The sequence below is a fragment of the Salinivibrio sp. SS3 genome, from assembly GCF_001722105.1.
Lineage (GTDB): Bacteria > Pseudomonadota > Gammaproteobacteria > Enterobacterales > Vibrionaceae > Salinivibrio > Salinivibrio kushneri.
Genome location: NZ_MEBQ01000033.1, coordinates 1 through 57,671, shown reverse-complemented (window position 1 = coordinate 57,671; position 57,671 = coordinate 1). Strand labels below are relative to the sequence as shown.

The window sequence follows — 57,671 nt, the reverse complement described above, 5'->3', positions numbered from 1 at the left end:
TGCCATCAATAAACAAAGCCATCAGATTTCCTCGATTGCCGGTAACATTGATCACGCCTCTGAATCGGCGAACAAGGTATCTGATAACGCCCAGCAAAGTGTTGAGCGACTGCAATCAGTCCAGCAGCAAAGCAAAGAAACCGAGGCCTTGTTACAACAAACGGGCGAGCAGCTAAAAACGCTCTCTCAACAATCGGAAAATTCGCTCACCGCGACGCAACAGCTGTCTGCCACCGCCGAGCGTGTGACCGAGTCAATGAGTGAGATCAGTGGCATTGCCGAGCAGACGAATTTGCTGGCGCTGAATGCGGCGATTGAAGCGGCACGCGCCGGAGAACAGGGCCGAGGCTTTGCGGTTGTTGCCGATGAAGTGCGGGCGCTTTCCAGTCGGACGCAAACGGCCACAGAGCAAATTCAGTCATCGATTCAAGAAATGCACGACACCATTTCGCATTGGCAAACCCAAATTCACGAAAGCCACGAACAAACGCAAGCGTGTGTTGATACCACCGATCACAGTATTGCGAGCCTACACTCGGTCAGAAATGCCATCGCAGATGTGGTGGGCCGTACGAATGAAACGCATCACTCTGCCCAAGCGCAATTAGAGAGCTTCACAGCCATTAGCCAAGAGATCCATGATATCGAATCGGTTTCTCAGCAAAACCTCAACGAGGTTAACGACGTTTCCGAGGCAAGTAGCCAGCTGCGAGATAAAGTGCGCCAGTTCCACGATATTGCTCGGCAATTCGAGTAAACGGCCAGCGTCTCCACGTTAGCTGTACTAAAAAAGCCCCAATCTGTTTCCAGATCGGGGCTTTTCATCTCTATGCTGGCCGTTATTGAATGCCGTGCAAAAACTCCGCCCGTGTTGCGGCGTTCTTTTTGAACAACCCACCCAGTGCGGTGGTGGTTGTCTCACTGTTGGCATCCATCACACCGCGAGATTTGACGCAATAATGTGTCGCTTCGATACGTACCGCGACGTCCTCGGTTTCTAGTAATGTTTGCAATGCCACCAGTACCTGGCGGGTCAGTCGCTCTTGCACTTGTGGCCGTTGGGAGAAGAAACGTACGATCCGATTGATCTTCGACAGGCCAAGTACCTTATTATTGGGGAGGTACGCCACCGTCGCTCGGCCATCAATGGTGACCAAATGGTGCTCACAGGTGCTGGTGACCGAGATGTCTTTGACGCGCACCATCTCATCGCAACCCATCTTGTTATCAATCATGGTGACTTTGGGAAATTGCGAATAATCCAAGCCTGAGAAAATCTCATCAACATACATCTTGGCAATGCGAGCCGGTGTCTCGGCCAAGCTATCATCGGTGAGGTCTAAATCGATCGACTGCAGGATTTCACGCATGTGAAACTCAATTTTTTCTTTTCGTTCTTCAGAAGACATCGCGGATTTAGCCGTCATTGGGGTTTCAATACCGCGAGCAATCAACGCTTCCTGAACTTTTTTTGCAGCATCGCTCAATGCCATGATGGATTCCTTTTTGGGTCTGCCTAGCCGTTCTTTTACTTACACACTGTGGCCAGTGTCGGATCAGTGCTGTCACTAAATAGAAGCATAACGTTAATATCTAAAAAATACACCTCGTGGATGCTGTGGTTTTACTGTCTGGCGTCTAAGTGGACAAGTGCGCGGGCGAAATTGTCAAGGAAAGTGAACACATTCGCTAAAAAGTCATATCATTACCTGTCGCGGATCACCTCTCGATGGTGTCGCCTTTTTTCTTATCCCATTCTCTCAGTGAAACTCAATTGTCATTTTTTCTTGATAATCTACCCCTATAGCTTGCCTCAGTCTTGGGTTCGCAGGCGAACCATAATCAGACAGACAAAAATGTGGCTGTTATGCGCCAGCGATAAAACGAGATTTCAATAATAATAAGACACGCGATGGTATATCTTGCCCCCTCTACCGGGGGCTTTTTTTATCGCCTAGCAAAAAAGACACTGGCTTGACATAAACTCACACTTTTATTGGCATACTTGTTACTAACTTGGCTACGCTTGAATTGAAACCCACTGTTAGTGACTAAGGAGTCATTATGAAAAAACACGTGTTGATGGCAGTCATGCTCGCTGCCGGGGTGACCGCTTGTAGTAACGGTCAGTATGCCGGAGGCGATAATGGCAGCGTGACAAGCTCTGGTGTTGCACAGCAATGGCAACTGACCATGGTCGATCAACAAGCTATCAGTGCGGAAGGAACCCCAACGCTTACCATTAATAAGGATATGGGCGTAAGCGGCTTTAGTGGCTGCAATCGCTATTTTGGTAACGCTGAACTGAAGAGTCATCGCTTTAAAGTGGCGCCAATGGCAAGTACCAAAATGGCTTGCTCATCGAGTGCGATGGAGCTCGAACAAACCATGAGTCAGGTGCTAAGCCAATGGAGTGAGGCAACCATGCGAGGTAACAGTCTCATGCTTAGCAACGAGGCCCATACCTTAGTGTTCACCGCGGTTAACACACAAAAACCAGACGACGATCCCTTGCTCAAAAGCCCGGCCGTTAGCGACCGTTTCAACAAGGGTGAAGAGTACTAACGCCGAATCATTGTATAAAAACTTAACAGACGTAAGAGCGGTGCATGTGTACCGCTCTGATTTTTATGGATCAATACTTTTTTTATCCTGAACGGGCGCGCTGATTTCCATCCAGTGCCACCCAGTATCATTATCCGCTTTTGCACGGGTCAAGCCAATTTCCCCATACGCATGTAATCGCGAAGCCGTCATCTCTTTTTGATCGCTAACCGTTACCCCGCCAACAAACACCCTGACACGATCTTCCGGCTCTCCTTCAAACGCCACCTGTAATCGGTTAACGGCCGCGACACATTCTTCCGCCAACCGCTCTGCGCCCTCCGTCCGCGGTAAAATGGCCACAAACTGGCTACCGGTAAACCGGCACACCAGATCACCAGGCCGCTTTAGCATCTCATCCAGTACTTGTGCAATTTGTCGAATCAATTGATCTCCGGCCATTCGGCCATATTGTTTGTTGTAATTAGAAAGATGCTGAACCTCTACCACCATCAGGCTCAGCGACGTATCATCGCGAAGCGCACGTTGTATTTCACGCTCTAGCTCTTGCTCAAACTGGGTACGGTTGTATAGTCCGGTGAGGCCATCACACTTAGTCATTGATTCGAGTCGACTATTGGCTTCTTTCAATGCGTGCGTTTTTTGATCAACTTGTACCTGAACACTGTAGGCGCGAGACTGCAGGCGATAAAGCAGGTAGCAAATGAGCAAAAATATGCCACTGCCGATGAGAAACGTCCAAAGCGGCACCCAACTTTGTCTTGCCTGCATATACCTAACGGTCGGGTAGCCAATCAGCTCCCATTCGCGTCCCGCAAAGAAGATAGGATTCGCGGGCTGTTGCGCGAGTGAATCTTTCATCTGTGCTAATTCTACTCGCTGCGTATGAAGCACTTGGCGATGATTCGGATCGGTGGAATCAATCAAGGTATAATTAATCCCGTCATTAATGACCGTATCTATCGCCAAGTTGACCAAGGTATTGACATCAATCACCGCCACCAGAAAGCCGCGCAAATCTCGCGTGTCTTCCCCACCTAACTGTTCTGGATCCAATAAAATCGGCATGATCAATAAAAAGCCGCGCACATTGCCGTAGGCGCGCTCAATAGTGGTCGCTGGCGTGGCGACAGGGACGCCGGTATTAAAACTGGTCTTGAGGGCCTGACGAGTCACCGGCGTGGAGCCAAGATCGAAACCGATCACCGCGGCCTCATTATTCTCACCGGAGGTGAACCTGAGCGGGAAGTACATATCACGCCGTTGCGCGGGTATCAGTTGGTTGTTTTCATCCAACTCGACAATATTAAACTGTGAAGACGTGGCACCTCTTTCTTCCATTCCTTGAACGTAATGGCGGCGCTGGTGGTGCATCACAATGTCCACCCACTCTATCGATTTAAAGCTGGGGTGGCGTGTCAGTACACCGGACGTGAGCGGTTGAAAATTACGCGCATCTAATCGATGCCCCGCGTCAAAATGATTCTTGACGGCATAGAGCAATTCAAGGCCAAGATTCACCTCTCGCGCTAACGCCATTGCGGCGTTGTTCACGTCTTTATGCAGCTCTTTGCGAATCGCCTCTTGCTCTTTTTGATACAGCAAGTGAGCGGTTAAGGCTGCAAACCCCACGCCAATCAGTGCGGTTAATACAATTACGCTCCATGCTCGTCGCGGCATCAGGGTCGTCCTTATAGCGTGTATTCCACGTGATAAAACAGAGAGTTCACTGACTCTCTCCCTTAATAAGCGTAGTGGGCAGAACAATAAACGATCAAATTTTTAACAAAACAACGGGGTCTGTCTACGAAGGGATGAAAGAAGAGTTAGAGTGCGACTCACCGTCTATGCAGTGAGCCGCAGGTTAGACGCTATTTAAGCCTTAATTGATTGGTAAGCGGGTCGTACTCACAACCAATATCATCAAACTTATTTTGCAATTGATCGTGGTCGAGATCTAAATGCGCCATCAGTGCTTCTAAGCTATCACACTCAAGACGCAGTCTTTCATTGACAATGCCATAGAAAATAGCACCATCTAATCGGCTGATGTTGTGGATATCCATACCCTCTCCTTGCACTGAAGACCGCACCTTGAGTATAGATCCGAGGCGAAAAAGTGCCTAATTAAGCCATGACGAGTCGCGTCAGACTGATATTCGCCAATAGCATAAATCCAAAGCCCACGCTCACGCGCCAAAACACAGGCGATGTTTGCTTCAGTAGGTGCCAAATCTGTGCCGCCACCCCAAGCAAACCTAGGCCGGCACCCGCCATAATGGCGTTGATGTCAGTTGTTGCCGATGGGCTGAGTGCAGACAACAGCGCGGCCAATACCATCACCCCCATAAAGGCCACTACACTGGTTAGAGGGAGCAAACGATCAAAAGCTTGTAGTCGCGAGCGCGCACGCACTAACAAACTGTGGCCAAGGCTCGACCCGAGAATCACCAGTTGCAAGGCTCCCATCATTAACATTCCGCCACCGTGCGCGGCGAGTATGACAATCCATGCAACAAAACCCAATAAATTTGCGACATGAAGCAAAGGAATGGGACCGGAGTGACGCGTTTTACCTGTTTTTGATCGAAACGCAAAAATCCCTAACAACAAAAAGGGTAAACTGGCGAACAGCGTAAATGGAACTAATATCAACCACGCAAAAACAGGCACCCAGAAAGCGTGATGGAACCGACCCCGTTGGCCTGGGCATATTTCCCCTTTTAATAACGCCAGCGAGAGCACCAGCTGTGCCCCTAGAACTGCCGAGGCAACCGCAGGAGCGAGTAACGTATACATAATGAAGAGCACCTTACGTATCTCAATAAAAAATGGTCAATTATTCGTTTTATTGCATTAAAAAGTTGGCTAGATCACATTGAATGCAAGAAACACAGTCAAAATAAACAACAAACTGGCATGTTTACACGCTTATACCAACCTTTATGACAGAAAAAAATAACATGACCGCGCAGCATGATAGTACCAAAGCGGCGGACGCAACTGGAACCTTTGCACAGGCGGGAACCACAATGGGTGCAATGATGAGTGAAACCTTAGGCCATATTGTCTACAAGCTGCAAATATCATTCCTTGAACTGTGGAGTGCTAAAAAGCACGCAAACAGCTTTAATAATACACGCAGCACCTATCTGCGCAGCCGATTGTGCGTGTTGTGTTACGTATGGGCCGCCCTGACCATTGCGTGGTCACCCGCTGATTTTTTATTTCTCGCTGACAAAATGGCCGCGGCGCAGCTCTCGCTGCAACGCCTTTTGTTAGCGGGTATGCTGATTACCATTGGTTACGCGGTTAATCGCGCTAATAATCTCAAATCAGCAAAACTTGGCTTGATCGCCATGGTACTCGCTACCAACGCCTTTTATTTTTCTGCCAGCCACACTTTAGGCTTTCCCACTGACAACGCGGCATTCTCTTACAGCTACACCTTGCTGCCCATTATTCAGATTGTCATGCTGACCATCTTCCCGCTCACAATGCGGGAAAGCCTACTCTTGATGTCGATAACCCTGATTTGCCACTTATGGGTTGATTCGTTCAGTGCCACCATGACCAGCCCAGACAATATCGCTTCGTATTGGCTACAAACCGTCATTGCCTTCATGGTGGTATGGTCACAGCTTTCTCAACTCCACATGATTTTGCGCCTATACCGGCAAGCGACGCTCGACCCGTTAACAGGCATTTATAATCGCCGGATGCTATTACAGCTGGCTATGCGCGCGCTGGCCGTGAGTGAAGAAAGGCACTCGCCATTCTCCGTCTTACTGCTCGATTTAGATAAGTTCAAGCGGATTAATGACAAGTGGGGGCACTACGCGGGCGATGTGGTATTGCAATCATTTACCCGCACCGTACAGGAGCGTTTGAGAAAGGCCGATATTTTCGGTCGATTTGGTGGCGAGGAATTTATTGTCTTCCTACCTAAATGTAATGGTGAGGTCACCGCGCAAATCGCCGAACGTTTGCTGGGGGAAATTCGAGAAATGGATGTCTATATTGATGAAAGCCATACCCCGTTGAAAGTCACCGCGTCTATAGGCCTCTCCACGCTGCAACCCGGCGACACGCTTTCATCCTTGATAGAGCGCGCCGACAGTGCTCTCTACCAAGCAAAAGCCGAAGGGAGAGACTGTATACGTACCTATCAGCCAGGCAAACAGACGGGGTTTGACGCCAGAAACTCTGTCAGCCGTGACAATATCGACATGCCGACCGAAACATCGCTGTAGCGAAGCGATCGGTCGCAAAGGAGCCAATATTGGCTGCCAAGAGGCAACGCAGTTATCGCAATCCGCTCTCTGAGAAGGGCGTCGGACGACGCCCTGTTCGCTGCATCGAGTTAAAGCTCAGGGTGCCACAACGTGCGCGTGGCGCTGGCTTTCTCGACGACGGCGCATAACACGGGAAAGGCCAAATACCAGTCCCAATAAAACCGTGATAAGCACTAAAGCCGCAATCACCACACCTGGCCATGCATAGTGTTGCCAAGCCGCGATGAGATAAAACCCACCAAGGCTTCCACCAACATAATAATGCACTAAATACAAAGCCGTTGCCGTTGCTTTACCCTGTGCGGCTTGGCGACTGACCCACCCATAAGCGAGTGAGTGAGTAAAGAACGCGCCACCACTCACAATCAATAGCCCCACCACCATCCAAAGCACCTGACTGCTCAAGGTCACTAACACCCCCAGCATCGCGACACAAGTACCAAAAGCCATGCCTTTGATGGCGCCGAAGTGCAGCACCCAACGCCCACTCAAACGCGATGTCACTGTACCGGCGAGGTAACAAACAAACACTGAAGATACGAGACTGACGGGTAACTGGTAAGGCGCAGCCACCAAACGAAACGCTATCACCGAAAACAAATTCACGAATAACGCAAAGTTCACCCCACCTATCAGCATCGCCAGCCACAACTTGGGTGTGCGAAGATGCGTGAGCACCCCGCGAGAATGGACAAGTAAAGAGGTATTACCAGGCGAAAAATAACGCTGACGCGGTAAAAGTTTACTCACGATGGCCACGCCTACCAAGGAGAAAACGGTCATCGCCATCACCGCGCCATGCCATCCCCACCAATCTGTCATCATCCCACCGAACACACGACCCGAGATCCCGCCTAGAGAGTTCGCACTGATATAGCTGCCCACGGCAATCGCGAGCGCCTCCGGTGAGAACTCTTCCGCCATATACGCCACGGCGACCGCGGCAAACCCACCCAGGGCAATACCAACCAACGCGCGTAAACCGACGATGATCCAAAAAGAAGAGCTAGTGGCGATAATAAGGCCAATCACAGGAAGCATCCAAAGGCTTACCAGCATCACGGGGCGCCGACCGACTCGCTCCGACAGCACGGCCCAAGGCACCAGTGAAAAAGAAAGGCCCAACGTGGTAGCCGCAAGTAGCCAATTCGCCCGTGTTTCGCTGATCCCATCAGTCGCGGCAAAGACAGGTAGCATAGGTTGAAACAGATAAAGATTACAAAAAATCAAAAAGGAGCCGAATGCGAGTGCAAACGCGGTCAATCGATAACGTGGTGAGCCAAGCTCTATCATGAAAACCTCACCGTCAGGCTAAGATGTGATCATGCTAACAACGGCCCTATGATTAATAAAATATATTAAATATATCTTCTCTATATATTTTATTTATGATTATGGACATCAAACAGCTCCGCCACGTGATTGCTATCGCTGAGGCTAAAAGCTTTACTCTCGCCGCCCAGCGTCTGCATATCGCGCAACCTGCGCTCAGCATTGCGATCAAAAAGTTTGAAAATCAACTGGGTATGCCGATCTTTATTCGCAATGAAAAGCACATTCAACTGACGCAAGAAGGGCAAGTATTACTCCAACACGCCTATCGCGTCGTACAACAAATGCAAGATGCGGCCACAGCCATGGATGAGCTGAAAGGATTGCAAAAAGGCGAGGTGCGTATCGGTGTGCCGGGTATGCTGGGATCGTATTTTTTTCCTGAGTTGCTGATGGGATTTCGCCGTCGTTATCCCACGCTAAAGCTCACGGTGGTAGAGGCTGGCACTCACTCTCTGCGGCAAATGCTGCTCGACGGTGAGTTGGATCTCGCCGTGATCAATGATAGAGATGTGCCCGATTCGTTAGACACCACGCATTTGATCTCCTCGCAGATGGTTGCTGTTGTCGCGACCGATCATCCGCTCGCCACGCATTCTATCCTCGACTATCACACCTTTTTCGCCCATGAGCTAATTATGTTCCGTCCTGGGTACTTCCACCGTGATTATCTCGATCAAGTCTGCGATACCCATGCGATGACCCCCAAACTGTCATTAGAAACCAATTTGCTGGCGATGATTTTGAATATCGTCCGTCATGGATTTGCGATCAGCGCACTGCTCGATATGGTCACTGAACACGAAAGCGGGATTGTCGGGATACCGTTCACACAGCCGATCAAGCTCGATATTTCCATTGCTTGGCGTAAAGAGGGTTACTTATCCCTCGCCGATCGTGCCTTTATTGATTATGTGCAACAACACAACCCGTCCGCCCAGCCTTCTATGACATCCTGAGTCATCTCCCCAGATTTATCCCTATACTCGGTGCAGGATTGTCGCTAAAATCGCTGGCTAATTTATCGCCCGCCCTGGCGCACGATGCGCGTATCGATGGAGCGCACATCCTCATTGCAATGGGCTGACCAAGAGACCATAACGTGACACCGACTGCTATATACGATTACACCCCTTACTGGGCGGCTTGCTTTGGCCCTGCGCCTTTTTTGCCCACCAGCCGTGAAGAGATGGATATCCTAGGTTGGGATAGCTGCGATATCATCATCGTGACCGGTGATGCCTATGTCGATCATCCTAGCTTTGGCATGGCGGTAATTGGCCGCACATTGGAAGCACAAGGGTTTCGTGTTGGCATCATCTCGCAGCCTAACTGGCACAATAAAGATGATTTTATGGCATTAGGCGAACCAAACCTATTCTTTGGTGTAACCGCCGGCAACATGGACTCGATGATCAACCGTTACACCGCAGACCGAAAGCTGCGCCATGATGATGCCTACACGCCTAATAACGAGGGCGGGAAACGCCCTGATCGCGCGGTTTTAGTCTATTCTCAGCGCTGCCGAGAGGCCTATAAGCAGACGCCGATTGTGCTAGGCGGCATAGAAGCCAGCTTGCGCCGTTTAGCACACTACGACTATTGGTCAGACAAAGTCCGTCGCTCTGTGTTATGTGACGCTAAAGCAGACATATTGCTATTTGGCAACGCCGAGCGCGCCTTAATAGAAGTGGCGCATCGTTTATCTCGCGGTGACACCTTAGCCGCTATGACTCGCATCGCTGGCACCGCAGTGATGATGAAAGCACCGCCCGAAGGCATGGCAGAAGTCGATTCCACCCGCATTGATAAACCGGGGAAGAGCATGACCATGCCTAACCCCTACGCAACAGAAACCCAGTGCGAGACCAGCAAAAAAGCAGAGCCAGACGCGGCGAAACCCATCACTATCCGTCCGTCTCGACACGATGCTAAAAACACCTTTGTTCGCCTGCCCTCGTTTGAAAAACTCAAAAACGATCGTATTTTGTACGCGCATGCTAGCCGAGTGATGCACTTAGAAGCTAACCCCTATTCTGCCCGCGCCTTGGTGCAGCAACATGGCGATCAACTGCTTTGGATTAATCCACCACCGGTGCCCCTCACCACCGAAGAAATGGACTATGTGTTTGGGCTGCCCTATGCACGTGTACCTCACCCAAAGTACGGCAACGCTAAGATCCCCGCCTACGATATGATTAAAACCTCGGTGAACATTATGCGTGGCTGTTTTGGCGGCTGTTCATTTTGTTCGATTACCGAGCACGAAGGACGGATCATTCAAAACCGCTCACAGGCGTCGATCATTGAAGAGCTCAATGATATCCGCGATAAAGTGCCTGGTTTTACTGGCACCATTTCAGACTTGGGTGGCCCAACCGCTAACATGTATCGACTCGGCTGCGCCGATCCTAAAGCGGAGCGTAACTGTCGTCGCCCCTCGTGTGTATTTCCAAAGATTTGCGACAAGCTCAATACCGATCACCGTCATACCATTGATCTCTATCGCAAAGCACGTCAGGTAGAGGGCATCAAAAAAGTCTTGATTGCCTCGGGAGTGCGGTATGACCTGGCGATTGAGTCGCCAGAATATGTCAAAGAATTGGTGACTCACCATGTCGGTGGTTATTTGAAAATCGCCCCTGAGCATACCGAAAAGAACACGCTGGACTTGATGATGAAGCCCGGCATGGGCGCGTATGATCGCTTCAAAGCACTGTTCGAAAAATACAGTAAAGAAGCGGGCAAAAAGCAGTATTTGATCCCCTACTTCATTGCCGCGCACCCTGGCTGTACAGATGAAGATATGGTGCAGCTTGCCTGCTGGCTAAAAGAGAATGAGTTTGAGTGCGACCAAGTGCAAAACTTTTACCCATCACCTATGTGTAATGCCACCGCCATGTATCACTCGGAAACCAATCCACTGAAGCGGGTGCGTTACAAAAAACGCGAAGCACTGACAGTGGCAAAAGGCGAGCGTCAGCGACGCTTACACAAGGCACTACTGCGTTACCACGATCCCGCCAACTGGCCACTGATCAGAGAAGCTTTAGTACGTATGGGTAAACAGCATTTGATTGGTAACGGACCAAAGTGCCTGATCCCGAGAGAAGATGCCCCCGAAAAAACAGGCCGGCAGCGTCGCTCAGGCCGCCATGGCACCCAACGTTTTGCCACTAAACATCCCAAGCAACCCGATATACGTCGGCCAAATCACAAAGGGCCAGGTAATAAGCAGCGTGGAAAACGCGCATAAGCACCGTCTTTAAAAGGATGAAATAAAAACGCCCGTCGTGATACACCTCATTACGGGCCTCTCACTACGAGCGTTTCATTCCGAACGTTGCGTGTTTTTAGTATCGTCGGCGTCACGCTATCCGGCTAATGACGCCACCAACACTAACGAAAAAGCTCTACACCAATCACAACCAACGCCAGCACACCAGCGATGGCGCCGACCACCCACGCAATTTTCTTTTGCGTCCCCTCGTCCAAGTACTGGGCCGCCGTAATCCCGAGTAAAACCAGCAAGATGATAACAACCGTTTTAAGCATTTGTTTTACCTTAGCTTTCAGCTCTTTATTTTACTGTATGACAAAGCCACCCAGATGCAAGCTTTATAGTGATACGTTATCGACACGCGCACGATCAATTCGCGTACATGCTAGCCGCAACAAGATTTGCAAAGGGTGTTGCAACTGCGTCTCACTGAACCGCTTTACTTGGCTGCGGCACGAGTAACCGGTTGCGAGCACTCTCTCGCTAGGCAGATTTGCCAACTGTGGCGACCAACTTAAATCATAGATCGCGGCTGACGTCTCGCGTTTGTCTGCTTCATGGCCATAAGTGCCCGCCATACCACAGCAACCGACAGAAATCGGTTTAAGCTCTGCCCCAAAATGGGCAAATAAAGCCACCCATTGTTGCTCAGCATGAGGTAACTGTGTTTTCTCGGTGCAGTGGCCAAACAGATACCACGGGTCGGCATCACTGCTCGTCACAACCGGCATACTAGGCACAACACTGGTCAGCCACTCATGACTCAGCATCACATTAAAGTTACCCCGGTGCTTACCTAACGCTTCTTGATACTCATCGCGATAACAAAGCACCAGCGCTGGGTCGACGCCCACCATGGGAATATTTAACGCCGCCAGCTGATTCAAAAAGCCAGCGGTGTTACGCGCCGTCTGGGCGAAGCGGCGAAGAAATCCTTTTACATGCTGCGCTTTCCCATTAGGTTTGAACGGCACCAACATGGGCACCTTACCCAACTGCCGCGCCAGTTTGATCAAATCGTGAATCAGAGGCGCTTCATAAAAGCTGGTAAATGGGTCTTGTACGATCAATACATAGTTTTCACGCTCTTGCGCAGATAACGCCTGTAACCAGGATAAATCAAACTTCAGCGCATGATCGCCCGCCAGTGACTGAGCCAGCGTCGGCACCGACAACGCCGGTGTGTCTGCGTAGCCAATCAACTTCGCAGTGAGCCCTTGGGCCCATTGAGGCTGAGTCGCCGCATTCACCAATTTTGGGGCTTTGGCCATCAATGGTAGCAAGGTTTCAATGTTCGCCACTAAGTGGTCTTTCATCGGGCGCGGATAGCGGCTGTAATAGAGCTGCATAAAACGCGAGCGAAAACTCGGCACATCCACTTTTATCGGGCACTGACTGGCACAAGCTTTACACGCCAAGCAACCGCTCATAGCTTCCATGACCTCATGGCTAAAATCATCCGCTTCTCTGCGGCGAGTAAAATAGCGTCCGAATTTGGCCATCACTTCACGGACTGAGGGTGACTGGGTCATCAATGCCTGTTCAACCGCCAACGGGTCGACACCCTGCTCAGACAGTAAACGCAACCACTCTCGCACAATTCCAGCTCGGCCTTTTGGCGAATGACGACGGTCATAACTGACCTTCATCGAAGGACACATGGGTGAGGCGGTGTCATAGTTAAAGCACAGCCCGTTGCCATTGCACTCCATCGCCCCTTTAAAGCTATCACGCACTTCTACCGGAATTTGACGGTCATAAAAGCCACGCTTAGTGTCATCAACCTTCACCAGTGAATCCTGGCTGTTAATCGGTGTGCAGATTTTTCCTGGATTCATCCGATTTTGCGGATCAAATGCCGCTTTGATATGACGAAGCTGGGCAAATAAGGTCTCACCAAAAAACTCGGGGCCGTATTCCGAACGATACCCTTTGCCATGCTCACCCCACATCAAGCCACCATACTTGGCGACCAAGGCGACCACTTGGTCAGAGAGGGTTTTCATCACCCGTTCTTGGTCAGGATCACACAAATCCAGAGCTGGACGCACATGTAGTACCCCCGCATCGACATGACCGAACATGCCATAGTGCAAATGATGGCTGTCGAGCAATGCGCGGAACTCACTGATAAAATCAGCCAGGTTTTCGGGCGGCACACAGGTATCTTCGGCAAAGGCGACAGGTTTGGCTTTGCCTTTCGTGGCGCCAAGCAGCCCGACCGCTTTTTTACGCATCGCATAGATTTTGTTGATTGATGCGAGATCCCGACAAATCTGATAACCAATCACACCTTGTTGCTTTTGTGCTATCAGGCTATCCAATTGCTGGCACAATGCCGAAATCTGTTGTTCGATCTCACCAGCATCATTCCCCGCAAACTCCACCATATTAATGCCGTGCATGGTTTTTCCGGGCACGTCTTGCAGCAGATCACTCACCGTATGCCATACAATGTCGTTTCTTGCGAGATCAAGCACCTTGGCATCAATGGTTTCAACCGATAGCGCGTTCGCCTCAACCATCGTCGGCGCATTACGCAGTGCCGAATCAAAACTGTCGTATTTAATATTTACCAAGGTACGCACGGTCGGGATCGGCGTGATGTTGAGCCTAGCTTCGGCAATAAACGCTAAAGAGCCTTCAGCGCCACATAGCACGCGGCCAATGTCGAAGGCAGTGAGTGTGTCATCATAAACATGTTTAAGGTCATAGCCGGTTAAAAAGCGATTCAACGGCGGGAAGGTGTCGGTAATCAGATCACGATGCTCACGACAGACTGAGGACACCGTTTGCAGCGCCCGGCCACTGAGATCATCGCGCGACATCGCTTGCTGAAGCTGATCCGCATTGAGAGGCTGTGTATCGAGGACGCTACCATCCACGAGCACCGCTTTTAAACCCAGCACATGATCGGAGGTCTTGCCGTAACGTAGCGAGCCTTGGCCCGAGGCATCGGTGTTGATCATCCCGCCAATGGTGGCGCGATTACTGGTTGATAAGTCAGGTGAGAAAAAGTATCCATACGGGCGCAATACATCATTGAGCTGATCTTTAATAACGCCTGCTTGAACGCGCACCCAGCCTTGCTCAGGGTTCACTTCCAGCACCTGGTTCATATGACGAGACACGTCCACCACCACATGCTTGGTCAACGACTGACCGTTGGTGCCGGTACCGCCCCCACGAGGAGAAAACTTAATCTCACTAAATGCTGGGGCTTGGACGGTCTGACCAATAAGCTGAAGATCATCAACCGAGGCGGGGAAGAGGACGGCTTGCGGTAAGGCTTGATAAACACTGTTATCAGTGGCCACCGCAAGGCGGCTCGCATAGGTCGATTCAATATCGCCTTGAAAACCTGCTGTTTGTAAAGCAGTGATTAAATCAACGACGGCGGACGACAGGCCCGCCTCTGGATGGATTGCCGGTATCATTGCTGTTCCTGTGCGCTATCTCACCATGCCTGGTGCAATTTTTGTTGTGCTGTCACTTTACCTTAACTCTTGGCACAGCCAAAGCGATCACCTAGCAAATCCTTGTCACCACTCGCGCCAACCCAACCGCTTACCCGACCATTTAGCAAGCTCTGGGCTGGCAATCAGTACCCAAGGGCCCAAACTCCATGCCGCCATTGACACGACAATAAGCACAATCCAGCTTAACCCTGTCAGCTGTGCCACTCCCCAAGCTGCGCCAACAATGGCGGCGATACCGAAAAAGATCCACGCCAGCGTTAACAGTTTGCCATTGAGCCGGCTGGCCGGTTTATGACTAGGAAAGAGCTTATGCCAAACCTGACCGGTATAAACACCCGCCGCCAACGCTGACAGATAAACCATATTGGGGATCTTTAATGCCAGTGCCAGCAACGCCATGATGAGACACGCTAAGAACCAGATTCTGCCGGTGGTCAGCACGGGTCGTTCATTCCCCACCGTTACCGCATCCAGCTTGATAGTCGCCAAGGCGAGACTGCTCCCGACCAGGGCCCCGATCACCACATCACTGGCAAAATGCACCCCGAGATACATGCGGTTCAGTCCCATAAGCACTATCACCACCAGCGTCATCGCCAGCGCACCAAAAGCAGGCGGGTGTGTGACTCGGCGTTTTAGATACCAAGCGGTCATCACAGCGGCCGCGAGTAAAGTGTGGCCGCTAGGTACCGTAAAGCCGCTTGCTTGGCCTATTTGCAAATCAGGCCATAAATAAAACGGCCGTGGCATGGCAAAGCCACTTTTTAGGGTGGTAGACACAGCCGCTGCGCTGATTAGCAAAAAAAGCAGCGACAGTGCCGATTTATGGCCGCGAAAAACAAGAAACAACGGCACTAGGGCAATATAAAAGGCGATCTCTCCTAACGTATTGACCAGTTTGAATACGGTGGTGACGGTTGCATTCCCCGCATCACCCAGTTGTTGTACGGTGTCTTGTACGCCTGAGACCAATCCATATTGACTGACATAAAACACAGGTGCCAAGGCACTAAAGTCGGCCAAGGCACTGACATCGCTGCTCGGCGTTTTCTCCGCTAGTGACCACAAAAGATCACGACGGTCGCGAAAACGATAGCGATAATCCTGCGCATGGGCGCGCGGTACCAGCCGTGCTTGCTCGACTTCAGAGGCAAAATGGGGCGCGCGCCAAGCCGGCAAAAGACCCACTCCCTCCGCCGTAGAGACAACGGGCAATGGTGCCTGGCTTTGACAAGCAAATAACACACCACGCTCATCTTGATGATAGACATTACCGACCGTGACGCGAATAGCCGTTTCTTCGAACACTTCACGGGCGAGCGCTCTGCTCGGTGATTCGGCCAAGTTAACCCGGCCACCAGGCAAACCATACCGTCCAGTTACTGTGTCTTTGACTAGCAAGAGCCGTCCAGCAGGATCCGAGATAATGCAAGCGACCCCAGCGATCCCTTGCTCGTTAGAGAACGTCGTTTCATTGTCAGCCAAGGCATCGCTCGACACTAACCCGCTAAAGACTGACAATAGTACAGCGATAATCCGTTTCATGCGGCGGCTCCTGAATGCACGTGTCCTGATGAAAGAAAAGGAAAAGAATGACACAGCCCGATCCTCTTAGCCCCTATTATTACCATCATAACTTTCAAAACTTGATGGATTTAGTCTGCGAACGTGACTGGGATCTGCTCACAAGCAACGAGCGCCATTGGCTAACGACCTTTCAACAGCTTAGCTTCAAAGCACAGTGTCTGCTGGTGCGTTTACTGATGCGCCGTCACGACTGGTTTTTAGCCGATTCGCTACATTACCATGAGCTGGGTGAGACACCGCCGTTACTCGACACCCTGGCAGAGCATCATTTTATTCGTTTTACCTATACAGCCCCGTCAGAGGTGTTATTTAAATTACTCACTAAAGCACAACTGATTGAAGCCTTTCCAGATACAGAACTCCCTAAGAGTGCGTCTAAAAGCCAGTGGCGGCAGGCGATAGAAGCGACCTATGGCAACACACTCGACAGCCCTTATACGTTGGTGGTTTGTCACCAGCCAAACATCTTACCGGTATTAAGCCTGCTTTATTTTGGCAATTCGCGCCAGGATTTGAGCCAGTTCGTGGTGGCGGAGCTGGGTATCCAACACTTTGAGCCCTATCCCATTCGGCAAGCCGATCGCTTATTTAACGACCGAAGTCAGATTGATGATTGGCTTCACTTATCCGGGTTAAACGAAACCGCATGGCAAGCACGCAAAAACAAGCAACCTAAAGAAGTCTTGGCGTTAGCACCCTGGTTGCCAGCCCCTTTTGACTGGGCACCGCTCGAGCGCAAGCGGCAGCGCTTGGTGAATCGCATTGCCCGCGAATTTGAGCGCCAGGATGACTTACCGAGCGCCTTGTCACTGTATCAAACCACCACTCAGCCACCCAGCCAAGAACGACGCGCACGTATCTTAATAAAGCAAGGTAACATTAAAGCGGCTGCAACCATCATCGCTACCATGCTCCAAGCCCCACACGATGAGGAAGAGCTTGACGTCGCTTATCGCTTAGCGAAACAAAAACCGGTTCGTGCAATCGGCAGCTTAGTTCCCTCAACGCATGCTAAACCGGCTTCACTACCCACCGAGACGTTAGCTTTACCGCTGAATCAGCGCGTCGAAAAGGAGGTGGCCGATTATTATCATCAGCAAGGCTGGCAGGTATGGTTTAGCGAAAACAGCTTGCTTAACGCACTGTTTGGGCTGTTTTTTTGGGATATCTTATTTTTGCCTGTCCGCGGTGCCTTTCTTAACCCATTTCAACGTGGGCCGCGAGATCTTTATAGCGACGACTTTGTCGCTAAACGGCAGACACAAATCGATCAGCGCCTCGCTGAGATTGACCAAGCACGTGAATGGGTGGCGCAACACTATCAGCAAAAGCACGGCACCACTAACGAGTGGGTCAATTGGTCGGCCATAGAGTGGCCACTGCTTGAGGCTGCGTTGACCAACCTAAACCAAGCACAGCTTCGCGCCTGTTTTCAACGCATCTTGTTCGACCGCCGCCATAACCGCCGCGGCCATCCGGACTTGTTCATGTGCCGAGGTACGTCATACCAATGGGTGGAGGTGAAGGGGCCAGGCGATACACTGCAGCCCCACCAAACACGCTGGTTACAGTTTTTTCAACAGCATGCGATCCCAGCGAAGGTGGCGTATATCACGCCGGATGAGTGATGCACCTAGGGGCATCCTACATGGGATAGGCCTATCACTGGCTCTCATCCTCTGACGCGACATGCCTCAAGCCCCTGAAGTGAGCTTGTCATTCACTCGCTTCAGCATTGGGGTTAAAAATGTAATGAGAGCCATCGTAAACCAGCCGTTTGATCAACGCCTCGCAGTGTTTGAGACCGCTGCGGTCAAACGACACGCCATAGCGCTGCATGCCCCATTTTTGTTGCCGGTTCTCTATTTGCCCACTTAAGATAAAACACTCGTCACTGTCTGGTGCTTGGATTTGAATCGCCATTTGGTGGTGTTTTTCAAACACGGGCGCAATAGCATCAAAACTAAACCCACAGCCACCTGCAGAAATATCGGTAAGGTTGACGGGCAAACGACGATGATCGAGCGGGATTTCCCCTTTGACGTTTAACTCATAACGATTGTCTTTGCGCTGTTGTATCAGCTTGGCTTGTTGCGGTAACTCGACCATGACCAAATTGATTGGCGTTTTGAGCACGGTTGAGATCTTAGACGCAAACCGCACTTTGGCCCCCTCACCCTCGTCAGAGACGGCATCGACTGCCAGGCGATATCCCTCAATAAAAAATTGATTAACTTGATTAAGGTTTTCCGTCGGTAACGAAAAGAACAAGCGCTTTTCACCATCAAAACCGATAAAGGTACATTCACACCGGTACGTTTGTCCCACTGGTGTCTTTATCTGCACTTGCGTCGTGGTGCCATGCTTCATAAATGCCATAGCACGTAACCCCATGACGGTCTCTTCTCTCACCGTTTTGTATTTTTTGGCCTTAAGTTCAGGCAAAGACTGCATCATCGTTCGCTTTTATTGTTATGGATAACTACGGGCACCGGCGTCTTAACTCAGTGCCCAAGGCGCGTTTACATCAACATAAACATCACAAATTGCACCAGCGGTACAGCGGTGCCATTAGAGGTGACGACTTGGTTTCCCTCGATTTTGGCAGTTAGCACGGTATTTTTATCGGTTTGTGTGACAAAGCCCGCTTTGGTCAGATCTTGTATTTTTGTTTGCCATGGTGACTGTGTCAGCACCCCGTTGGGTACCGAGATATCCAGCTCACCACTGACCTGATTGACCAGTTGTTGGAGATTGAATACGCCAGTTGGCTCACTCTCTTTCACATCGACGTGCATGTCGACACTGATATCCCCTTCTGGCACGGTTAAGTTGGCAGGCGACAAGTCAATCGATAACCCCGACTGCAACAATTGCACCAAAGCTTGATCAAAGGCCTCCATACTCACTGGCGCGCCACCTTCTTGCCACTGCGACGAGAGTAACGCGATTTGGGACATGGCACTGTAATCAAGATGATTGGCATCGAGTGCCACCACCAAGTTCCGCCACTGCGTGTTGTTCGGTAACGCCATCGTCCCTACTGTCAATTGGTTGGTATTGTTTAGCTGACGGCTTGACGTTGACTCAGACGCAACCAACTGATTCCCTATCTCAAGCTCTACATTATCCAGCTTTAAGGATTGACCACTGACATCACTGAAGTGCGCTTGCTCGAGCGATAAAGATTGTTCACCAATCCACAGACCATCTTGCAAATAGCCACTTCCTGACCCCGACACGCTATCCACTTTGAGTTGCTGCCCACTATCGTCATTGAAGGCCAGTGCAGGTAAAGAGAAGGTGGCTTTAACATGCCCTTTGCGGTCAATCTCACCTTGTAGACTTAGCTCACTCGCGGTCAGATTGCTGCTCGCCTCTGATAACGAGAAAGGCGCGACGGTAAGGTGATAATCGGATGCCCCTGTCATCAAGGTATCCAGCTCTAAACGAATTGGGGTTGGGTTACCGGGCCACGCTCTTTGCGTGATCGCTTGTAGCTCAGGCGTCATCACTAACGTGTTGCTTGACGACACGCCAAATACACCGTGCGAGATCTCTGAGGCGATTTCGTAGCTAACGGGTAGGCCCGACTGCGCAAGCATCGCTTTGGTTTCACCCTGAAATGCGACACGCGTGACCGCCTGCGAGGTTAAATACCCGCGCTCATACGTCTGCTGCTCGAGGGTAAATTCTGGGGTTGAACGCTGGTCGACTTCTCGCTCATACATCGAGTGTGCAATCTGGCCAGTCGCAAACGGCCAACACGCCACAATCGCTAGGCCACCAGCGATGGCACCATACTTTCCTAAAAACATGTTTTCTTTGCCTCAAGCATGCGAAAAGCCATAGTGTAACTAAAATTAGGCGCTGAAGATAACGCCCTGTCATAGCGCAGCATAATATACCGAGGGTCTCGTCATGAATGTCGACCATTTCGCATCATTGTGATGGATAAATGCATACAATAAACGCATCGTCGTGGTAAATCAGCAGAGTCTATGAATCCTTTCGTTATATTGTGCATTGACCAAGACCCTTTCGTGGTAGAGCAGTTGTCTCACGACCTCGCGCCGTTTCGTGATGTGTTTGATCTTTGCAGTGCAGAGACCCCAGACGACGCCTATACCATGCTCGACGACTTTGAGGCTAACGAGCAACAGGTGGCATTACTGATCTGCCATAACCTTGCTGGCGATCACCAAGGCATCGATTTATTGGTCAATGTCGACAATCACGCGGCGAGCCAAGGCGCACGAACTGTTTTACTCAGTGAAGCACCGCAATACGATATTATTTTGCAGGCGGTGAATGAGGGCCGACTCAATTATTGTATGCACAAGCCTTGGCGAGCCGAGGAGATGCAGCGGGTCGCCGAAAAAGAACTGACTACCTACGTGTTGCGCTATTGCCAACATGATTTACTGCGCTACGCCGAAGTGTTAGATCACCGCACCTTATTAGATGCCCAAGTTGAGCGCGAGATAAGCCAGTTTCAAGCGCAATTGTTAGCGCCAGGCGAGACCGACAAAGCGGCCATTGCTGATCGCGTGATCGCCGGTTTATATGCGTTTTTTGAAGGCAACGATGAGAGTCGCGCGTGCCGCACCTACAGTGCCAACCATGTGTTGACCAAAGAAAATCAAGACAATGCATTTTTGTGGTTTATCACCGATGGCGACGTTGGGCTGTATAAAACAGATGACGAAGGGCAAGAGCATCATGTCTCCACCCTGTCTTCCGGCAGCTTGATTGGCAGTATGTCGTTTGTGACCGGAGACGTTTCTTTCTCTACGGGGCGCACTCTCACTCGGACGCAGGTGATCAAAATCGATCATGTATTATTTAGTAAAATAATGACCAGCCGCTCTGAGCTGCTGCCCTTGTTTATTCAATACCTGTTGCTGCACTTTAACCAACGCTTAAAGCGCAGTATCGATACCGAAATCCAGCTGCAGCAAACGCTCGCCTCACTGGACGAGGCCAACCGCCAGTTATTAGAAAAAGAAAAGATGGCACTACTGGGGCAACTCGTGGCGGGCGTCGCTCACGAACTCAATAACCCAGTGTCAGCGATTTTACGCAACAGTGATGCACTCGCAGACGCCCTAGAGGAAGTGGCAAAAACGCCGTTGGCCTCAGCCAGCCGCGAGCAAGCCCTGTCGCTTTTACAAACAAACCGCGAGAGTACCCCTTTATCAACGGCGACGGCGCGAACCTATACCCGCACCTTAAGCGACGTCACCGGGGATAAACGTATCGCGCGCGATTTAGTCAACATCGGACTATATCAACCTGAAGATATCCAAGCCTGGCAACAACATCTGGGTAAGGACTTTAGTCGCGAACTCACTACCTGGAAGCAATACGCCCGCTGTGGGCGGTTATTACGCTCTAATCATGTGTGCGCGGCGCGTATTGCCGATCTCGTCAAAAGCTTACGCACCTACGCCCGTCAAGACAGTGAACAGCGCCAACGCACCCGTATTATTGAGAACATTGACGATACCCTCACCTTATTTGAGCATCGACTCAAGCCTCACCAATTGGAAAAGCGCTATGACTGGGTGCCCGATATTATCGCTCAGCCTTCTGCCTTGGCGCAGGTGTGGACAAACCTCATTGCCAATGCCTTAGATGCGATGCAAACACCAGGCACCCTGACCGTGACAGTAAAAACACTCAATGACCAAGCCTCTGGCACCATAGAAGTGTCGATCAGTGATACCGGCACCGGTATGACGCCTGAGCAGCAAGAAAAAATGTTTGCGTTAAATTACACCACCAAACGCGAAGGTCACTTTGGTTTAGGCATTGGCCTGACCATGTGTCAAACCATTATCCATGAGCAAGGCGGGGATATTCAGGCTCGCTCGCAGCTAGGTATCGGTACCACAATGGCCGTCACCTTACCCATTGAACTTCCCGCCTCTGTCAGTAAGGAGCCCCAACGATGAGCCAATATTTAGTCCTATGTGTCGATGATGAGCGTGACGTGCTCGATAGCGTGGTCGATGACTTGCAAGGGTTTACCGACCACTTTGAGATAGAAGCGGCAGAATCAGTCGCAGAAGCACGAGAAGTCATTGCGGACATGGCCGCAGAAGGCACCAAGCTGGCACTGATTCTGTGTGATCATATTATGCCCGGCGAGCTAGGCGTAGAGTTTTTGATTGAGTTAGCCCATCAGCCAGAGACCGCATCGACACGCAAAGTGTTACTGACCGGCCAGGCAGGGTTGGAAGACACAGTCTCTGCGGTTAATCACGCCAGTTTGCACTATTACCTCGCTAAACCTTGGCAAAAAGAGACCTTGGTCAGTGTGGTGACCGACCAGCTCACCAGCTATGTCATCGCGCATGAAGCCAATTTATTGCCATGGACCAGCGTACTGGACACGCCTCGAATTGTAGAGGCCATCAATCGCAACAAATGGGATATGGGCGCAGAGTAGTCACCAAGCTAGCTCGTACCACCCGGTAGGTCAAAAATCGGTAAAAAAGCCTGACTCACGGGCGGATGTGCTTGTTTATGCGCGCAATCGTCTTATAGAATGATTTGAACACCAATAACAAGTGGAATTGATAATGCGTAAATCTCTTTTAGCCAGCGCGATTGTCGCTTTGGCTTCGTTCAGCGCCGTGGCCAATGAAGAAGATGCCAACCTCACCACCATGAGTAACTTCAGTTACGACTATCTGGAAGGACGCATCGGTGTTAGCCCACTCACCTATGGTGCAGGATTTAGCATGTCGATCCATCCCAACGCGCACGTACGCGTCGAAGCGGATACCGAGTTTGATTCCGATTGGGACACGGCGGCTGGGATTGGCTTTCATGCGCCCATTAACAACTGGGCAGATTTAACCGGTGAGCTACTCGCGCGTGGCGTGAACAAAGATAACTTTGACAGCGATGTCGGCTTGGAAGTTAACCTAGGTATACGCCAGTGGCTTGGGCCACAAGTTGAAGTAGGCGGTGAAATCGGCCTACTTACCGTTGATGACGAAGAAGATACCTTTGGCTCTGCCTACGGGCGCTTCCATGCTACTGAACTCTTCTCACTGGGGGCAGCCTACCGGGTTAACGAGTGGTACGGTGACCAATTTATGTTTACTACGCGCTTTAAATACTGATAACGCCACTCGGTAGTGCATTGCCTTCAAGCAATAGCGCATTGCCGCCAGACAGTGACAGTCAGATCAAAAAAAACCCGCATCGCTGCGGGTTTTTTATTGCTATCGTTGTCCGCTCGCGATTAACGGATCAATAACATGGGTACCGTCGACTCGACCAGCAATTTAGTGGTATTACTCCCCACAAAGAACTGACGTAATTTTGAGTGACCGTAGGCTCCCATCACGATCAATCCAACTTGATTGGACGCTTGGTACTCTAAAATCGCTCGATGAACGTCGCCGGTTAGCTGAGCCTCAACCACATCGACGCCCGCTGTTTTCAAGCGCTCGGCTGCGCGTTTAAACGCTGCCAGCTTTTCTTGCGAATCTTCTACCATCACCAAGTGACAAGTCATTCCTGCCAACAGCGGGGTGCTCAATGCTTTTTCCACTAGCTTTTCGCTGATGTCGCTGCCATCGAACGCTAATAAGTAGCTTTCAGGTGTTGAAAACTCGCCGTTAGCCACCAAGGTATGCGCTTTAATCGAGCGCACCACGCTTTCAAGCTGTGAGCCGATTGCCTTGGTATCGTTTTGGTGCAACTCACCGGATTTACCCAAGACTAACACTCGCGTCTGTGGCTCGATATCAAGCAGGGTTTCCACCAAGTTGCCATGACGCTGCAATTTGCGCACGTCTTCCAGCCCTTTGGCTTTAGCGTCTTCTTCCAACTCAGACAGCAAGGCTTTGCCGTGCTTCATTTCCAGCTTGGCACGCTGCTCATCCAGCTCCACCAGCTCTTGTAGCAGTTGTTCACGGCTGCCCACGCCCAAGTTGCCTGATAGTTCAGGCTCCGCTTGGTGTGAGGATTTATCCAGCACATGCAAAAGTGTCAAAGGCACAGACAAGCGCTTGGCGGCCCAAACGCTTAAATCTGCGACTTGCTTTGAATAATGCGGGCCATCTACGCACGCGGTAATTTGTTCCATGGTCGGTCTCCTTAGTGGCCACCCATCATTTTTTCTACTTCTTCGGGCTTATCGTGCACGCCGAACTTGTCGACGATGGTCGCAGTCGCATCATTCATGCCGACGATATTCACCTCGGTACCCTCACGGCGGAATTTAATAACCACCTTATCAAGGACAGACACGGAGGTAATATCCCAAAAGTGCGCTGCCGAGAGATCGATGGTGACACGCTCCAACGCTTCTTTGAAGTCAAACGACGACAAAAATTGATCTGACGAGGCAAAAAAGACTTGACCCACAACACGATAGGTACGTGCATCGCCGTTGTCCTCCGGCTCGCTTTTCACCACCATAAAGCGGCCAATCTTATTGGCAAAGAACAAGGCCGCAAGTAACACCCCAACCAGCACGCCGATCGCAAGGTTGTGGGTGAGCACCACGACCACCACGGTCGAGACCATGACGATATTGGTTGATAGCGGGTGTGACTTCAGGTTAACGATCGACTCCCAAGAGAAGGTACCGATAGACACCATGATCATTACCGCCACCAGTGCGGCCATCGGGATTTGGCTGATCCAATCGCTTAAGAACACCACCATAATCAGCAGTAGCACACCGGCGAACAAGGTAGAAAGACGACCACGTCCACCGGATTTAATGTTAATGACCGACTGACCAATCATCGCACAACCGGCCATACCGCCTAAGAAACCGGTGGCGATATTGGCAACACCTTGACCTTTACACTCACGGTTTTTCTCACTGTCTGTGTCGGTCAAGTCGTCAACGATGGTGGCGGTCATCATTGACTCCAGCAAGCCCACCACGGCCAGTGCCGCTGAGTATGGGAAGATAATCGCCAAGGTTTCAACGTTTAGCGGCACATCCGGCCATAGGAAGACCGGTAAGGTATCAGGCAAATCACCCATGTCACCCACGGTACGCAAGTCCAGGTTATACGCCATGGCAATACCGGTCAGAATGAGAATGCACATCAACGGAGAAGGAAGGACTTTGCCAATACGCGGAACGTAAGGGAAAAGATAGATAATCGCTAAGCCTGCAGCCGTCATCGGATACACATGCCACATGATTTCGGTCTCGCGGATGATTTCCGGACCAATAAGCTCTGGCAACTGCGCCATAAAGATCAGGATCGCGAGCGCGTTGACAAACCCGGTTACCACTGAGCGAGAAACAAAACGCATCAGGTTACCGAGTTTTAAATAACCGGCCGCAATTTGAAGTATCCCGGTTAGCACAGTCGCCGCCAATAGGTACTCAAGCCCATGCTCTTTTACCAAGGTCACCATCAACAGTGCCATCGCACCGGTTGCGGCGGAAATCATGCCCGGGCGTCCGCCCACAAAGGCAATAATCACGGCGATACTAAAGGAGGCGTAAAGGCCGACTTTCGGATCCACACCGGCAATAATCGAGAAGGCAATCGCTTCTGGGATCAAAGCCAATGCCACAACGATACCCGCAAGCATATCGCCGCGTACATTGGAGAACCAATCACGCTGAATTCTATCTATCATGAACGTCTCTACAAAATTGGGTTAAAAAAGGTGTCGCGCGCATTTCAGGCCTGATTTCACCTGAAAATCAAAACGCGTGATCCTAGTCACTTATTGACCAAGCGTCAACTCCCCTTTTTTAGCCCAATAAAGACTTATTTTTTATAAATCATATAGTTAATCTATGATTGTGATATTTTTGACGCAGATTTATTTCATTCTTTTCGCCAGCCCTCTTTTTCGCTTACTTTGGCCATCAGGCAAAGGTCGCTTTCGCACACCACGTTCAGCGCTGCCGTTTATAGGCGTGGATACACAGGCACTAGCAATACGGTAAAGGAGAGAATCAACCCAATCAGGGCATAAATCAGTTGGTTAAGCGTCCAACCGATATCGATAACCATGCCGAACACCCAAGGTGCCAAGGCGGTGGACAGGATCATCATGCCCGTCACCAGAGAACGAATGGCACCAATATGCGAGACCCCGTACATTTCTGCCCATAAGGTATTAATCACCGGATTGGTTGCGCCAATCGCTAAACCGAAAAGGCACATGAAAAGCGGTGCGGCAAGGGTGTGATTAACATTGGCAATCACCATTAGGCCGAGAACAAGTGGAATGGGGATTAAGATAAGCACATTTCGCGACCGGTATTTATCAATCAGGCTGCCGGAGATAACAGAACTCAACCAATGTACGGCCCCGTAAAAGACGAAACTGCCCGCTAATACACCTGGCGTCCACTGTTTGGCTGCCAGAATAAAGTCCTGTTGGATAAATACGCCGGTCACCAAAAACGGCGTCACCAAGGCAATGGGTATGATCATCCAAAAGCGCCAGTCGCGAATCACTTGTCGTCGGCTGGCATCACTGGCTTGGTTTTGATGGTCTGCTTCGATGCGCGTCCGTTTAAGATCGGCTTTTCGGACCAGAAATAGCACCAGTGGTAAAAACACCACTAACAGGGTGGATCCAATGAATAACCAGCTTTCTCGCCAGCCTAAAAACGCGATCAAGCCAATGACGATTGAGGGTAAAACCACCTCGCCAATGGCAACCCCACTGCCGACTAAGCTAATGGCTTTGCCTTTGTCTTGCTGGGCACGCTTAATCACAGTGGCCTGCGCGATGTGAGGCAAAAAGCCTTGTCCGCAAAACCGCAATAGAAAGAACCCCACCAACAGCCCTATCACACTGTCAACGGAATACATCAGCGCACACGCGATCATCAGTAACATGGCGAAAAAGATCAGGAGTTTGTCGACCCGTATACGATCCACCACACCACCAAAGCTAATCACCAACACACTACTGGTCATGGTGGCAATGGCGTAGATCCCGCCGTAGGTGGCATCACTTAATAGCAGCGCCTCTTTAAGACTGCTGCCATACCAGCTGATGAAAAACGATTGGCCAATGTTGCCAAAAAAGATCGACAGAAAGCCAAAAGCAATTAACGGCCATTGGTTTTTTATCAAAATCGCATAAGATCGCGCGAACATATATTCCCATTAATAACTGATATAACCTGGTGGTGGCTCAACGAGTCGTTCTTCTCGAAGGCGCTAATACTCATGCCTGTTTCTCCTCACAGACCACACAACGTTGTGCGCAGGGATCAATTTCAAGGCGCTTCGGGTTGATCGGTTCATCACAATCCAGACAAAACCCATAATCCTCATCTTCAATGCGTTTAATGGCTGCTCTAACCTGTAATAAGCGTTCTTTTCGACGCCTCTTTTGTTCAAGCGCCATTTGTTGGCCCTGCATCGCATCCATTCGCGACAAGCGGCCGACACTTTGTTGGTCTAGTGTAACCGTACTATCCGCCCCATTTTGTTCTCCTACCTCTAGTTCAGCCAACAGCTCGGCTTCTAGCGCGGATAACTGAGCATGAAAGTTATTAAGATCCATACTTGAATTCCTTAGCTATTAGTATTTGCCTTAACCAGAGGCTTACTATGACATTTTCCTCTATAGAGAGGAAATCATGCGGCTCGATACTCTCTGATAGTGACTAATAGGCAAATCCTAACTGAGTTGACGATGCTTTTTAGCGCAGGTTGGTGAGGAAGCAGGCATTCATTGGAATTTTCACACCTGCCTAACACACAAATCGGCTGAGATGCGCTAGGCTTTGCGCCCTCTCAATATCACAGACAATAACAACAATATGAATCCAGTCATGTCAGCGCCAACCAAGATGGCGTTACGCTTCCCCAAAGGGCGATTCGCCATGTTAAGTGTGTACAGCTTTACCGGCGCCGCCATTGTGGCTTCTACCATTTTTTCCCTACTGCTTTTTTTATCCCTTGACGATAACCCGCTGATGCAGTGGTTGTTCGGGGCACTGGCAGTGATTTTTGAAGCGGGTAAGTTTTATGCATGGTACGAGTTTGGTGAGCGCCGGGCGCACGGCAACTATGTGGGCGCCCTGTCAGCCTTGGCTTTTTATCTCATTTTGGCCTTAATCTCGATTGGCGGCAGTATTGGCGGCATCAATAGTGCCACCAATGCCGCGCAAAGTGAGCAGCGCCAAGCCCAAGCGCAGATTGACGCTTATAACCGGCAAATCAACGCCATCGAGCAACAAATCACGTTGAACAATCAAGCCGCCGAGCGTTATATCGAATTGGATAGAATTGCGACGGGTGTGGCGCGATTACAAAAAGAAAACAACCAATTACGCAAAGAGCAACAGCAGCTCGCGTTAGAGCGCGATAGCTTACCCGCGGTGGCACAGGGATCCATCTTGGGGTTGATTAGCAATCTTGCGAACACCTTGGGCGTCAGTGCCGATCAGGCCCAATCTTGGCTGGTGATTTTTCTCTCTGTGTTGCTCGATGTATTCGCCGCTTTCTTTGTCGGCGTGATTGGTGAAGAGCAGCGTTTCCGCCATTGGTATCGTCAACCACATGCCACACCCCCTACGCCTCTGAACACCAAGGAGTCTTCTCGTGTTAATGAGATAGACACGGAATCCACCACGCCTTCAGAGGTTCCTAACGAGGATGTAGATTCGCCTTATGCCGATATCAAAGCCGCGTTAGCCGCCAAAACGTTACGTTGTAGCAAGAAAGCCGTGATGGCGGAGTATGCACTCAGCCAAGAGGCCGTCGATACCCTATTTACCCACTTACAACAACAGGGATTGGTCGCCAAAAAGCCGAACCACCATTATCACTGGGTGGGTTAAGCCAACAGCGTCAGTATACCGCTGAGTATCATGGCGGGAAGCCCACTTAAAAACAGCCACAGTCCGAGCTTGTCATCGGGCTGTGACGATGAATCGAGCACCATCGCGTGCTGTTGAGCCGTGAGCGCCCGCTGGGTCACTGAATCACGGCACCAATAGCGGCTTTTGTAACGACTGTACGTCACAAGCCCCGCCGCCGACCAAACGAGCCCCCCGACGTAAAATGCACCATCCCCAAACGTCGTCAATGTGACCCATCCCACCTGCCATGCGCCAACCACAGCGGCACTGGCTATTGCCGTTGACACTAACCAAACATAGAGAAAATGCACGCTTGGCGATGTTGATCCCTTCAGGCGATGCGGTGCTTTCATCGTGTTTCCTTTCTGTGTCTTAGTGAGCCACTCTGGCTGTTGATAATCCCATCTCTTTGCGGCATGGCGGTGATGTGATACAAACAGTTTGTAAGTTTGTTAATCAGTACGTTATCTGATCTTTTAGCACCTTACCGATAAAAACAATTTATAACCAAGCAAATACAACAAAAAGGTGATCTATGCATAAGGCTGCACAAGAGGTGCATGCGCCAGAGGCATCACTATGGCGCGCATTGGGCGATGTTAGTCCGCTGTGCCTCGCCGTCCTGCCTTGGGGGATACTCTGCGGTTCATTAGGGCTGCAAATGGGATTCAGTGCGCTGCAAACACAAGCCATGTCATTACTGGTTTTTGCAGGGGCGGTGCAGTTGTCTGGCACCATGATGGTGGGCAATGCGGCAGGCTTGCCAGCGGTGCTCGGTTCCACACTGGTGATTAGCGCACGGCACCTTCTCTATGGTGCCCACTTTCGTCAGTACATCACTCCCTTGCCGCTTAAATGGCGTCTCGGCCTCGGCTTTTTACTGACCGATGAAATGTATGCGCTTTCAACCGCACACACCAGCAAACATGGTAGATTTTCTAAACACTACGCCCTGTATACGGGCGCCGCGTTTTATATCGGTTGGAACCTTGCCACCTTGGCGGGGATTCTAGCGGGCTCTCAGCTGAAAGCTTTGGAAGCCATCGGGCTCGACTTTGCCATTGCGGCCACCTTTATCGCCCTGACCGTACCCAGTATAAAAACCCGTCCCGTGCTACTTTGTGCCTTGGCAAGCGGTATCAGTATGCTGCTGTTCACCTATTACCACATCCCTAACGCATTAATCATTGCAACTGGCGTAGGTATGGTCGCAGGGCTAATGACTGAATCGTTACCGACACGGAGGGCAGCAACATGAGTTACTGGTTAATCCTCGTCGCCATGGCGCTGATCACCTTCTCAGTGCGTTATCTGCTGCTGGCGCGTAGCATCCCTGTGCGCATTGGTCCGCGGTTGCAACGACTCCTTACCTACTCGGCCCCGGCGGTTCTAACCGCGTTATGGGTACCGATTGTCTTCTTTCCCGAGGATAAGCTGGCTATTTCGACCACCAATCCTTATTTACTAGGTGCTTTAGTCGCGATCGGTTTAGCCTGTACCCGGTTATCCACCTTGTTAGTGGTCGGACTATCGATTAGCTTTTTTGTTGCCCTTCAGCTGTGGGTTCTGGGATAAATAGCGATAATAAACCAACCAGTGCGATGCCACCATAGCAAGAGGCAGGGTCATCACTCTGCCTCTTGGGTTTATTCGCCTCTTGGCTCAGAGGCTAATAAATTTATAATTGATTGAGTAACCGTTGGTTATGCTGTGTTCTGCGCCCGTTGTTGCACGCGCGAGACATGGACTAGGCCCATCAATTTGATACTCGGCTTCAGTAACAATTGCGCGCTACCCACAATAAACAACCATGTTCCGCTTTCTATTAACGCATCATTGAGAAAAAAGAAGCTCCCGATCAAAAACCAAATCGCAATTAGCAAATCGTTAAATGCCCCCAACGCTTCATAGCGACGCTGGATCACCAAATGCTTATTACCAATATCAATATCCAGTTCTGGGCCATTGCGCTGTATCATCTTGCCTCCTCTGGACCTTGGTATTAACAATCAGGCGTTAAATGGTTTGTGGCATTAACAATCAAGGTGTTGCCGTTTAATGCCTAGCATGGTTATCACCATGTTGACAACAAACATGACTGCACTCAATCCTAAAAACAACCAGGCTAGCGGGATGAATGCGAACGGTTCGTTTGGACTGCCGTTGGCAGCAATGTGTGGCGTGGAAAGGTTGAAGGCGAGCAGGCAACCCGTGCCGATGAGGAAGAGGATAAACGAGGTACGAAAGTGTCGCAGTAGGGTTAACATAAAACCTTTTTCTGTTGCTTCAGTATCCTTTAGGACTGAGTACCACAGCAAAAGTTCCATTCCTCTCACATTTTTTTCCAAAAAAACCGCTACCTTGCATGATGCGTGGGTAGCGGCTGATTCATTTAGCGTCTTGGTCGACGGTGCATCAAAGCTTGTACGTCGATACCTTGTCGCTCAGCTGTGTTGCCTGACTACGCAGATTATCCGCCTCTTGCGAGGTATCGTTAGCACTGCTTACCAGGTGCTCAGACACATCTTTGATAGAGGTGATGTTTTGTGTGATTTCACTTGTCACATGGGTTTGCTCTTCTGCCGCGGTCGCGATCTGCGTCGCCATATCACTGATCTGATTGACCGCTGCATCAATCTCACTCAGAGCTGCCGTTGCTTTATCCACATCAGACACAGAATCGCCCGCCAACACTGAGCTGCTTTCCATGGTCGATACCGCGCTTGCCGTCGTGGTTTGCAACGTCTCAATCGTGGATTTAATTTCTTCGGTCGAAGCATGGGTACGCTGCGACAGAATACGCACCTCGTCAGCGACGACGGCAAAGCCTCGCCCTTGCTCACCCGCACGCGCTGCCTCAATGGCCGCGTTGAGTGCAAGCAAGTTGGTTTGCTCCGCAATCCCTTGAATGGTCGACAGTACCGTCGAAATCTCCTGCGAGTGTTTATCTAGTTCGGCAACAATAGTGCTGGCTTGTTTCAACTCATCTGACAACCGAGTGATCGATGTTTTGGTATTTTCAACCACCGCACGCCCATTATCAGTACTCGCGGTCGATTCTTGCGCCGTATTCGCGGTGTGTTCAGCATGCGAGGCGATCTCTTGTGTCGCAGAGGCCAACTCGGTGACGGCGGTGGCCACCATGGTCACTTCTTGCTGCTGCTGATTAATGTCATCCACGTTGCGGCGTGCCCGTTCCGTACTGCTGTCCGACTGCGACGTGAGTTGGTCGGCTTGCTCGCGAATATGGCTAATCAACTGATGCATACTCCCCACAAAGGTGTTGAAGTTTTTCGCCAGTTGCCCCACTTCATCTTCACTTTCAACGTCAATGCGTTGAGTCAGATCACCGCTACCATGGGCAATTTGCTCGAGGGCATTAGAGACATTGGTCAACGGTCTAAATAGAATATTCACCAGCAGATTGAACAGCAGCGTACAGGCAATAACCACTGCAATTGTCACCGCAATTTGCCCCCAGACTGCATCAAACAGTGGCGCGACTAAGGAGTCATAGTTAATCACGGTGACAGTGATTAACCCGGTCTCTTTGATGGGTTTGGCATATACCACACTTTCTTCCCCACCCACGTCGGCCATCACACTTTCACCGGAATTCATGGCGGACTTCACCGTACTAAAAGACAAGCCTAGCTGGTTAATTGGCTCCTTGAGTAAGTCGGTGTTCGCGTGGGTAAAAATATTGCCTTCGCTGTTGGCGATAAACATATAGCCATTACCCGGCAAGATCACCTTCTCGAGACCTTCGATAATGTCACCAATTTCAACATCCGCCCCGAGTACCAAGGTGTCGCCGTTGAACTGGAGCGCTTTACCTAACGACACCACATTGGCGCCGGTTGCCGCTGCAACCGTCGGATTATCCATAAACACACTCGACGGGTCCGCTTTGGCGTTGATATACCAACCCCACTTACGCGGATCGTCATTACCCGGCGGTAGTACAACGCCATTCGCGTTATCCTGGCTGCCATCTGGGTAGGCGAGGAAGACGTTGTCAAAGCCACCCGCATCGCGCACTTGCTTAAGGTGGGTGACCATATTGTTCTCATCGGCCTCGCTGGTCAGTGAGGTCATCGCACGCTCTTTTGAAGCAACCCAGTCAGACACATATTGATTGTATGATGCCGTGGTACTTTCCAGCCGCTGTGCCACTTCGGTGTCCAACCGGGCAAGTGATGCACGAAACGATAACGCTTCAACGAGCAAACCACCGATAATGATGGCCACACTCGCCGACAGCGCGAGCTTGTGTTTGAGGGAGAGTTTTTTAAACATAACTGCCTTGTTTGTGTGTCATAGTGTTTTAATAATGATTTTAGTAAAACAGCGTTATTTGCCACCCGCAAAATAAGCGCCATACAACTGATAGGTATATCACAACAATTGTGTAAGAGAATTACTCAAGCTGTTGTCAACAGGCGATAAAATAACCAAGGTTATGCAACGCCTCTGGCGTTAAGCCTCTAGGCAACGGCTTGTCAATGCCAAGGCTAGCAGCCCAGTTAGCTCAGATACTGCGCCAGATCAGAGAACGGTAACAAACCCAAGGAAAGTCACTTAACTATCAATCACTCCCTCCTCGCAACTTTGAAAGTCCTAAACTACGCTTTAACTAACTGAGATAAACGCGAATAGGGGCGAAGTGAATGGACTTGTTTGCAGATCAACGTGACGGCGCATCTCCCAAGTCTCATGAGACCAATTCAGCATCTGGTGCAGCGCCATGGCGTATACTGCTGATTGATGACGATGATCTGATGCATGAAGTCACACGGCTTGCGCTAACGGGGTTCACGTTTCAAGGACGTCCTCTAGAAATTCTATCGGCTCTGTCTGGGCAGGAAGCTAGAGAGATTCTCGAAAAAGAAGCTGATATTGCGCTCGCATTGGTTGATGTAGTCATGGAAACCGAACATGCGGGCTTAGACTTAGTTCGCTACATACGCGACGAGAAAAATGACCACGTGATCCGCTTGGTATTGCGCACCGGACAAGCCGGCCAAGCACCAGAAGATCGGGTGATCCGCGAATACGACATTGATGATTACAAAGAAAAAACGGAGCTGACAACCCAGAAGCTCAAAACCCTGCTTTATTCGATGCTCCGCTCTTATCGTGACTTGTGCATGATTGAGGAGCAAAAACAGGGGCTCAAACGGGTGATTGAGGCCTCTGCAAACGTACAGAACACCACCAATTTACAACACTATGCCACCGCGGTGTTGGAGCAATTAACCTCTCTCCTTCACATTCATGACTCCGCGTTTTATTGCGTGGTACAACCGCGCCCCGGTGCTGAAGAGTCACGTGCGCTGACGTTGGCGGCGACGGGAGAATACGTCGACTGTTACAGTGAGTGTGCGTTTGAGAAGTTACCTAAAATCGTCTCAGAGCGATGCCAGCAAGCACTCGATGAACAACAAAGCATTCAGTTTGACAATGGCTTTGTCCTTTTTCATCGCGACGATGAAGATGTCGAGTTTTTATTGTACGTCAATCATGCCACAACGCTCTCTGAGCTGGACCAACAGCTGCTTAAGATCTATATGCAGAATATAGGCCTAACATTCGAAAACTTAAGCCTTATGGTCGATTTGCGTGAGACCTCGAAAGAATTGGTCTACAACCTAGCCAATGCAGTCGAAGCGCGCAGTAAAGAAACCGGTGCCCATGTGCAACGGGTGTCTTTGTTCTGTGAAAAGTTAGGCCAACTCTATGGTCTGGACGAGCACAAAACCATGCTGCTCAAACACGGCTCCCCACTTCATGATGTCGGTAAAGTCGCTATCCCCGACGCGATTTTACACAAGCCGGGAAAACTCGATGCGGATGAATGGGAAACGATGAAAAAGCATGTCGAATACGGCGTCGAAATTCTCAGCCACTCCAAACGGCGCTTGATCGTCGAAGCCAAAGAGATTGCTGCCACCCACCACGAGAAATGGGACGGAACGGGTTACCCCAATCACCTCGAAGGCGAATCCATCCCAATTAGTGGCCGAATTTCAGCACTGGCCGATGTATTCGATGCCCTTGGCTCAAAGCGGTCGTACAAGGAAGCATGGACGGATGATGATATTCGCCAAGAGCTGATCGCCCAGCGCGGCAAGCATTTTGAGCCCAAACTGGTCGATTTACTCCTTGAGCATTGGGACGACTTTGTCGCTATTCGTGCTGAATACCCAGATTAGCCATGGCCCTTAACGGGCCTTTTTATGACCACACTTTTTATTTCAGAGGCGTTTCGCGACGCGACGTCAGTTATTCGTCTGCCTACGCCATCACGGTGTACAACCATGGTGACATCTCATCCATGCTATAAATCACGCGCCCTAGTCACCACTCCTTACGGTGAGGGCCGTTTTTTCTTCTACACTTACCGTATCCGTCCCGACTTACGCGCTTAACACGTATGAGCCGAAACCAAAAGTTTGATGACAGCATTCGTAATCCGTTCTTCAGTTTAGTGGGAAGACGCATTTTGCTGATCATGATTTTGCTCAGTGGCTTTTTCACCATTTTTACCACCTTGCTGCAAACTTATTGGGATTACGATGAGGCTTTTGACCGAGTGGATAGCCGACACTATGAAATTGAGCACGTTCATGCCGAATTACTCGCCAGCTCGCTTTGGATTTATGACTTAACCAGTGTTCAAGAGCGCATTGATGGGTTAATCAACCTACCACACATTGATTATCTGGCGCTGCGGTCGGAAAACTATCTTTTCGAGGCGGGGTCACCATTAGATGTGAGTAAAGTGGTCAACGAGTATCCGCTGCAGTATGACGACCCAGATACAGGAAACACCCAGCGGATTGGCACCATCTATGTCGAGTCCAACACCAATGCCATCTATAACGATCTGATGCAACGCTTTTTTATCACACTGCTATTGAACGCGATAAAAACACTCATGGTGTGTTACCTCATTTTATTGGTGTTTCACCATACCGTCAGCCAACGCGTGTTTAAAGTGGCGCAGTTTTTACGTCAGTACAATCCACTTGACCCTAAAGAAGAGACGCTGACCCTCCCCCGTAAGCGCTATATCATGGAAAAAGAAGACGAACTCGACTGGCTGGCGGCCGAAACCAATAAAATCACCCAAAATATGTCAACGCTCTACCGCAATATTATGCTCGAGCGCGAGCGCTTAGCTGACTTTACCCATGTTTCTTCAGATTGGCTGTGGGAAACCGACGCCGACCTCAAGTTGACCTTTTGCTCTGAGCCGATGCGATTGGCGTTTGACCTTAATCCCAAACAATATCCGCACCTTGACAAGTTACTTTCTACTGTCGGTTGTCATCAATTTATGGCCAATCTTCACCGACAACAGGACTTTTCGATGTGTGAGGAGATCGTACCCGTTGAGGGTGAAAGCCGTTATTTTGTCTTTCAAGCGCTTGCCCATCACGGTATTGATGGCTTTCGCGGGTTTAGAGGCACGGGCATCGATATCACCGCGCTCAAAACGGCCCAGTTTGAACTGGAAACATTGAACCATAACTTGGAAGAAACCGTTGATGAGCGAACCCGTGAACTTCAAGAGAGTATGGAACACTTAAAAGCGGCGCAAGAACAACTGGTCGAGTCGGAAAAGCTTGCGGCACTCGGGAGCTTAGTGGCAGGGGTGGCGCATGAAGTCAACACACCTTTAGGCATTGCGGTCACCGCCTCGTCAGTGATTAAAGATATCACCCACACGCTCAACCAGGCCTTTGAGGAACAAACGTTAACCAGCACACAGTTTGCTTCTTTGATCAAACAAGTGAACGACAGCGTGGTCATGCTGGAACATAACCTCAAGCGTGCGACCCATCTTATTCGTGACTTTAAACAAACCGCCGTCGATCAAGTGTCAGAAACGCTCACCGAATTTGATGTCAAACAAACACTAGACGCACTGGTTGCGAGCTTACATCCAGAAACCCGTAAAATTCCGGTGGCTCCCGAGGTCAGCGGAGAGCGTGGCATACTCATGTATAGCTTACCCGGCGTCGTTACCCAAGTGATCTCTAACCTCGTCATGAATAGCATCAACCATGCCTTTGACGAGACGGATAACCCGACAATCACGATCGAATTTGAAAGGCAAGAAGACCACCTCTACCTTTGCTATCAAGACAATGGCTGCGGTATCGAGCCATCCCTTCACCACCGAATTTTTGAACCCTTTTATACCAGTAAACGGGGACGTGGTGGCTCAGGGCTCGGCCTCAATTTGGTCTTTAATCTCGTCAAGCAAAAGCTAGGCGGCGAACTGCAATTTGAATCAGCGCCCGGGCAAGGCGTCAAGTTTATGTTTTTGATCCCATTAAGTTTATCCAGCGAAGCAACACAGTACGCCAGTGAGAGTAAAGATTAAGGTAATGGATATCGAATGGAAAAACTAGAAAGGTTTGAACAGGGGCTCAAGCACCCGCTTTTCAGTATTGTTGGCCGCCGAATCATTCTGCTGATGGTCTTACTCAGCAGTTTTTTTACCATATTGACCACGCTACTGCAGCTATCATGGGATTATGAGGAAGCTTTTGACCATGTTGATCGCCGCCATGCGGAAATTCAAAATGTCCATGCCGACTTAATCGCATCGTCTTTATGGGTGTTCGACCTTGTTAGCGCACAAAATCGACTCAATGGCCTCGTCAATCTCCCCTATATCGATTACCTCTCGATTGAATTTGACGGTGTCGTACTCGATGCGGGTAAGCCACTCACCACCACCAGCGTGGACAGCCAAGCTGAACTCAGTTATTTCCATCCCGACACTGATCGCCGGATTCATCTCGGCACCCTACGCGTAAAATCTGACGCGCAAAAAATCTATGATCTCTTACTGCAACAGTTTGTTGTCACCCTCCTACTCAACGGGGTCAAAACTCTAATTGTTTGCTCACTGATTTTATGGGTCTTCCATCAAAGCGTCAGCCAACGCGTATTTGCGATTGCCAAACACTTGTCTCATTTTGACCCTGTGGAGCCCATCCACGAGCCATTGCAGTTGACACATCGAAAGTTGATTATGGAAAAAAGCGATGAACTCGACTGGCTGGCGGACGAAACCAATAAAATCACTTTACGCATGACCAACCTCTATAAGAATATCGCATTAGAACAGGCGCGATTGTCGGACTTCACTAACGCCGCTTCAGATTGGTTGTGGGAAACCGATGCCACGCAGCGACTGACATTTTGCTCTGAAGCGATGCAAGTCGCGCTCGCGATCTCGGTCGAAAACCACCCTAAGGTAAAGTCAGTTCCCGTACTGAGCCACTGCACATCACTGATACACTGTTTGGACACATGCGATGATTTCACCATGTGCGAAGAAAAAATCACCTTGGGAAAACACACCTACTATTTTGTGTTCCAAGGGATAGCACATTTTACCGGTCAAGGCTTCACGGGTTTTCGCGGCACCGCGATTGACATCACTGAGCTTAAAACGACCCAGTTGGAACTCGAACAACTGAATCAGAGTTTAGAAGCGACCGTTGACGCGCGAACCCAGGATCTCGCGCAGAGTATGGAGAACCTTAAAGCTGCGCAAACTCAACTGGTGGAGTCCGAAAAACTCGCCGCGCTGGGGAGCTTAGTCGCCGGCGTCGCGCACGAAGTGAACACCCCCCTGGGGATCGCGGTGACGGCTAATTCAGTGATCAAAGACGCGGTTTCCACACTAAACAGCGCATTCGAGCAAAAAACCTTGACCAGTGAGCAGTATTCGGCCGTGATGAAGCAGGTCACGGATGGCACGAATATGCTGGAAACCAACCTCAATCGTGCGGCACGATTAGTGCGTGATTTCAAGCAAACAGCGGTCGACCAAGTGTCTGAAAGTCGAAGTCAGTTCCGTCCGGTGCAAACGCTTGAAGCATTAATGGGGAGTTTGCGCCCCGAAACGAAAAAAGTGCCGGTGGCACCGATTATCGAAGGTGACCCTCATCTTGCCATGAGTAGCCTGCCTGGGGTGCTGACCCAAGTTGTCTCCAACTTAGTGATGAACAGTGTCCGCCATGCCTTTGAAGGTATTCCCGAGCCGGACATAAAGATTCATATCGCCGATAAAGGCGAGACCGTAGAAATCCGCTATACCGATAATGGCGTCGGGGTTGCGCCCGAACTTCACCAACGTATTTTTGAGCCCTTCTATACCAGTTCACGCGGTAAAGGCGGTTCAGGGCTCGGCCTTAATCTCGTGTTCAATCTGGTACACCAAAAACTGCAGGGCAAACTTCATTTCGATTCCAATATCAATCAAGGGGTTACCGTGGTGCTCAGCCTGCCTAAGTTTTTGACAGAAACCCCCGCGCCACAAACTGAAAGTTCTACCGGATAGTCCCTGTCTACTCATAAAGGCGCACAACAAAGGATATAACGATGCAATGGTTAACAAAGTGGTTTCGTTCCGATGTGGATAGTGTTCAAACACAGCGCTTGTTTCAAAGCCTATTAACACTGGCGTGGACCGTTGAGGCAAAAGACCCCTACACAGGCGGCCACCTTTGGCGGGTGTCTCAGTTTGCATCAGCGGTCGCAAAAGCAGAACGGTGGTCGAAAGAAGAGCAGGCCATCGCGACCCTAGGTGGCTTTTTGCACGACTTAGGCAAAATCAGTGTGCCTGATGCCATCTTAAAGAAAACAGATAAGCTGACCGATGACGAATTTGCCATCATCCAGAGTCACCCCAATGAGGGGATGTATATCTTGGAAGGCCATCCATTAGGGCCCATTGTGCGCAACGCCGTCGGGTTACACCACGAACGGGTCGATGGCCGAGGATACCCCAACAAATTATCCGGTGATGCCATTCCTGCAGAGGCCAAGCTTATCGCGATTTGTGATGCCTTTGATGCCATGACCAGCCACCGTCCTTATCGACAAGCCATGCACAAACAAAAAGCGATTGACATTGTCGAAGAGAATCTTGGCAGCCAGTTTGATACATCAATCGGGCAACGGTTTGTCAACCTCGCCAAAGCGGGCGAATTTGACGCCATCATTGCGCATACCGATGAAGGGATCCCCCTGCATCACTGCCCGACATGCGGCCCGACGATCACTCGTTATCGTGATGATGCGCCAGGGCAACTTCTTCATTGCCCACTTTGCTTACAGCAAGCAAAACTGGTCATCACAGACAACACATACGACTTAGAACCCACTGGTGTCCAGATTCCCGCCTCACAACAACGACGAAGACCTGATACGGGCCTGATTAAACGCGTTATCCAACAGACAATTTCCACCCTCCCCACGCAGGCACTGCTTGAACGTGCTGAGGGTGGACGTTAAATGAAACAACTCTTTAGGACGTTAATTCAACCCAGCGTAGCGCTCAATGCACTCAAAATCGCATTGGTAGTCGGCACTGTACTCAATGTGATTAATCAGGGGGAGGCTATTTGGGGCGAGGCAGACTTACGTATAGGTCACGCACTACTCAACTATCTAGTGCCTTATTGCGTTGCCAGCTATAGTGCGGCTAAACACCAGCTAGATAAACAAAAATAATAAAGAGCCAGCACGAGACTGGCTCTTGTCGTTAACGCGTACACGGGGAATTAGGCCAGCGCTACGTCCTCTTCCGGTACCGGCGCATGGCCTGGAAGGTAGCGGTAGTATTCCGCATCTTTCGCCGGCGAAAGGGTATGCCCCATGATCATATCAGCCGCTTTCTCTGCCACCATAATGGTCGGTGCGTACAAGTTGCCATTGGTGATTGCAGGGAACACGGAGGCATCCACCACACGCAAGTTATTCACGCCATGGACGTTCAGCGATTCATCCACTACGGCCATCTCGTCACTCGCCAAGCCCATTTTACAGGTACAGCTTGGGTGATAAGCACTTTCCCCTTCTCGAGCCACAAAATCGAGGATTTCCTGATCCGTCTGTGCCTCGCTGCCCGGCGAAAGCTCTTTACCCCGCAGATGATCAAAGGCCGGCTGGGCAATGATATCGCGAGAGACACGGATCGCTTCGACCCACTCTTTACGCTCTTGTGGCGTAGAGAGATAGTTAAAGAAGATCTCAGGCTTCTCATCTGGGTTGGTGCTGCGAATTTTCACGTGGCCACGCACATCGGTATTCATAGGCCCCACATGCAATTGGAAACCATGTCCTTTGTTCGGTGCCGAGCCATCATAACGGATCGCCAGTGGCAAAAAGTGGAACTGCAGATTCGGATACGCCACCTCATCATTACCACGTACAAAACCACCCGCTTCAAAATGATTGGTGGCGGCGGCCCCTTTACGACGGAACAGCCAATCAAAACCAATTTTCGGTTGATTATGGAACTTAAGCGCGGGATACATGCTAACCGGCTCTTTACATTCATACTGCACGTAAAGCTCCAGGTGATCTTGCAAGTTTTCCCCCACCCCAGGCAGGTGATGAACAGGCTTGATCCCTAAATTTTTCAACATTGTTTCGTCACCTACACCAGAAAGTTGCAGCAGTTTGGGCGAGTTAATCGCGCCACCACAGCTGATGACTTCTGCGCCATAGGCGGTTTTCTTCCGTCCCCACTTGCGGTATTCCACACCAATCGCCGTTTTGCCCTCAAACAAAACCTTATCAGTGGTCGCCCCGGTGATCACCGTCAGGTTCTTACGGTTCATCACTGGGTGTAAGTACGCCCGCGCCGCACTATGACGACGACCTTGGTAGATATTTTGGTCGAAAATACCAAAGCCTTCTTGCTGATAACCATTCACGTCATCGGTCAATGGATAACCCGCTTGTTGCGTCGCGTCAAAGAACGCACTAAATAGAGGGTTATCACATTGTGCGGTTTCAATTGCCAGCGGCCCATTGTTGCCATGATAGTCATCTTGGCCTTTTAATCGCGTTTCACACTTGCGGAAATACGGCAGGCAATGGGCATAATCCCATTTTTTTAACCCGTGCTCGTTGGCCCATTTTTCATAGTCCAACGCGTTGCCGCGGATATAAATCATGCCATTGATGCTACTGCTGCCCCCAAGCACTTTACCACGCGGTTGCGCGATACGGCGGTTATGCATATTCGGCTCAGGCTCGGATTCATACAACCAGTTATAGGTGCTGTCTGTGAGCAAATAAGTTAATGCGGCAGGCATGTGGATCCGAAAGTCCAGCCGATAATCTGGTCGTCCTGCCTCGAGTAGCAATACCTTGTTATCTGGGTTAGCACTTAAACGGTTCGCCAGAACACAGCCTGCCGAGCCCGCGCCGACAATGATATAGTCGTAATTTTGTTGCTGTCCCATAAAACCTCCAAATTTTGTCCTTCCCGTGTGCAGGGCATCAGCCCGGAACAGTCGCAACACAGGTAATGGGTATGATTGTGTAGAGGTTTCCTTTTTGAAATTTTTATAATTAGCTTGATGCTTGTGCATCAATGCATTGTTGTAGCAACCGATAGTGGTGGCTAATCGTTGCTTGCGCCTTAAACGGCTCGGCAGCGATAATGTGGTTAACGGTCTGTTGCCAGTTTTCCACGGTTTGGCGACGATAATCCGCCGCCTGATAAAGGGCGTAATCGTGCGAACTAAACCCTTGCTGGATAGCATGCATCACCCATTCAAAAATCGGGTTGCCTGACATTGCAGCAATCAACAGGTTGAGTGCGCGATCCAGCTCGCCCAAGCGATCCAAATCCGGATTCTCTTCAGCGGCAAGAGCCGCAAGCTCTGTGACATATTCACCAAGCTGTTTTTTCTGCGACTCGGAACCACGACTAATAGCAAGTAACACTAGGCTTTGGTCGACCGTTTCACGAAACTCTGCGACCTTATCCGCTTGTACATGGCTTTGTTTTAGAAACAGCGCCAATGATTCACTGATGTTATGCACATCAACCTGACGGACGACCGCCCCACCTTTTTGCCCCTTACGGATTTCAATTAAGCCTTTTTGCTTGAGTGATTGAATGGCCTCGCGCACCACGCCACGCCCTGTTCCAAACTGTTGCTGAAGCTCTCGCTCACTGGGCAGTTTGTCGCCAGGTTTTAGCGCCTCGGACAGAATCGCCGATTCGATTTGCAATGCCACATCTTCACTCGCTCGGCCCATTTGCACCGGATGAAAAAGGCTACTGGTGGATGTCGTCATGGTTACCTCTCCGTATTTGGTAGTACCAAACTAGCAATTTTTGCATTATGAAGTCAAATACCGTCTTTAACCCTTTTTTTGGTACGACCATTATATACCATCGATAAGACTAATATCTGATTGATATGATTGCTAAAAATAAAAATCCCACCCTGCATGCGCTAGAGCGGGATTATTTATTGCAAGCTTCAGGCGGGTTGGCTTTGGTAAACCAGCCTAACTGAGCAGGTGATAACGTACCAATCCAAAGGGAGCCTGTTACTTCGTCTATCTATCGCTTACTCGACTTTAAAATGTCCAATAACCTTAGTTAAAGCATTCGCTCGCTCCGTCAATTGCGCGGCACTCTGTTCACTGCTTTGCGTATGCGCTGAGATATCATTCGCTAACTGTGCAACATCATTAACCCTTTGGCTGATCTCGTTTGTCACTTGCTTTTGTTGATTTGTCGCCGTGGCGATTTGAGTGTTCATGTCATTAATTTCTCGCACCATTTTGTTAATAACTTCAAGTTTTTCGTTATTTTTCACGCCACCTTGAACACTTTGAGCCACAGAACCATTGGCTTGCTCGATCCCTTTCGAAGCCGTGACCGTTCCTTTTTGCAATGTATCTACTTTGGCTTTGATGTCTTCTGTGGACCCATGCGTTCTTGTTGCGAGCGCGCGCACTTCATCCGCAACAACGGCAAACCCTCGGCCTTGCTCACCCGCTCTAGCGGCCTCTATAGCAGCATTAAGTGCCAATAAATTCGTTTGTTCGGAAATGGTCAAAATCACGTCGAGAACCGTTTCAATCGCCTGACTCTCGTGGGCTAATTGCTGCATCGCTTCAGTGCTTGCTTCCATTCGTTCTTGCAGTTGATGCATCGTATCAATCAAACTTTGGCCCACTTGACTCCCCTCTTCAGTGAGCCCTGAGATCGTGTCCGATGATGAAGAAGCCTGTTCAGCGTACTTTGCGACCTCACCAACTGATGTCGACATTTGCGTTGCAGCAGTCGCGACTTGAGCGGCTCGTTCAGCTTGCTCATCAACTTGATCGCGAATATTATTAATATCTCTATCAATGGTTGAACTGGTTTGATGAAGCGTTGTTGCCACTTGATTCGCTTGTTGAATCACCGACTTAAAACCGCTAAACATATCATTCAACCGATAACTGAGCTGAGTCAGCTCGTAAGATCCCCGCCCATCTACGCGAAAGCTTAGGTTTTTTGTTGTGGCAATGGTTTGTATTTGTTCCGTTAGGCTCACGATGGGGCGTCCAATACTGTTACCTAACCAGTAAGCAATGAGTGATACGATGAGCGCCAGGATAAGCGCAGTCACCAAGGTGATATTGATGATATCCCGCTGAAGCGCTGATATAGCAGATAACGCTTCATTTTTACTCATTTGGCTGACAATCGCCCACTGCTTTCCGAAAACATCTAACGGCCCATAAGCAGCAATCACAGCACGTCCCGCGTAGCTTTTTCCATTCATCACACCTGTTTGACCATTCAGGGCTGCATTAATGCTAGCGTCACTGATAGGCTGAACGCCCGCAGCGACACCTTGATATCGTATTTTATCTCTTATCGGTTGAGTGAGTCGTGGTAATACCTGGGAAAAATAACCTGTCGGGTTCTCGTCTAGTAACCGAGGTTCACTACGCAAAATAGCATCCGGCCCCACTAAGAATACTTCACCCGTGCGCCCTAAGCCTGATGAAGCCCATTGACGATCATTACTCAAAATATCTGTCAAACGCTGTATCGATAACCTAAAAATTAGCACGCCAATTGGCTCACTGTTTTTATAGACAGGCGCACTCACAAACGCTGTGGGCCGATCAAAGGCGGGTTCATACGCTGAAAAATCGACAAAACTGATGGTGCCAGCAGGCGACTGCTTTGCCATGTCGTAGGCACGGGCCAAGCCACCTGCAACGCCGTTATCGTCGAGATGCGTGGCAAAGTCTATATCTTTATTGACGGTGTAGACAATATCGCCAGCGTTATTAATTAATACTATATCTTCATAACGAAAAGTCGTTTTATAGTCACGAAAGCTTGGGTGGAATACGGCATGGATCTCACTATAGATGGACCCATCAGGCGCTTTATCGAAAGCTTGTTTCTTATCAATGGGGTATTGGTTGTTGACGAGATATCGGAGTTGCAATTGCTTGGCAACAGGGCGCAATCGAGAATATACACGCTTGGACAAGTCCGTTCCATTAACCTCACGATAACGCTGTTTAAAGGCGTTATCATAGTAGGACGCAAGCCCTTTCTCACCATCAGCCGATAGCGCCTCATTGGATATTTGTTGATAGCCCATATCAAATTGTGCAAGCGCATCACTGGTCATCGTGGAGGTGGATAATGTTTTGATTTGATCTTGAATCGATGAGAAGTAACGAGATACCTCAGATTGCTTAGCTGCCTTTAACGACAATAGTTGCGCATTGACTTTTTCGTCTAACGCTTGGGTCGATAAATCAATGGCGCGGTAAGATAAGATAGCGGCGATGGTTAATACGCAAGCCACTGCGGCGACTACAATCGCAATCGTGATTTTATTCCGAATTTTCATCATAATGAATGAGCTCTCTAATCAATCCCTGATGGAGATAAAATTCTATCGCTAAGCATCGTTTGTAGATGTTGACGAATCATACATAGACGCTGCCTCGTGCTATCTTCTGGCTGCGAACAAATCATTGCAATATCGCAAAAGGGAAGCTGAAATAAATAAGCGAGGGCTATAACCTCTCGATCATGGGCGCATAGCCGTGAGATAGACTGGCGTAATGTCTCGTTCCCTTCAGGTGGATGGGCGTTTTGGCAATACTGCAGCAGTGAACGGCGCAACGCTATGATAAGACTCACTGTGTCACGACCATCTTTTTGAGAACAGAGTTTAATAAGGTGTTTTTCAACATCCTCACACGAGTAGCCAAGCCATCGACCATAACGATAGAGTGCGGAAATAGTATGTGTTGTTAGCATAGGCGACCGAATCTGGTTAACACTGACCACAATTGTAGACACTGTTAATGATTAAGTCACATTAAGGTTCTGGATAATAGAGAGAAAAGGGGGTAATCCCCCCTTAGTACTAGTCTCTGTTAATAGCAATAAAGCGTGTCGCTTCCACTTGGGTGTTTTTGGCATTTACCGTGTAAGTGATCGAGCTACTCGCATTATTGGCGGTTGGAATGAATACGCGCCCGCTCTCTGATGTTAAAAGTGATTCATTTAACGATGAACTTTTCACGGCAGCACCGCTTACTGGCTCACCATTGTAATCAACTTCAACCCAAGCACCTTGCTGTGCTGGTGTCACATCAACATTCAAACTTGCCAGTGCAGGTGTGGCGGTGATCGTCAGGACTGCGGCTAGTGTCATTGCTTTCATCATATTGTCTCCCTAGAGATTGTTTCGTTTCAGCGCGAATCGACTCAATCTCATTCACGCTTGATTGTTACATTAGGTCAACAGTGTGATGTAAGCCACATAATATATCGAAAGTCATGGTCGAATTATTCGATGAAAGTTTTTCTGCTTTATCCGGTCGACTCATGGGGTTATATATGTTGCCGCGAAACTGTATAACCCATATCGCCAGATAAGCGCTACCGTAAAACGACTTTTGCTCGCCTGATTTATTGAATCTGCGATGATTTTCCTACCACTGGCATGACCAATAAGACAATCGTGGCCGTTGGGCGTAAGCGGCCCTTTTTTCCCGCATTCAGATAACCAGGATGAAAAAGGCTATGAGTAGATGACGTCATGGTAAACTCTTCGCATTTGGTAGCACCAAACTGGCAAAACAATACGATAATAGTCAAATTTAGGGCTTTTATTCAATTTTGGTAGGGCCATGATCCCCTTACTGCTGCAGCAAGGGGAAGATAAAACAGCTATCGGAACGAGCGTCCTTTAAGCGGTAAATGAGTGTGGTTTTTTGGTAAGTCTCGACTTGGTGTGTCTATCTGCGTTTTAACGTCACTCAACGGCTTTAACGCATTCGGCGACATCAAATCGTTACACAACGCATCAATACGCGCTTCGCTGACATCCCACATCGTGAATAGATGCACGTATTGCCTCCGAAAATTATTGTCATTAGGGTCTGTGATCGTCTCTTTCGCCAACGAATATTTAGCGATAATTTCGTCACTCGGTTGCGAGAAGATTAGTGATAACGATAATGGCGTGTGCTGCAACCACAGCCCATCAGGCGGGCACTCCTCCTCGGGGCGACCTAGAGACTTTTCACGCCAATAGGCTGCTACCTCCTCTAGCTTCTCAACGGCATAATATGCGAGTTCGATGGCATAAAGCGCTTTTTCTCGTTGTTGTTGATAGCTATTGGTGGCGAAGAAGTGCCATAAAATCAATGGTGATAAACCGCTTCGTGACCCCGCGAAGGTAGTATCTGGCGAACCAATATACTCAGGATCGTCTGGCGGTGAGACCATGTATTTTTGTTTGGTCATGTACACGCCTGTTGGCCAAGGACTTCCCGGCCATTTATGACCACTCGCAACCATTGAATGTACCATTGGCAAACTGAAATCAAATGCTGGCATCGCCGCAATGTCTTCCTTTGGAATGTTCTTGCCTAGATTGTTCGGAAGCGGCATATCGTGTGGTGACGCCATTTGAATAAATGGCGCATAATTCGCGCCCAGCGCACCATCTATATGAATCCAATAGCCACTGCGCATTTCCTCATGGGTTTTCCCCGTGTCCGTTTTCACCGTGACTTTTCGCTCGTATAGCCCGGCCTCTTTGAGCACTTGCTCAAGTTCTGCCAAAGCCTTGGGAACATCATCGTATGCCCCTTTAAATGTGGTGCCAAAATTCAGCACAACCAAAATCGGGTGCCCCTTTTGGGCAAAAAAGCGCACAAGTGTAATGAGACTATCAATATCAACAGCCCCAGACCCGACTGGAAGCGCTTCCGTTGGCCCTTGAGAAGGCACAGCATCAGGCCAAGGTTCTCCTTGGTTAAGTGGGTTTTGCTCGGGGTATAACCGGCGACCTAAAGTGGCGAACGTATCAATCTTCTCTACTTCCATCGCTTTTACGATGGAGTAATGCGTATCTTCTGAGAAGAATGCAACGGGATGATACTTAGCCTCGCCGGTGTCCGGATACACAGAAAAGTACTCACTTTGCTCATCAATACGCGAATTTTTCTGGGCACACTGTGCTTGCTCTGCCAGTTGATCACGTAACAGCATTCGCCCTGACAGATAGTCACGTGCATTTAGCATCGCATACAAGTTCCCTTCGGTACTGCCCATCGTCAGCACATATCCCCAGTAACTTTCATTCTGCTGCGCAGGTGTTACATGCTCATTATGTGGTTGATAACCCAGTGATGGCCATTGCGCTCGCCACAAACAGGCATAATAATCTAACACCATACGCTCGATATTTTTTGAGTTGAGCGTGAAGTCACTATCGACAAACGGATCCCCTACATTGTTGAGGCTCATCGTTAAAAACGGTGCGATACGTGATGGGTAATCGACTTGGCGCCAATTACCTTGTTCTAAGTCTGACTGCACCGGGGCATAGTCACGGAGGCTTGGTTCTGCCTGCGTAAACCTCGATTCGACTTGATACCCTAAAAATCGATCTGCTTGTTGCGCGCTATAGACAAAAAATGTCTTCATCGCTTGATATTGCTCTGCATCCGATAAGCCATGTGGAGGGATCTCAAAGTCTTGACTGCAAAGCGACGTTTGCTGCAGGACAAAGGACTGGTTTCGCTGCTGGTAGACAACCAGAGGGTCATGAGTGGGGGCCGACACATAGTCTTTGGCAAAGTCAGGCACCTGTTCATACCAAGGGCGCTGCGAAGGCCCGTAGTGGATATTTGTCTTTTTCATTAGACACTCCATATGAAGAGAAAGTGATGTTTGGCCAGCGCAGGCTGACCCTGGGGACAACTAACCAACTTTCTGACTATAGACCGTATTACTTACTGCACTGGCATACAGAGTGTCTTATTTTTTGAACACGAATCACATTAGTGACTCAAATATCATTAACTACCAGAATAAACCATTCGCCACTCACGCTCTCCGGTATGTGGATCCGTTTGCTCTCTATCAACCACAAAACCGTGACGTAGATAAAAAGCGTAACTGGCGGTATTTTTCTGATAAACTGTGAGGTCGATAGTGGGCTTTTGCAGTTTGGCATGGTCGAGCAATTGGCTGCCCACACCAGTCCCCTGATAGGCAGGATCGACAAAAATCGCCGCCAGCGTATTGCCATGCAATGCATAAAAGCCAAGGATGACCTCTTGATAAGTGCCTACCCACACGTCAGCCATCGGTAAGTAAGAAGCACGCATGGCATCACGTTGCTGATGCCAGAACGCCTCATCAATGAAATCATGCGCCTGCAGTGAGGCATTTAACCAGATATCTAGCACCGGCTCCGTATCGTCCGGCCGCATACGACGAATGGTTAATCGATTGGACGCCGTCGTTGCCATACTGTTCCCTTTTTATTGCTCGGAGAGTAATGCAGGCTGAACCACTAAGTTTCGCACACCGTGGGCATGATGCTCCTCAAATACGTTCGCCTGACACCAGCGTTGAATACTTGCGATGTTGACGTTTTTGACCTTGGGGCGGACCCGCCACGTTACTTGATACGGCGATACTTAAAACTTGCGAGTCTAGTCCTGTTACTCGCAAGTATATTGATCTCAACCGTAGCCGTTGACAAACCACCCAACGCGAACCATTTTTTGGAATCCTAATCACGATTTTATCGCTATAAATCAGTGATTTGCTTATCGTAATGGGAATTTAACCCGCTCAACGTTCGACTTAGTCAGCGAGCTTTTTGGTCATAAAGTGCAGTGCATGATCGACAGGATAGTCCGACAATGTCATCTGGCATTGATAGCCATGCTTTTCATAGAAAGGTTTGGCTTGAAAGCTTAAGGTATCAACGAACGCCATTTTACAACCCATCTCCTTGGCGTACTCTTCCAAGTTACTCAATAAGTGGCTCCCCACGTGGCGATGGCGGAAGGCATCATCGACCCAAAGGTATTTAATCAATAGCCATTGCCCCCAAGTGTTGGCCACCACGCCACCGATACGTTCATCATTATCGTTATAGGCATAGCCGGCAAGAGAGCCTTCAGGAAGGCCAGCTAAAAACGGGGCATTGCTTTGCTGCAGCTGTTGGCGAATGGCGGTAATATCATCGTCACTCGGGCTCGCGTCCATGCGGTATTTCATCGGCTTAGCTATCCAGGCTGTTCAACACAGCAACGAGTATGCCTTGGGTGACATGGACTGTCTGTGCCCATGCGCACCCTATTAACGATTACTCGTGATGGATCGGCTTTGCCGCCACAGAGCACTGCGTGGTGACAGTGAGTTTGGGCCAATGTGTCAGCCATTGCTTGTCATCAAGGCGCTGCTGAAAAACGTGCCATGGGCGGACAGGATTATGGCTAAGCTTGAGTTCAAACAAAGATTGAACCCCAAAGGCGGCGATGACTTCGCAGCGTTGGTTCATATCAAGGCGCACCGCAATCGCGGTTTCTTTCTCCGGCCAAAAGCGCATTGCATCTAGCGTACTCGCGTAAGGGGGATCTTGGTGCTTCTCGTGCATTCGCGCCTGGTTACGTACCTGCCAAGTCATTTCTGGCATGGTTTTTTGCAGTAGCTGCTCTAAATATTGTTCGCGTTCTGCACTGGTATCTTCAGGATCGTAGAAGACAACATCAATATCATTGAGTGCACTCGGGGCATATTTGTGCAACGCATCCCAAACCAGATTCCGGATAAATCCGGCAGCAATATAGCACTGAGGTAGGTTTAAAGCTTGAACACAGCGAAGCGCACGCATTCTTGCCGGATCAGCCTCAATCAAATCAATTAAGGCACGCCGATAGGTTTTCTGACATAAAAAGAACTGGTGCTGATGACGTTTACGGATCCGACGACGCTTCATGGGTTAATCACCGTGGCGGACGTGTTCATAAATTGAGCGTGATACATGGTAGTTGTACTGCCTGGCAATTTTTTGGGCCAAAAAAAGCTGTGGTAATTCAAATAGCACTAAACCAACCAAAATCAGAGCGAAATACGGCTGACTCATCACTAAGCCGATAACGGCGATCACCAATAACGTACATTCTACGATAAACAACCGGTACTTTCGCAAGTAAAGATGATGGAACCCCCCTAAGAAAGCCCAATTGAGTGCCGCATAAGTGTCTGGATCTTTCAGCTGTCTTGATTGCTCGGCAAAATAGCGTTTTTTCTGGCTTTGGGTCAAGCCGTTCACCTGCTTTCTCAGTGCTTCTTCTTGCGCCTCCAGCGCTTCAATCGGTTGGGTAAAACGCATTAAGGCACCTCATCGTGAATTTTTTCAATCGCATTGGGGTTATTACAGCGGCGAATGCGCGCCAATCCGAGTTGCCAGCCTCGGAGTGCGCCGTATCTTTCGATCGCTTGGCGCGTATACTCCGAGCAGCTCGGCTCGAAATTACACTCAATATTGAACCGTTTCTTTGATCCACCTTTAGCTTGGTAACGATGGATCAACGTAAGCGACAGATACTTGAGCATTAGCGACCTAGGGTGACAATCACGGCCTCACGCTGCCAAAACAGCATGTAACGTTTCTTTTCGATCACTTGAAAAACAACCTGCCAGCCATCTTGCGCGTATTGATTGAGTTCGGCTTCGAGGCGTTGCAACGGCAAGCCACTTGAGCCCAGCAATAAGGTGCCGCAACCACCTTCAACAATATGAACGACTTTGTACTCGGTAAACTGACTCATTTTTTCTCCTGACAGTTAAATGGATAAAAGGGAATGTCCGGCTGGCTATTAAACGACTCACTCTTCCATTAAAGGGTTGAGTTTGGCGGTGAGCACATGATCTTGCCAACGGCCATTAATTTTGAGGTAACGGCGTGCATAGCCTTCGCGTTCAAACCCCAGCTTGGTAAGTAGCCGCTCACTGCGCGTATTGTCGGGCAGATAGTTGGCCATCACGCGATGCAACCCAACCTGCTCAAAGACGAAACGGATACCTGCTTGGATGGCTTCGTGCATGTAGCCTTGCCCTTGATAATGCTTGTCAGCGGCATAACCTAACAGGCACGCTTGAAAGGCGCCGTGAATGACATTGGTGAAATTGCACACCCCTATCACATCGTCCCGTTCATGATGCAAAATCACAAACTTGAAGGCCTGCTGCTGTTGAAACAAATCGTTCGCTTCTTGCAGCGCGCGATGCCAATAGTCTTCGCGATAAAATGCGGCAGGACGTATGGGTTCCCATGGGGACAGGTGAGCACGATTTCGCTGATAAAACTGCGCTACCATGTCGGCTTTATCTGGAGGAAGCAAAACTAATCTCGTCCTTGGCGTGCTTAGCACTTGGGCCTCCTTGCATCGATTCGCGTGACGGACAGTACCAAAATCTATAAAAATGCCGCCTTGGAGGCGGCATCAGAGATTACCAGATATTCACCCGCTGATCTTCGGGTAAATACATACCGTCACCTTCTTTAATATCAAAGGCTTCATAGAACGCAGGGACATTGCGGGGCGCACCAAGCACGCGATATTGTGGTGGCGCATGCGGCCCCAGCGATACGCGCTCACGCAGGGCATCTTCACGCATCTTCATTTTCCAAATCTGTCCCCAACTGAGGAAGAATCGTTGCTCGCCGGTATAACCGTCCATCACTAGAGACGATTCACCATGCAACGACTTTTGGTAGGCGCGGAAGGCGGTGGTCAAGCCGACTAAATCACCAATGTTTTCCCCCAAGGACACCTTGCCGTCAATGAACAAGCCCGGCAATGGCTCAAACTGGCTAAATTGCTCGGCCAGCTTTTGGGTGCGTGCATCAAAGCGCGCGCGATCCTCATCCGTCCACCAATTGGATAGGTTGCCATCGCCATCATAACGCGAGCCCTGATCATCAAAACCGTGCCCCATTTCATGACCAATCACCGCGCCGATACCGCCATAGTTCACTGCATCGTCCGCATTCATATCAAAAAACGGCGGTTGTAAGATCCCGGCAGGAAACACAATCTCGTTAGCAGTTGGGCTGTAATAGGCGTTAACCGTTTGTGGCGTCATGCCCCACTCTTTGCGATCAACTGGCGCACCAATCCGCGACAGCATATCTTGATAGCCCCAGCGAGCGGCACGTTTGCTGTTGCCAATCAAGTCATCGGCGTTGATGGTCAGCGCACTGTAATCTTCCCATTGCTCTGGATAGCCGATTTTGGGCGTGAATTTACTCAACTTATCCAATGCTTTCGCTTTGGTTTCATCGCTCATCCACGCTAATGATTCAATCGAGTCTCTAAACGCGGCACGCAGGTTATCAATCATGGTTTCCATACGTGCTTTGGCTTGCGGTGGGAAGTAGCGGGCGACATATTCTTGGCCAAGCGCTTCACCCAGCACCCCTTCGGTGGCTTGCACGCCCCGTTTCCAGCGGTCACGCTGCTCAGGAATGCCGTTGAGGGTTTTGGAATAGAACGCAAATTGACGTTCAACCAACTCATGGTTAAGGCGCGGCGCAAAGGCATTGAGCGTGCGAATGGTGAGATAATCTTGCCACGCTTGCAGGCTGGTTTGCTCAAACACCTGCCCTAATGCCTCAAAATAAGACGGCATGCGCACCACTACTTCATCGGCTTTGTCGATACCCGCGCGCTTGGCAAAGCGAGCATAATCAAACCCGCCCATGGCTTGATTAAGCGATCCAAGACTCATTTTGTTATAGGTTGCTTGGGCATCACGGCGTTTAGCGCGTGTCCAATGATGCTCTGCCAGTGTTTTTTCCAGCTGATAAATCCGATCTGCGCGTTGTTTGGCCTGATCATAGCCCGCTAAGCGCAGCATATCTTCGAGATAACTTTTATACGCGGTGCGGATACGCTCAGCGTCCTCGGTGTCTCGGAAATAATAGTCTCTATCCGGCAGGCCCAACCCACTTTGGCTCAGATATAGAGCGTTATAGTCAGGGTTTTTCGCATCGGCCCATGCATAAAAACTAAACGGGATCCCAACGCCAACTCGTCGCAAGTCGGCCATCGCGTAAATCAACGCAGGCTTCGAGGCAATCACCGCAATACGATCAAGCTCAGGTTTGATTGGCGTGACCCCCAAGGCATCAATTTTGTCTTTGTCCATATAGCTAAGATAAAAATCACGCAGCTTTTGCTCATTGGAGCCAGGCTTGAGATCATCACGCGCCACCAGCTCATCAATGATGCCTTTCAGACGCTTTTCATTCTCTTCAGCTAAAATACGGAACGCACCATAGCTGGACATATCACTGGGGATTTGGGTTTGGTCGTACCAAGTGCCGTTCACGTGACGGAACAAGTCATCTTGTGGACGAACCGATCGATCAAAATCTTGCAGATGCAGACCTGATTCGCGCTGCACCTGAACCTGTGCGGCCTCAGCCGCCTGCACCGTAGTTGATGAAACGCTAAGCCCCATGCCGAGTACAACACTCAGTGCGACACGCGTCAGTAACAGACGTTTTTTCGGTGTTTTTATCATTTTGCTTTCCTATATGACTCAGTCACTTTCCCTGTTCACTACCGTGATGATGCCCTCACGTCTAAATCGCGATAGAGCACCAAGCAGTGGTAATCTCGTCCTTCATCTTGCTCGGGTTCAAAATGGGAAATACGACAGAACCCTTGCTGATACCAGAATCGAAACGCGCGAATGTTTTCGGCGTAAACATTCACACCCATGCGTCGATAATCCCCATAAGCTTGCACGGTGTCAATCACGCTCGCAACCGCTTCGCTGCCATAGCCATGCTTTTGATATCGTGGAGAAATAGTGAGCATGGGCAGCCAAACACTCTGTGCATCGGGCGCATTGAGCGAGATTTGTAGATAGCCAATATCTTTATCGTCATGGGTCTGAATGCGACGAAGGTAAAAGGCTTCTTCTACGTCGGGCGCCTTTTTCTCCGCACTGTCGGCAATTAATGATTGGTAGGTGGATAACGACCAAGGTTTAAACGTGGGATCTTGATATTGCAGATGCTGATTTTGCTCAAACAGCGCTTTAACGCGCTTTGCATCACTGTATTCAAACACACTAAAACACAAACGCTTGGAGCGCCATGTGGCTGGGAACATGTTCAATTCCTATTCTATCAGCGCATACATTGATTATTATCGCGCTACGTACCTTATCCAGACTGCATATTACTCGTTTCGCTGCCAGTGGTAATCCATTTGCTTGGCAACGCGCAAGGCTAAATCTTCGCTGTGCAGATCAGCCACCAGCTGCAAACTCACATCAATACCCGCAGAAATGCCCGCGGAGGTAAGATATTTTCCATCCCTCACCCAGCGCTTACCTGATACCACGCTTAATGGCGGATAAGCACGGCTGAGGTCGTCCATATCTTCCCAATGCGTGATCACTTTTCGACCATCGAATAGTCCGGCCTCTGCGAGTATGAACGCCCCCGTACAGACAGAGGCCGTACATTGAGTGATCGCATCTTGTTGCTTCACCCAATCGATCACCGACGGGTTGGTGACTTGCTCATGGTGAACGCCGCCGACAACCAGCAGCACATCCAGTGTGGGATGGTTGGCGAGATGATAATCCGGCACGACACGCAAACCGCCGCGCGCGAGCAAAGGTGAGTCTTGTTCAGCAATCAGTCCAACCTGCCAACTTTCCGCGCTCAAACGTTTTGCGGTGCTAAATACTTCAAAAGGTCCGGCAAAATCGAGCACCTCTGCGTGCTCATACACATAAATACCAATATTCATCGTTTGTTCTTACATCCATGTAAGTTTAAGATTCTACTAAGCGCTCTGTTTTAAATACTTCTTCACCTTTTTTAAGGCCATTTGTCGTTTTAATGGCGAGAGATAATCGATAAAAAGGTTTCCAGATAAGTGGTCGATTTCGTGCTGCATAACAATGGCAAGAAAATCATCGCGCTCTATCGTGATCGATTGACCATTGCGATCAAGGGCCGACACCACAACAGACGAGTATCGCTCGACATCTGCATAATAGCCGGGCACGGATAAACAACCCTCCTGACCAATGGCTTTGTCAACGCCAGATACAACCACCGGATTAATGAGCACTAAAGGGTCATCCCGGCGTTCAGAAATATCGATGACGACAATCGCCTCTTTACGACCCACTTGCGTGGCAGCCAATCCAATACCGTTGTCAGTGGCATACAACGTCTCAAGCATATCATCAATCAACGTCTGTACGGCGGTAATATCCGTGACTGGCTCTGCTTTTATGGCCAGCCTTGGATCTGGCGCGGTAATGATTTCTAACATACGGGCTATCTATTTCCCAAGTTAAGGGTGATGGGGAATAAACTTATCAAAGCGGCTCTCCATATTAACCTACCTTTAACCGCATGGATGATGAGTCAGCGTGAGTCACAAAGCCATCAATCTTATGACGACGTCGCTGCGAGACGTGTTTTCTTGCGCATCGACAATAAAAACATACCGATGCTGGCACACATAGCCATAGCGATAACAAGCGACCAAGTCACTGAATAACCGAACGTGTCGATGACATAGCCAATCAATACAAAGCTTGGCATCAGCAATAAGCTACGCAACGTGATCAATACCCCTTGAATACGACCGCGATGACTCGCCGGTGAGTTGTTGGCAAGATATACGCCTTCTTTGGTGAGGACCAACACCTCGCCAGCGGAAAGAAAAAACCACGCTAAAAAGTGAACGGGAATCGTAGGTACCAACATCACAAGACCATACCCCAGCACAAATAAGAGTCCTGCATAGGCCAACGCCATCGTCTCAGTATGTCCAGATGTCGCGCGGAGCAATAGCGGCGTGATGATCACCACCAACACGCACGCATACGTCATCAATTGACCAAAACGCACGGGCCCTTCTTGGCCAAATAAATGACTCAAATAAAGCGGGCTAGCACGGAAAACGCATGAACATCCGCGTCACGAAAGGCTTCCTAGCACGGTCGCGAGGTACTCTTGGTCCATCGCGCACATCATTCGCTTGCGTTGAATCCCGGCTTTGAAACTCTTCTCTTGCTTTAATAAATTCAAAACCATTTGCCTTATTCGTGCAAAAACTTCCGCTCGGTC

The 57,671-nt window shown here is 49.7% G+C and carries 52 protein-coding genes and 3 pseudogenes (1 of these 55 running past the window's edge); 17 read left to right on the top strand and 38 right to left on the bottom strand.

Annotation, left to right across the window (positions count from 1 at the left end; genetic code table 11):
- Nucleotides 1–757, top strand: partial view of a methyl-accepting chemotaxis protein gene (locus BGL48_RS11180; RefSeq protein ID WP_069362711.1) — the 3' portion only. It extends 797 nt beyond the left edge of the window; the window shows 757 of its 1,554 coding nt (coding positions 798–1,554); its start codon lies off the left edge, out of view; its stop codon occupies nucleotides 755–757.
- Nucleotides 758–839: 82 nt separating this feature from the next.
- Here BGL48_RS11180 and folE read toward each other — a convergent pair whose 3' ends face one another.
- On the bottom strand, nucleotides 840–1,496 hold the full coding sequence (gene folE / locus BGL48_RS11175) for a GTP cyclohydrolase I FolE (RefSeq protein WP_069362710.1): 657 nt from the start codon (nucleotides 1,494–1,496) through the stop codon (nucleotides 840–842).
- Between the two features lie 568 nt (nucleotides 1,497–2,064).
- Here folE and BGL48_RS11170 point away from each other — a divergent pair.
- Nucleotides 2,065–2,565 carry an META domain-containing protein gene (locus BGL48_RS11170; RefSeq protein WP_069362709.1) on the top strand — a complete coding sequence of 167 codons (501 nt, stop codon included), beginning with the start codon at nucleotides 2,065–2,067 and terminating at the stop codon, nucleotides 2,563–2,565.
- A gap of 63 nt (nucleotides 2,566–2,628) precedes the next feature.
- Here BGL48_RS11170 and BGL48_RS11165 read toward each other — a convergent pair whose 3' ends face one another.
- From BGL48_RS11165 to BGL48_RS11155, 3 genes are all read right to left on the bottom strand, one after another.
- Entirely contained in the window at nucleotides 2,629–4,245 is a 1,617-nt protein-coding gene (locus tag BGL48_RS11165; protein ID WP_077653343.1) for a CHASE domain-containing protein, read from the bottom strand.
- Nucleotides 4,246–4,436: 191 nt separating this feature from the next.
- Nucleotides 4,437–4,631, bottom strand: a complete 195-nt coding sequence (locus tag BGL48_RS11160; protein ID WP_069362708.1) for a DUF4250 domain-containing protein — start codon at nucleotides 4,629–4,631, stop codon at nucleotides 4,437–4,439.
- A gap of 61 nt (nucleotides 4,632–4,692) precedes the next feature.
- Nucleotides 4,693–5,364, bottom strand: a complete 672-nt coding sequence (locus tag BGL48_RS11155; protein WP_069362707.1) for a hypothetical protein — start codon at nucleotides 5,362–5,364, stop codon at nucleotides 4,693–4,695.
- A gap of 146 nt (nucleotides 5,365–5,510) precedes the next feature.
- Between BGL48_RS11155 and BGL48_RS11150 the strand changes: the two genes are divergently transcribed.
- On the top strand, nucleotides 5,511–6,818 hold the full coding sequence (locus tag BGL48_RS11150; RefSeq protein ID WP_077458938.1) for a GGDEF domain-containing protein: 1,308 nt from the start codon (nucleotides 5,511–5,513) through the stop codon (nucleotides 6,816–6,818).
- A gap of 117 nt (nucleotides 6,819–6,935) precedes the next feature.
- Here the strand turns inward: BGL48_RS11150 and BGL48_RS11145 are convergent, their stop codons facing one another.
- A complete protein-coding gene (locus tag BGL48_RS11145) occupies nucleotides 6,936–8,153 on the bottom strand; it encodes an MFS transporter (protein WP_069362705.1) in 1,218 nt (405 codons plus the stop codon).
- A gap of 101 nt (nucleotides 8,154–8,254) precedes the next feature.
- On the opposite strand from BGL48_RS11145, the gene BGL48_RS11140 reads away from it, so the two are divergent.
- Nucleotides 8,255–9,151, top strand: a complete 897-nt coding sequence (locus BGL48_RS11140; RefSeq protein WP_069362704.1) for a LysR family transcriptional regulator — start codon at nucleotides 8,255–8,257, stop codon at nucleotides 9,149–9,151.
- A 143-nt stretch (nucleotides 9,152–9,294) separates the two neighbouring features.
- Nucleotides 9,295–11,439: pseudogene (locus tag BGL48_RS11135) on the top strand (YgiQ family radical SAM protein); the annotation flags it as partial.
- A gap of 152 nt (nucleotides 11,440–11,591) precedes the next feature.
- On the opposite strand, the gene BGL48_RS16250 reads toward BGL48_RS11135, so the two are convergent.
- From BGL48_RS16250 to BGL48_RS11125, 3 genes are all read right to left on the bottom strand, one after another.
- A complete protein-coding gene (locus BGL48_RS16250; protein WP_155522579.1) occupies nucleotides 11,592–11,747 on the bottom strand; it encodes a hypothetical protein in 156 nt (51 codons plus the stop codon).
- A 63-nt stretch (nucleotides 11,748–11,810) separates the two neighbouring features.
- Nucleotides 11,811–14,909 carry a D-2-hydroxyglutarate dehydrogenase YdiJ gene (ydiJ, locus tag BGL48_RS11130; protein ID WP_069362703.1) on the bottom strand — a complete coding sequence of 1,033 codons (3,099 nt, stop codon included), beginning with the start codon at nucleotides 14,907–14,909 and terminating at the stop codon, nucleotides 11,811–11,813.
- Nucleotides 14,910–15,014: 105 nt separating this feature from the next.
- A complete protein-coding gene (locus BGL48_RS11125; RefSeq protein WP_069362702.1) occupies nucleotides 15,015–16,496 on the bottom strand; it encodes a bifunctional NUDIX hydrolase/phosphatase PAP2 family protein in 1,482 nt (493 codons plus the stop codon).
- Nucleotides 16,497–16,543: 47 nt separating this feature from the next.
- On the opposite strand from BGL48_RS11125, the gene BGL48_RS11120 reads away from it, so the two are divergent.
- Nucleotides 16,544–18,166 carry a VRR-NUC domain-containing protein gene (locus BGL48_RS11120; protein WP_069362701.1) on the top strand — a complete coding sequence of 541 codons (1,623 nt, stop codon included), beginning with the start codon at nucleotides 16,544–16,546 and terminating at the stop codon, nucleotides 18,164–18,166.
- Nucleotides 18,167–18,254: 88 nt separating this feature from the next.
- Here BGL48_RS11120 and BGL48_RS11115 read toward each other — a convergent pair whose 3' ends face one another.
- On the bottom strand, nucleotides 18,255–18,995 hold the full coding sequence (locus tag BGL48_RS11115) for a flagellar brake protein (RefSeq protein ID WP_083238566.1): 741 nt from the start codon (nucleotides 18,993–18,995) through the stop codon (nucleotides 18,255–18,257).
- A 65-nt stretch (nucleotides 18,996–19,060) separates the two neighbouring features.
- Nucleotides 19,061–20,356 carry a DUF945 family protein gene (locus BGL48_RS11110; protein WP_069362699.1) on the bottom strand — a complete coding sequence of 432 codons (1,296 nt, stop codon included), beginning with the start codon at nucleotides 20,354–20,356 and terminating at the stop codon, nucleotides 19,061–19,063.
- Between the two features lie 183 nt (nucleotides 20,357–20,539).
- On the opposite strand from BGL48_RS11110, the gene BGL48_RS11105 reads away from it, so the two are divergent.
- The 3 genes from BGL48_RS11105 (at nucleotide 20,540) to BGL48_RS11095 (ending at nucleotide 23,674) form a co-directional block, all read left to right on the top strand.
- Entirely contained in the window at nucleotides 20,540–22,495 is a 1,956-nt protein-coding gene (locus BGL48_RS11105; protein WP_069362698.1) for an ATP-binding protein, read from the top strand.
- Nucleotides 22,492–22,992, top strand: coding sequence for a response regulator (locus tag BGL48_RS11100; protein WP_069362697.1), 501 nt, complete (start codon nucleotides 22,492–22,494; stop codon nucleotides 22,990–22,992). Before BGL48_RS11105 ends, BGL48_RS11100 begins: the two co-directional genes overlap by 4 nt.
- A 133-nt stretch (nucleotides 22,993–23,125) precedes the next feature.
- Nucleotides 23,126–23,674 (top strand): hypothetical protein, encoded by a 549-nt coding sequence (locus tag BGL48_RS11095; protein ID WP_069362696.1) that lies wholly within the window; start codon nucleotides 23,126–23,128, stop codon nucleotides 23,672–23,674.
- A 122-nt stretch (nucleotides 23,675–23,796) separates the two neighbouring features.
- Here the strand turns inward: BGL48_RS11095 and BGL48_RS11090 are convergent, their stop codons facing one another.
- From BGL48_RS11090 to BGL48_RS11075, 4 genes are all read right to left on the bottom strand, one after another.
- Nucleotides 23,797–24,645, bottom strand: coding sequence for a universal stress protein (locus tag BGL48_RS11090; protein ID WP_069362695.1), 849 nt, complete (start codon nucleotides 24,643–24,645; stop codon nucleotides 23,797–23,799).
- 11 nt (nucleotides 24,646–24,656) lie between these two features.
- A complete protein-coding gene (locus tag BGL48_RS11085; RefSeq protein WP_069362694.1) occupies nucleotides 24,657–26,171 on the bottom strand; it encodes a SulP family inorganic anion transporter in 1,515 nt (504 codons plus the stop codon).
- A gap of 278 nt (nucleotides 26,172–26,449) precedes the next feature.
- On the bottom strand, nucleotides 26,450–27,655 hold the full coding sequence (locus BGL48_RS11080; protein WP_069362693.1) for an MFS transporter: 1,206 nt from the start codon (nucleotides 27,653–27,655) through the stop codon (nucleotides 26,450–26,452).
- Between the two features lie 70 nt (nucleotides 27,656–27,725).
- Nucleotides 27,726–28,067, bottom strand: coding sequence for a TraR/DksA family transcriptional regulator (locus BGL48_RS11075; protein WP_069362692.1), 342 nt, complete (start codon nucleotides 28,065–28,067; stop codon nucleotides 27,726–27,728).
- 271 nt (nucleotides 28,068–28,338) lie between these two features.
- Here BGL48_RS11075 and BGL48_RS11070 point away from each other — a divergent pair, with 271 nt between their 5' ends.
- On the top strand, nucleotides 28,339–29,349 hold the full coding sequence (locus BGL48_RS11070) for a Preprotein translocase subunit SecY (protein WP_069362691.1): 1,011 nt from the start codon (nucleotides 28,339–28,341) through the stop codon (nucleotides 29,347–29,349).
- On the opposite strand, the gene BGL48_RS11065 is transcribed toward BGL48_RS11070, so the two are convergent.
- A complete protein-coding gene (locus tag BGL48_RS11065) occupies nucleotides 29,346–29,723 on the bottom strand; it encodes a hypothetical protein (protein WP_069362690.1) in 378 nt (125 codons plus the stop codon). The two genes, BGL48_RS11070 and BGL48_RS11065, sit on opposite strands and share 4 nt — an antisense overlap.
- 182 nt (nucleotides 29,724–29,905) lie before the next feature.
- Here BGL48_RS11065 and BGL48_RS11060 point away from each other — a divergent pair, with 182 nt between their 5' ends.
- Both BGL48_RS11060 and BGL48_RS11055 read left to right on the top strand, forming a co-directional pair.
- The gene (locus tag BGL48_RS11060; RefSeq protein ID WP_069362689.1) at nucleotides 29,906–30,628 is read left to right on the top strand and encodes an AzlC family ABC transporter permease; all 723 of its coding nucleotides are present in this window, start codon (nucleotides 29,906–29,908) and stop codon (nucleotides 30,626–30,628) included.
- Nucleotides 30,625–30,945: an AzlD domain-containing protein gene (locus BGL48_RS11055; protein WP_069362688.1), complete on the top strand. Its 321-nt coding sequence runs from the start codon at nucleotides 30,625–30,627 to the stop codon at nucleotides 30,943–30,945. Before BGL48_RS11060 ends, BGL48_RS11055 begins: the two co-directional genes overlap by 4 nt.
- A 128-nt stretch (nucleotides 30,946–31,073) precedes the next feature.
- On the opposite strand, the gene BGL48_RS11050 is transcribed toward BGL48_RS11055, so the two are convergent.
- From BGL48_RS11050 to BGL48_RS11040, 3 genes are all read right to left on the bottom strand, one after another.
- Nucleotides 31,074–31,349, bottom strand: coding sequence for a YrhK family protein (locus tag BGL48_RS11050; protein WP_069362687.1), 276 nt, complete (start codon nucleotides 31,347–31,349; stop codon nucleotides 31,074–31,076).
- A 54-nt stretch (nucleotides 31,350–31,403) separates the two neighbouring features.
- A complete protein-coding gene (locus BGL48_RS11045) occupies nucleotides 31,404–31,697 on the bottom strand; it encodes a DUF3955 domain-containing protein (RefSeq protein WP_077459259.1) in 294 nt (97 codons plus the stop codon).
- A gap of 88 nt (nucleotides 31,698–31,785) precedes the next feature.
- Nucleotides 31,786–33,669 (bottom strand): methyl-accepting chemotaxis protein, encoded by a 1,884-nt coding sequence (locus tag BGL48_RS11040; protein WP_069362686.1) that lies wholly within the window; start codon nucleotides 33,667–33,669, stop codon nucleotides 31,786–31,788.
- A 371-nt stretch (nucleotides 33,670–34,040) separates the two neighbouring features.
- Between BGL48_RS11040 and BGL48_RS11035 the strand changes: the two genes are divergently transcribed.
- The 5 genes from BGL48_RS11035 to nrtS all read left to right on the top strand — a co-directional run bounded on the left by BGL48_RS11035 (nucleotide 34,041) and on the right by nrtS (nucleotide 40,914).
- Nucleotides 34,041–35,585, top strand: a complete 1,545-nt coding sequence (locus BGL48_RS11035) for a DUF3369 domain-containing protein (RefSeq protein ID WP_069362685.1) — start codon at nucleotides 34,041–34,043, stop codon at nucleotides 35,583–35,585.
- A 221-nt stretch (nucleotides 35,586–35,806) separates the two neighbouring features.
- Entirely contained in the window at nucleotides 35,807–37,765 is a 1,959-nt protein-coding gene (locus BGL48_RS11030) for a sensor histidine kinase (protein WP_069362684.1), read from the top strand.
- Between the two features lie 15 nt (nucleotides 37,766–37,780).
- A complete protein-coding gene (locus tag BGL48_RS11025) occupies nucleotides 37,781–39,739 on the top strand; it encodes a PAS domain-containing sensor histidine kinase (protein WP_069362683.1) in 1,959 nt (652 codons plus the stop codon).
- A gap of 41 nt (nucleotides 39,740–39,780) precedes the next feature.
- Nucleotides 39,781–40,695 carry an HD-GYP domain-containing protein gene (locus BGL48_RS11020; protein WP_083238564.1) on the top strand — a complete coding sequence of 305 codons (915 nt, stop codon included), beginning with the start codon at nucleotides 39,781–39,783 and terminating at the stop codon, nucleotides 40,693–40,695.
- Nucleotides 40,696–40,914, top strand: a complete 219-nt coding sequence (gene nrtS / locus BGL48_RS11015) for a nitrate/nitrite transporter NrtS (protein WP_069362682.1) — start codon at nucleotides 40,696–40,698, stop codon at nucleotides 40,912–40,914.
- Nucleotides 40,915–40,964: 50 nt separating this feature from the next.
- Here the strand turns inward: nrtS and betA are convergent, their stop codons facing one another.
- From betA to BGL48_RS16395, 20 genes and pseudogenes are all read right to left on the bottom strand, one after another.
- Complete coding sequence (gene betA / locus BGL48_RS11010) at nucleotides 40,965–42,656, bottom strand: choline dehydrogenase (protein ID WP_069362681.1); 1,692 nt, start codon at nucleotides 42,654–42,656, stop codon at nucleotides 40,965–40,967.
- A gap of 109 nt (nucleotides 42,657–42,765) precedes the next feature.
- Nucleotides 42,766–43,500 carry a FadR/GntR family transcriptional regulator gene (locus BGL48_RS11005; protein WP_069362680.1) on the bottom strand — a complete coding sequence of 245 codons (735 nt, stop codon included), beginning with the start codon at nucleotides 43,498–43,500 and terminating at the stop codon, nucleotides 42,766–42,768.
- 278 nt (nucleotides 43,501–43,778) lie between these two features.
- Nucleotides 43,779–46,085 (bottom strand): methyl-accepting chemotaxis protein, encoded by a 2,307-nt coding sequence (locus BGL48_RS11000; protein ID WP_083238562.1) that lies wholly within the window; start codon nucleotides 46,083–46,085, stop codon nucleotides 43,779–43,781.
- Nucleotides 46,086–46,607: 522 nt separating this feature from the next.
- Complete coding sequence (locus BGL48_RS10995; protein ID WP_069362679.1) at nucleotides 46,608–46,910, bottom strand: hypothetical protein; 303 nt, start codon at nucleotides 46,908–46,910, stop codon at nucleotides 46,608–46,610.
- A 245-nt stretch (nucleotides 46,911–47,155) separates the two neighbouring features.
- A complete protein-coding gene (locus tag BGL48_RS16510; protein ID WP_255377398.1) occupies nucleotides 47,156–47,287 on the bottom strand; it encodes a hypothetical protein in 132 nt (43 codons plus the stop codon).
- A gap of 129 nt (nucleotides 47,288–47,416) precedes the next feature.
- Nucleotides 47,417–49,399 carry a hypothetical protein gene (locus BGL48_RS10990; RefSeq protein ID WP_069362678.1) on the bottom strand — a complete coding sequence of 661 codons (1,983 nt, stop codon included), beginning with the start codon at nucleotides 49,397–49,399 and terminating at the stop codon, nucleotides 47,417–47,419.
- A 158-nt stretch (nucleotides 49,400–49,557) separates the two neighbouring features.
- Complete coding sequence (locus BGL48_RS10985; RefSeq protein ID WP_069362677.1) at nucleotides 49,558–50,013, bottom strand: GNAT family N-acetyltransferase; 456 nt, start codon at nucleotides 50,011–50,013, stop codon at nucleotides 49,558–49,560.
- 12 nt (nucleotides 50,014–50,025) lie between these two features.
- Nucleotides 50,026–50,181 (bottom strand): annotated as a pseudogene (locus BGL48_RS16685) (delta-class carbonic anhydrase); the annotation flags it as partial.
- 172 nt (nucleotides 50,182–50,353) lie between these two features.
- A complete protein-coding gene (locus BGL48_RS10980; protein WP_069362676.1) occupies nucleotides 50,354–50,773 on the bottom strand; it encodes a GNAT family N-acetyltransferase in 420 nt (139 codons plus the stop codon).
- 88 nt (nucleotides 50,774–50,861) lie between these two features.
- Nucleotides 50,862–51,389, bottom strand: coding sequence for a nucleotidyltransferase family protein (locus BGL48_RS10975; protein ID WP_069362740.1), 528 nt, complete (start codon nucleotides 51,387–51,389; stop codon nucleotides 50,862–50,864).
- A 108-nt stretch (nucleotides 51,390–51,497) separates the two neighbouring features.
- Nucleotides 51,498–51,890 (bottom strand): hypothetical protein, encoded by a 393-nt coding sequence (locus tag BGL48_RS10970; RefSeq protein ID WP_069362675.1) that lies wholly within the window; start codon nucleotides 51,888–51,890, stop codon nucleotides 51,498–51,500.
- Nucleotides 51,890–52,114, bottom strand: coding sequence for a membrane protein insertion efficiency factor YidD (gene yidD, locus BGL48_RS10965; RefSeq protein ID WP_021022755.1), 225 nt, complete (start codon nucleotides 52,112–52,114; stop codon nucleotides 51,890–51,892). The genes BGL48_RS10970 and yidD overlap by 1 nt, the downstream gene beginning before the upstream one ends.
- Nucleotides 52,114–52,329, bottom strand: coding sequence for a DUF4177 domain-containing protein (locus BGL48_RS10960; RefSeq protein WP_069362674.1), 216 nt, complete (start codon nucleotides 52,327–52,329; stop codon nucleotides 52,114–52,116). Before BGL48_RS10960 ends, yidD begins: the two co-directional genes overlap by 1 nt.
- A gap of 57 nt (nucleotides 52,330–52,386) precedes the next feature.
- The gene (gene rimJ, locus BGL48_RS10955; RefSeq protein ID WP_069362673.1) at nucleotides 52,387–52,932 is read right to left on the bottom strand and encodes a ribosomal protein S5-alanine N-acetyltransferase; all 546 of its coding nucleotides are present in this window, start codon (nucleotides 52,930–52,932) and stop codon (nucleotides 52,387–52,389) included.
- Nucleotides 52,933–53,011: 79 nt separating this feature from the next.
- Nucleotides 53,012–55,090, bottom strand: a complete 2,079-nt coding sequence (locus tag BGL48_RS10950) for a M13 family metallopeptidase (RefSeq protein WP_069362672.1) — start codon at nucleotides 55,088–55,090, stop codon at nucleotides 53,012–53,014.
- A 38-nt stretch (nucleotides 55,091–55,128) separates the two neighbouring features.
- Nucleotides 55,129–55,686 (bottom strand): GNAT family N-acetyltransferase, encoded by a 558-nt coding sequence (locus BGL48_RS10945; RefSeq protein WP_069362671.1) that lies wholly within the window; start codon nucleotides 55,684–55,686, stop codon nucleotides 55,129–55,131.
- Between the two features lie 69 nt (nucleotides 55,687–55,755).
- A complete protein-coding gene (locus BGL48_RS10940; protein WP_069362670.1) occupies nucleotides 55,756–56,334 on the bottom strand; it encodes a DJ-1/PfpI family protein in 579 nt (192 codons plus the stop codon).
- A gap of 36 nt (nucleotides 56,335–56,370) precedes the next feature.
- Nucleotides 56,371–56,868, bottom strand: coding sequence for a peptide deformylase (gene def / locus BGL48_RS10935; protein ID WP_069362669.1), 498 nt, complete (start codon nucleotides 56,866–56,868; stop codon nucleotides 56,371–56,373).
- A gap of 122 nt (nucleotides 56,869–56,990) precedes the next feature.
- A complete protein-coding gene (locus tag BGL48_RS10930; RefSeq protein WP_069362668.1) occupies nucleotides 56,991–57,452 on the bottom strand; it encodes a hypothetical protein in 462 nt (153 codons plus the stop codon).
- 69 nt (nucleotides 57,453–57,521) lie between these two features.
- Nucleotides 57,522–57,671: pseudogene (locus tag BGL48_RS16395) on the bottom strand (ISAs1 family transposase); the annotation flags it as partial.

What these genes read in the sequence shown, in the direction of transcription:
- BGL48_RS10985 (WP_069362677.1), bottom strand. Translation starts at nt 50,013, where the DNA reads ATGGCAACGACGGCGTCCAATCGATTAACCATTCGTCGTATGCGGCCG.
- BGL48_RS11125 (WP_069362702.1), bottom strand. Translation starts at nt 16,496, where the DNA reads ATGAAACGGATTATCGCTGTACTATTGTCAGTCTTTAGCGGGTTAGTG.
- BGL48_RS11100 (WP_069362697.1), top strand. Translation starts at nt 22,492, where the DNA reads ATGAGCCAATATTTAGTCCTATGTGTCGATGATGAGCGTGACGTGCTC.
- BGL48_RS10950 (WP_069362672.1), bottom strand. Translation starts at nt 55,090, where the DNA reads ATGATAAAAACACCGAAAAAACGTCTGTTACTGACGCGTGTCGCACTG.
- BGL48_RS11075 (WP_069362692.1), bottom strand. Translation starts at nt 28,067, where the DNA reads ATGGATCTTAATAACTTTCATGCTCAGTTATCCGCGCTAGAAGCCGAG.
- BGL48_RS11030 (WP_069362684.1), top strand. Translation starts at nt 35,807, where the DNA reads ATGAGCCGAAACCAAAAGTTTGATGACAGCATTCGTAATCCGTTCTTC.
- BGL48_RS11110 (WP_069362699.1), bottom strand. Translation starts at nt 20,356, where the DNA reads ATGTTTTTAGGAAAGTATGGTGCCATCGCTGGTGGCCTAGCGATTGTG.
- BGL48_RS11040 (WP_069362686.1), bottom strand. Translation starts at nt 33,669, where the DNA reads ATGTTTAAAAAACTCTCCCTCAAACACAAGCTCGCGCTGTCGGCGAGT.
- BGL48_RS11055 (WP_069362688.1), top strand. Translation starts at nt 30,625, where the DNA reads ATGAGTTACTGGTTAATCCTCGTCGCCATGGCGCTGATCACCTTCTCA.
- BGL48_RS11000 (WP_083238562.1), bottom strand. Translation starts at nt 46,085, where the DNA reads ATGATGAAAATTCGGAATAAAATCACGATTGCGATTGTAGTCGCCGCA.
- BGL48_RS11045 (WP_077459259.1), bottom strand. Translation starts at nt 31,697, where the DNA reads ATGGAACTTTTGCTGTGGTACTCAGTCCTAAAGGATACTGAAGCAACA.
- BGL48_RS11120 (WP_069362701.1), top strand. Translation starts at nt 16,544, where the DNA reads ATGACACAGCCCGATCCTCTTAGCCCCTATTATTACCATCATAACTTT.
- BGL48_RS11140 (WP_069362704.1), top strand. Translation starts at nt 8,255, where the DNA reads ATGGACATCAAACAGCTCCGCCACGTGATTGCTATCGCTGAGGCTAAA.
- BGL48_RS16250 (WP_155522579.1), bottom strand. Translation starts at nt 11,747, where the DNA reads ATGCTTAAAACGGTTGTTATCATCTTGCTGGTTTTACTCGGGATTACG.
- BGL48_RS11065 (WP_069362690.1), bottom strand. Translation starts at nt 29,723, where the DNA reads ATGAAAGCACCGCATCGCCTGAAGGGATCAACATCGCCAAGCGTGCAT.
- BGL48_RS11145 (WP_069362705.1), bottom strand. Translation starts at nt 8,153, where the DNA reads ATGATAGAGCTTGGCTCACCACGTTATCGATTGACCGCGTTTGCACTC.
- BGL48_RS10980 (WP_069362676.1), bottom strand. Translation starts at nt 50,773, where the DNA reads ATGAAATACCGCATGGACGCGAGCCCGAGTGACGATGATATTACCGCC.
- nrtS (WP_069362682.1), top strand. Translation starts at nt 40,696, where the DNA reads ATGAAACAACTCTTTAGGACGTTAATTCAACCCAGCGTAGCGCTCAAT.
- BGL48_RS11070 (WP_069362691.1), top strand. Translation starts at nt 28,339, where the DNA reads ATGTCAGCGCCAACCAAGATGGCGTTACGCTTCCCCAAAGGGCGATTC.
- BGL48_RS11095 (WP_069362696.1), top strand. Translation starts at nt 23,126, where the DNA reads ATGCGTAAATCTCTTTTAGCCAGCGCGATTGTCGCTTTGGCTTCGTTC.
- BGL48_RS11160 (WP_069362708.1), bottom strand. Translation starts at nt 4,631, where the DNA reads ATGGATATCCACAACATCAGCCGATTAGATGGTGCTATTTTCTATGGC.
- BGL48_RS10975 (WP_069362740.1), bottom strand. Translation starts at nt 51,389, where the DNA reads ATGCGTGCGCTTCGCTGTGTTCAAGCTTTAAACCTACCTCAGTGCTAT.
- BGL48_RS10940 (WP_069362670.1), bottom strand. Translation starts at nt 56,334, where the DNA reads ATGAATATTGGTATTTATGTGTATGAGCACGCAGAGGTGCTCGATTTT.
- BGL48_RS11105 (WP_069362698.1), top strand. Translation starts at nt 20,540, where the DNA reads ATGAATCCTTTCGTTATATTGTGCATTGACCAAGACCCTTTCGTGGTA.
- BGL48_RS11115 (WP_083238566.1), bottom strand. Translation starts at nt 18,995, where the DNA reads ATGATGCAGTCTTTGCCTGAACTTAAGGCCAAAAAATACAAAACGGTG.
- yidD (WP_021022755.1), bottom strand. Translation starts at nt 52,114, where the DNA reads ATGCTCAAGTATCTGTCGCTTACGTTGATCCATCGTTACCAAGCTAAA.
- BGL48_RS11050 (WP_069362687.1), bottom strand. Translation starts at nt 31,349, where the DNA reads ATGATACAGCGCAATGGCCCAGAACTGGATATTGATATTGGTAATAAG.
- BGL48_RS10970 (WP_069362675.1), bottom strand. Translation starts at nt 51,890, where the DNA reads ATGCGTTTTACCCAACCGATTGAAGCGCTGGAGGCGCAAGAAGAAGCA.
- BGL48_RS11085 (WP_069362694.1), bottom strand. Translation starts at nt 26,171, where the DNA reads ATGATAGATAGAATTCAGCGTGATTGGTTCTCCAATGTACGCGGCGAT.
- BGL48_RS11035 (WP_069362685.1), top strand. Translation starts at nt 34,041, where the DNA reads ATGGACTTGTTTGCAGATCAACGTGACGGCGCATCTCCCAAGTCTCAT.
- BGL48_RS10960 (WP_069362674.1), bottom strand. Translation starts at nt 52,329, where the DNA reads ATGAGTCAGTTTACCGAGTACAAAGTCGTTCATATTGTTGAAGGTGGT.
- BGL48_RS11165 (WP_077653343.1), bottom strand. Translation starts at nt 4,245, where the DNA reads ATGCCGCGACGAGCATGGAGCGTAATTGTATTAACCGCACTGATTGGC.
- BGL48_RS10945 (WP_069362671.1), bottom strand. Translation starts at nt 55,686, where the DNA reads ATGTTCCCAGCCACATGGCGCTCCAAGCGTTTGTGTTTTAGTGTGTTT.
- BGL48_RS11150 (WP_077458938.1), top strand. Translation starts at nt 5,511, where the DNA reads ATGACAGAAAAAAATAACATGACCGCGCAGCATGATAGTACCAAAGCG.
- BGL48_RS10990 (WP_069362678.1), bottom strand. Translation starts at nt 49,399, where the DNA reads ATGAAAAAGACAAATATCCACTACGGGCCTTCGCAGCGCCCTTGGTAT.
- BGL48_RS11005 (WP_069362680.1), bottom strand. Translation starts at nt 43,500, where the DNA reads ATGACGACATCCACCAGTAGCCTTTTTCATCCGGTGCAAATGGGCCGA.
- betA (WP_069362681.1), bottom strand. Translation starts at nt 42,656, where the DNA reads ATGGGACAGCAACAAAATTACGACTATATCATTGTCGGCGCGGGCTCG.
- BGL48_RS16510 (WP_255377398.1), bottom strand. Translation starts at nt 47,287, where the DNA reads ATGACGTCATCTACTCATAGCCTTTTTCATCCTGGTTATCTGAATGCG.
- def (WP_069362669.1), bottom strand. Translation starts at nt 56,868, where the DNA reads ATGTTAGAAATCATTACCGCGCCAGATCCAAGGCTGGCCATAAAAGCA.
- ydiJ (WP_069362703.1), bottom strand. Translation starts at nt 14,909, where the DNA reads ATGATACCGGCAATCCATCCAGAGGCGGGCCTGTCGTCCGCCGTCGTT.
- BGL48_RS11170 (WP_069362709.1), top strand. Translation starts at nt 2,065, where the DNA reads ATGAAAAAACACGTGTTGATGGCAGTCATGCTCGCTGCCGGGGTGACC.
- BGL48_RS11155 (WP_069362707.1), bottom strand. Translation starts at nt 5,364, where the DNA reads ATGTATACGTTACTCGCTCCTGCGGTTGCCTCGGCAGTTCTAGGGGCA.
- BGL48_RS11060 (WP_069362689.1), top strand. Translation starts at nt 29,906, where the DNA reads ATGCATAAGGCTGCACAAGAGGTGCATGCGCCAGAGGCATCACTATGG.
- BGL48_RS11020 (WP_083238564.1), top strand. Translation starts at nt 39,781, where the DNA reads ATGCAATGGTTAACAAAGTGGTTTCGTTCCGATGTGGATAGTGTTCAA.
- BGL48_RS11090 (WP_069362695.1), bottom strand. Translation starts at nt 24,645, where the DNA reads ATGGAACAAATTACCGCGTGCGTAGATGGCCCGCATTATTCAAAGCAA.
- BGL48_RS11080 (WP_069362693.1), bottom strand. Translation starts at nt 27,655, where the DNA reads ATGTTCGCGCGATCTTATGCGATTTTGATAAAAAACCAATGGCCGTTA.
- BGL48_RS10995 (WP_069362679.1), bottom strand. Translation starts at nt 46,910, where the DNA reads ATGATGAAAGCAATGACACTAGCCGCAGTCCTGACGATCACCGCCACA.
- BGL48_RS11025 (WP_069362683.1), top strand. Translation starts at nt 37,781, where the DNA reads ATGGAAAAACTAGAAAGGTTTGAACAGGGGCTCAAGCACCCGCTTTTC.